This window comes from Actinomycetospora atypica (genome assembly GCF_042653685.1).
Classification (GTDB): domain Bacteria; phylum Actinomycetota; class Actinomycetes; order Mycobacteriales; family Pseudonocardiaceae; genus Actinomycetospora; species Actinomycetospora atypica.
Genome location: NZ_JBHSIV010000010.1, coordinates 1 through 55,963, shown reverse-complemented (window position 1 = coordinate 55,963; position 55,963 = coordinate 1). Strand labels below are relative to the sequence as shown.

Here is a 55,963-nt window from a genome sequence, read left to right as displayed (position 1 = left end):
GGAAGCCCCACCCGTGGTAGGCGCCCGCGAAGGCGATGCGTCCGTCGTTGAGCCCGGGGAGCCGCTGCTGCGCCGCCACGGAGGCCGGGGTGTAGGCAGGGTGCTCGTAGTCCATCTTCGCGATCACGGTGGCCGGGTCGACGCGGTCGGTCGCGTTGAGGGTGACCACGTAGGTCTCCTCGCCGGGCAGCCGCATGAGGCGGGACATGTCGTAGCTGACGAGCACCCGGTCGTCGCCGGGGACCCGCAGGAGGTTCCACGAGGCGCGGGCCGCGGGCGCGGTCGGCAGCACGGAGGTGTCGGTGTGCAGCCAGGTCTCGTTGGCCGAGTACTCGAAGGCGCCGAGCACCTCGCGCTCGTCGGTGGTGGGCGAGGCCAGCAGTTGCAGCGCGGTGGGCGCGTGGGTCGCGACCACCACGCGGTCGAAGGCGTGGGCGACGTCGGCGTCGTCGCGGACCTCGAGGCCGTCGCCGGAGCGCGATACGGCCCGCACGGGCGTCGACACCTCCACGGCCGACAGCCCCTTGGCGGCTCGCTCGACGTACCGCGCGGACCCGCCGGTCACGGTCTTCCACTGGTGCGAGCCGCCGACGGAGAGCAGCCCGTGGTTCTGCAGGAAGGCGAACAGGTAGCGGGCGGGGTACTGCATCGAGAGCTCCGCGCCCGAGGACCACACGGCGGAGACCACCGGCACGGCGAAGGTGTCGACGAAGTAGCGGGAGAAGCGGTGCGTCCGCAGGAACTCGCCGAAGGTGACCTCGTCGTCGAGCTCCGTGTGCCCGGCGAGGACGCGCTTCGCGGCCCGGTGGAACCGCAGGACCTCGGCGAGCATCCCGAGGTGGCGCGGGTTCGCGAGGTTGCGGCGCTGGGCGAAGAGCCCGGCGGCACCGCGGGCCCCGGCGTACTCCAGCCCGGTGGCATCGTCGCGCACGCTCATCGACATCTCGGAGTCCTGCGTGGTGACCCCGAGCTCGCGGAACAGCCGCAGCAGGTACGGGTAGGTCGCCTCGTTGTGCACGATGAACCCGGAGTCGACGCTCACGGGCCCCAGGTCGTGGGTGTGCGCGTGCCCGCCGAGGCGGGGCTCGGCCTCGAAGAGCGTCACGTCGTGCTCGCGCTGCAGCACGTAGGCGGCCGTCAGGCCGGACACGCCGGCCCCGATCACGGCGACACGGTCTCGGGACACGGGCTGACTCCTCGGGCACGGCCGAGCGTGGGGTCAGCTCAGCGGGACGGACAGCCCCCTCGGGGAGCCGGCCGCCATCGCGTTCGCCACCGCGGGTTCGAACGGTTCGAGGCCCAGTGCGGCCAGGGAGAACCGGGTGGTCACGCGGTGCCAGTCGCGGGCCCGGCGCAGCATCGCGTGGCCGTCGCCGTGCACGTCGAAGCGCGCCACCCGGTCGCTGATCGAGGACACCTGGCGGGCGAAGGCCAGCGAGGCGCGCGGGTCGGTCATCCGCTCGCGGTCCCCGTGGGCGATGAGGAGGGTCTGCCCCGCGAGGTGGCGCCAAGGTTCGTCGGGACCGAGCCACGGCGCCAGCGCCGCCACGCCGACCACGTTCTCGTCCCCGCCCACCCGCAGCGCCGCCCGGGCGCCCATCGAGTGCCCGACCAGCACGATCCGCACGTCGTCGCCGTGCCGACGCCGGACGTCGTCGAGGGCCCAGCGGGCGTCGACGACCGGGTCGAGGTCGGGGGCGTTCCAGCCGCGGACCCGGTAGCGCAGCAGCGCCGTCTCCACGCCGCGGCGGGCGCCGGCCCGGGCGATCGCCTGGCCGAACGGCACCATCCGCACGTGGGAGAGGAGGAACCCGCCGGCGGCGTCGTGCCCGTCGGGCCGTCCGCCGTGCAGGACGAGGACGACGCCGGCGTGCCCGTCGCCGTGCGGGGTGGAGGGTTCCAGACGAGGCAGCGTCACCCCGTCCATGTTCCCGTCCCGACGATGCCGTGACCGGCTCGTGCGCTGAGGTCCCGCTCACCTCCGTCCGGGAGCTCCCCGGTCGTCCGCCCGGGTCGTCGCGTGCCGCGCGATCGTCGCCGCGAGGTGCGCGAGGTCGTTCCCGTCGAGGCCCGGCCAGCCGTGGATCGCGTCGCGCCAGACCGCGCGCAGCGACACCCCGCCGTACCGCGCGCCGAGCAGCGCCCCGGCGATCGCGGCGACCGTGTCGGTGTCCCCGCCGCCCCGCACGGCCGCGATCAGGCCCTCCTCGGCCGACGCCGTGCCACTCACCGCCGCCCACGCGCCCTGCAGCGCGGCGACCACCCAGCCGTTGCTCGACGCGTAGGCCCCCGGCCCGAGCCGGGCCGCCTCCTCGAGGCGGGGGATCCAGCGGCGGGAGGAGTCGTCGCGCAGGTGGTGCATCCGGGCGGTGACGTCGCCCTCCCCCGTCACGACCGCCGCCTCGACGGCCAGGCACCAGATCGCGCAGGCCTCGCCCGCCTCCGGGTCCCAGTGGGTCAGCGCGCTCACCGCCTCGGCGGCCTCGGCGACGGCCGCGGGGTCCCCGAGGTGGGCGAGGGCGACGGGCCCCGTCCGCATCAGCGACCCGTTGCCCCCGCTGCGCCCGGTCCGCCGGTGCACCTCGAGGGCGCGCCGGCGGAGCCGGTCGGCCGATCCCGGCCCCGGCTGCTGTCCGCTCAGTACCGACGCGGTCTGAGTCCCCACGTCCGCGGGCCCCTGCTGATACCACCCGACGAACCCGTCGGCGACGGCGTCCAGGGCCTCGTCGCTGCGGAGGTCCGCCCCCGTCGCGGCCACCTGGGCGATGACCGACGCCATCTCGGTGTCGTCGCTCCACTGGCCGGGCGCGTAGTCGCCCAGCCCGCCACCGACCATCTCCGGCTCGCCGTCCAGGGTGCGGACGCCGAACTCGTAGGGCACGCCGAGCGCGTCCCCCACCGCCCCGCCCTGCAGCGTCCCGACGACCCGGTCCGTCCATCCCTCGAGCGACACGTCGCCTCCTGTTAGCTCAGATGTGCGCCAACCAATAAGAGCACGACTGCGCTAACGTGTCGAGCGTGTGGCGCGACGAGACCGGCCGGAGCCTCGCGGACTACCCGCACCCCTCCGTGGCGGTCGACGTCGCCCTGCTGACGGTCGTCGACGGGACGCTCCACGTCGCCCTGCACCGCCGCGAGGGCCACGCCACCGGCGAGCTCGCCCTGCCCGGCACGTTCGTGCGGATCGACGAGCGCCTGGCCGACGCCGCCCTGCGCGCCCTGCGCGACCACCTCGAGGTGACCGGCCGCTCCCCCGAGCAGCTGCGCGTGTTCGACGACCCCCACCGCGACGACCGCGGCCGGGTGCTCGCGATCGCCCACGTCGACCTCGTCGACCGGGGCGTCCTACCGACGGGGACCGAGACCGCCGCCGTCGACACCTGCCCGACGCTCGCCTTCGACCACGGCGCGATGGTCGCCGCCGCGGCCGAGCACGTCCGGGCCCGTCACCGGGGGTCGCCCGACCCCGCCGGGCTGCTGGGCGCCGAGTTCACCCTGGCCGAGCTGCAGGGACTGCACGAGGCCGTGGCCGGCGGCCCCCTGCCCAAGGACACCTTCCGCCGACACGTGCTCGGCGACCTGGAGCCGACCGGCGGACTGCGCACGGGCGTCGTCGGGAAGCCCGCCCGCCTGTTCCGCCGGGCCGGCGAACCCGGTCAGCCGCCGGTGTAGAAGGCGATCGTCCGCTCGGCGCGGGCCGCGGCGTCGTCGGGCTCCATCCCGGCGGCCACGCTCGCCGCGGCCCAGCCGTGCCCGGTCGCCGCGATGAACGCCTTGCCCTCCGGCGAGACCGACCAAGCCTCCGCCTCCGCCGGGGAGACCCCGACGCCGCTGCCGAGGTGCGCGGCGAGGCCGAGCAGGCCGAGGTCCCAGCCGATGCCGACCGCGCCGGGCCCGTAGGTCTCCCAGAACTCCGGGTCGACCCCCGCGGTGTGGGTGAGCTCGAACCGGGCGTGCTCGCCGTCGGGGGTGAACCGGACCGCGATCCAGCTGACCTGCCCGCCGAACTCCCACGTGGCGTCGAAGGCGTGGGGCGGCTCGCAGGCCGTGATGGTCCCGCCGGCGTTCCCCTCGATCTGGTACTGCCCGCCGAGGCGCAGCTCGCCCGTCACCGGGGCGAACCAGCGGGCGATCCGGTCGGCGTCGGTGCAGGCCTCGAAGAGGTCCTTGACGTCGGTGGGGTAGGTCCGCGCGATCCGGGCGACGACGCGCTGCTCGCCCTCCGGGCCGTCGAGCCGCATCTCGACCTCACGCCGGGTCGCGTCGACCTCGCGCTGCACGTCCATCAGGGGTCCTCCTCGGTTCGGCGGGACTTCTTCCCGCGGGCGATCTCGGTGGCCAGGGCGTCGAGGCGCGGGGTCCAGAACCGCCGAAACCGCCCGAGCCAGTCGTCGAGCTCCGCGAACGGCTCCGCGCGCACGGCGTAGAGCCGGCGCGCACCCTGCGGGCGGACGTCGACGAAGCCGTGCTCGCGCAGGACCTTCAGGTGCTGGCTCACGGCGGGCTGGGAGATCCCGAACTCCGCCGACACCACCTCGCCGACGCCGCCGGCCGTGCGCTCTCCGTCGGCGAGCAGCTCGAGGACGCGGCGTCGGACCGGGTCGCCGAGGACGTCGAAGGCGTGCACGGCGACGAGTATCACCACTGACTAATATCAGCGCAAGCTTAACCCCGGGCCTCGTCGAACCGGGGCCGACCGCTGCCCGAACGCGCGTCGATCAGCCCCGACACCGAAGGGACCTCGCACATGAAGGCCGGAGACACCGCGCCCGACTTCTCGCTCGCCGACGACTCCGGGACCACCCGGACGCTCTCGGAGCTCCTCACCCACGGGCCGGTGGTGCTGTTCTTCTACCCGTTGGCGTCGTCGGGCGGGTGCACGCAGGAGAGCTGCCACTTCCGCGACCTGGCGAAGGAGTTCGACGAGGTCGGCGCGCAGCGCGTGGGCATCAGCGCCGACTCGGTGGAGAAGCAGCACACCTTCTCGCAGAACAACTCCTTCGACTACCCGCTGCTCTCGGACCCGAAGGGCGTCGTCGCGAAGCAGTTCGACGCGAAGCGCTCGTGGCTCCCGGCCCTGCCGATCAAGCGCAAGACGTTCGTCATCGACACCGACCGCACGGTCCTCGAGGTGATCTCGAGCGAGATGAAGTTCGACGAGCACGCCGACTCGGCGCTCGCGGTGCTACGCAAGAGGTGACCTACGGTCTCGTGAGCAGTCATCCGTGCCCGGACACGGATCACTGCTCACGAGCCCCACGGCACATGGTTGATCGAGTCGGCGGCGATGCGGAAGATGCGCCGCGTCTCGGGGCGGCCGGAGAAGTTCGGGTAGGGTCGGCCGAGGTACTTCTGCGCCAGCTCCTCGATGTGCTCGGCGCCGCCCTCGGTCGTCGACTCCACGACGCGCCCGCGCACCCCGTAGTAGCGCGACGGGTCGTCGGGGTCGGCGATGTTCACCGCCACCCTCGGGTCGCGCGCGATGTTGCGCGACTTCTGCATTCCGTCGATGACGTTCACGACGATGCGCTCGCCGTCCGTGTCCACCCAGGTCTCGGTCATCTGGGGCGAGCCGTCGGGCATGAGGGTCGCGATGAAGCAGGGCGCGGGGCGGCGCAGCAGCTCGACGAGGCCGTCGGGGAGCGGTACGGACACGGGGGTCTCCTCTAGGTGGCGCGGGCGGGCGCGGAGCCGGGCGGCAGGGGGAGGAAACCGGAGGTCCGCCGGACGTACTCGGCGTAGCCGGGCCGCCCGGACATCGACTTCTCGGTCAGCTCCTTGCCGGTGACGTTGACGAGCAGGTAGCTCATCAGCACCGGCCCGACGACCGTGACCAGCCCGGCCGGGTGCCCCGCCGCGACCAGGAAGATGCCCCACCACACGCAGGCGTCGCCGAAGTAGTTCGGGTGCCGGGTGTAGCGCCAGAGCCCGGTGTCGAGGACCTTGCCCTTGTTCTCCGGCCTCGCCTTGAACCGCGCGAGCTGCGCGTCGCCGACCGACTCGAACACGAACCCGACGAGCCACACCACGGCGCCGATCACGACGACCGCGGTGACCGTCGAGGCCCGGACCATCGCCGCGAGCACCGGCAGCACGACGACGATCATGACGACCGTCTGCGGCAGGTAGACCTTGCGCAGCACGTGGGCGGTGATCGCACCGGGCGGGTGGTCGTCCCCCAGCATCGCGGCGTAGCGCGGGTCCTCCCCCGCCCCGTGGTTGCGCCGGCCGATGTGGATCGCGAGCCGGAGCCCCCAGACCACCGGCAGCACCAGGGCGACGAGCCGCACGACGTCGTTCCCGACGCCCAGCAGCCCGGAGGTCACGTAGGCCGCCACCGCGACGAGCACGAACCCGAGGCCCCACGTCACGTCGACGACGCTGTGCTTCCCCGCCGCCCGCGCGACGACCAGTGTGACCGCGAACGTCCCGACGATCACCACGACGGCGACCGCCAGCAGGATGCCGGCGGCCGCCCAGTCGAACCCGACGCCGGCGGAGCTCATGCGCCCGCGGCCTCGGACACGGCGGCGGGCTCGAACGAGGCCCGCGTCGCCGGCATCCCGGAGCGCCCCGTCGCCGTGGGCCGGGTGAGCAGGATCTGGTCGACGCCCATCCGGTTCTCCTCGAACGCGAGGGCCGCGCCGACGAGGTAGAGCCGCCACATCCGGGCGCCCCGCTCCCCCGCCAGCGCCACCGCGCGGTCCCAGTTCGCCTCGAGGGTCGCGATCCACGCGCGGCAGGTGGGCACGTAGTGCTCCCGCATCACGTGGACGTCGCGGACCTCGAGGCCAGCCTGCTGGAGCAGGGTGAGGGTGTCGCCGACCGGACGCATGACCATGTCGGGGGTCACGTAGGTCTCGATGAACGCGCCGCCGCCGGGATGGTCGCCGGGGCGCCGCGACATCTGCTGCACGAGCGCCCGCCCGCCGGGGTGCAGGGCGCCGAACAGGATCGAGGCGAACGTCGGGTAGTTCCCGTCGCCGACGTGCTCGCCCATCTCGATGCTCGACACCGCGTCGAAGGAGCCGTACTCCTCGATCTGCGTGGGGATGTCCCGGTAGTCCACGAGGTCGACCTGCACCTTGCCGGCCAGGCCCTCGGCGCGGATCCGCTGGTTGATGTGGTCGCGCTGCTCGGTCGCGATAGTCACGCCGCGCACCTGCGCCCCGAAGTGCTTCGCGGCGTGGATCGGCAGCGAGCCCCAGCCGCAGCCGACGTCGAGCAGCGTCGAGTCGGGCCCGAGGCCGAGCTTGCGGCAGATCATGTCGAGCTTGGCGTCCTGGGCGGCGACGAGGTTCGCCTCGGTCACCGGCGCAGCGAGGTCGGTCCAGTAGCCCGACGAGTACGCCATGTTCTCGTCGAGGATCAGCTCGTAGAAGTCGTTGCCGGCGTCGTAGTGGTGCGCGATGACGGCGCGGTCGCGCAGCTTGGAGTGCAGGCGCGCGAAGCGCGGGAGGCGGATCGCCTCGGGCGGCGCCGCCGGCCTCGGTCCGACGAGGCCGAGACGCACGGCCGTCCCGACGAGGCCCGGCAGTTCCCCGGCCCGGGGGCGGCGGGGGCGGATCGCCCCGTCCCGGACGAGACCCCACATCGCGGTGAGTCCTTCGCCGAGGTCGCCGTCGACGTCGAGGTCGCCCGAGACGTAGGCGTGCGCGAGCCCCATCTCGCCGGGCTGCCAGAGCAGGCGCCGCAGGGCCCGCCGGTGGTTCAGCACGACGACGGGGGCACCCGACCCGGCGGGTGCCCCGGCCTCGCTGCCGTCCCAGGCCCGGATGCGCACGGGCAGCGTCCCGTCCACGAACGCGCCCGCCGCGCCGACCACCCGCTGTGCCGCCCCTGCCATGTGTCCTCCACGGTCCCGCGCCGCTCCGGGAGGGCGCTCTCGTCCCGGATGATCGCGGCGCGGCGCCCGTCGGTTCGGCGCCCGGGAGTGGTCCCGGGCACGACGGCCGTCGGACCCTGCGCACCGCGCCCCGACCCGAGGGAGTCGCCACGCCCGCGGGAGGGGCTCGACCAGGTGCGTGGGGACTCCCTCGACCGGTCCGACGTCGGCGAGGGAGTGGCCACACATCTGGGCCCGGCTCGACCGTGTGCGGGACGCACACGGCTGGACCGGACGCGCCCTGTCCGCAATCCCGTTGCGGGGCGCAACGCCGGCGGCATCCCACCTCGACCCGCCCCTCCGTGTGCGCGGCGCAACGCCGACGGCCCTCGCGGGCGGGAACGCACCCGGGGGAACTACTCGTGCGGGGGCGGAGGACGAGGGTCCATGATCCGGGGCATGTCCTCCGCGCACGGCTCCCCCCGCGACGACGCCGCGGTGCCCGACGACGGCCCGTCCCCCCTCGCCGCCCCGCCGCCCGCCCCGAGGGAGGCCCCGAGGCAGGCCCCCGAGGCGGGCTCCGGCGGGCGGGCGGCTGAGACCGCCGCGAAGGCCTCCGACCACCCCGCGCCCCGCGCCCACCCGACGGTGCGGCGCCTCGCGCAGGGCCACGACGCGCGTCCGCCGGGCCGGGCAATGCGGCTCTGGCGCAAGCTGCTGATCTGGCTGCTGATCCCCCGCACCGACCGGGGCTTCGGGTACGGCTTCGCGATCGAGCTGCTGTGGCCCGTGCTCATGGCCGTGGCGCGCTGGGACTTCCGCGGCGGGCGGCACGTGCCGAAGGAGGGCGGGGTGCTGCTGGCGGTGAACCACCTCTCGCACGTCGACCCGATCGTCCTGGTCTCCTACTGCATGGCCCAGGGACGCGTGCCGCGGTTCCTCGCGATGTCCGAGCTGTGGGACATGAAGATCATCGGGTCGCCGTTGCGGGGCGGCCGGCACATCCCGGTCGACCGCAAGGCCTCGGGCATCGAGGCCTACCGCGCGGCGGTGGAGGGCGTGAAGCGCGGCGAGTGCATCGTCGTGTACCCGGAGGGCGGGTTCCCCGCGCACTCCGACGGCTGGCCGCAGAAGGCCCACACCGGCGTCGCGCGGATGGCGCTGGCCACCGGCGCGCCCCTGATCCCGGTGGGCCAGTGGGGGTCGAACCACCTGCTCCCGCCGGCCGCGAAGGTGGGCCGGCTGGTCCCGCGGGCGACCCTGCGGGTGCTGGCGGGCGAGGCGGTCGACCTGTCGGACCTCGTCGGGAAGCAGGGGCAGCGCAAGGCCCTGCAGGAGGCGACCGACCGGATCATGCGCCGGGTGACCGAGGAGCTCGCGATCCTGCGCGGCGAGGCTCCCCCGGCCCTCCCGGAGTAGGACGACGGACGCTCCGGTGGCTACCGACGAGGTGACCACCGGAGCGCGGCGAGAACGCTGTGGCAGCGCGAGGAACGAGCGCTGCCACAGCGTCTCTCTTGCCGCGATCAGCCGTCGATCTGCTTCTTCATCTCGTCGACCACGGACGGGTCGACCAGCGTGGAGGTGTCGCCGAGCTCCTCGCCCTCGGCGAGGTTCTTCAGCAGACGGCGCATGATCTTGCCCGACCGCGTCTTGGGCAGGTCGGGGGCGAAGATCACGGTCGCCGGGCGGGCCAGCTTCCCGATCGACTGCGCCACCTGCTCGCGCAGCGCCTGCTCCAGCTCCTCGGTGCCCTGCTTGTCGCCCTTGAGCGACACGAAGGCGACGATCGCCTGGCCGGTGTCGGGGTCCTTGCGCGCGGCGACGGCGGCCTCGGCCACGTCGTCGTGCTCCACCAGGGCGCTCTCCACCTCGAAGGTCGAGAGCCGGTGGCCCGACACGTTGACGACGTCGTCGAGCCGGCCCATCAGCATGATGTCGCCGTCGGCGTCGTACTTGGCCCCGTCGCCCGCGAAGTAGGCGTCGGAGTACTTCGACCAGTAGGTCTCGCGGAAGCGCTCGTCGTCCTTGTAGAGCCCGCGCATCATGCCGGGCCACGGAGCGGTGAGGACGAGGTTGCCGGTCTGCTCGACGTCGAGCTTGTTGCCCTCGTCGTCGCGGATCTCCGGCAGCACGCCCGGGAAGGGCTGCTGGGCGGAGCCCGGCTTCATCGTCGTGATGCCCGGCAGCGGGGTGATCAGGATGTGCCCGGTCTCGGTCTGCCACCAGGTGTCCATGATCGGCGCCTTGCCGCCGCCGACGTACTCCCGGTACCACTCCCAGACCTCGGGGTTGATCGGCTCACCGACACTGCCCAGGATCTTGATGGACGAGAGGTCGTGCGCCTGCGCGTGCTCCTCGCCCCACTTCATGTGCGAGCGGATCGCGGTGGGCGAGGTGTAGAGGATCGAGACCTTGTACTTCTCGACGATCTTCCACCACACCTCCTTGTCCGGGTAGCCGGGCACGCCCTCGTAGAGCACCGAGGTGCAGCCGTTCACCAGCGGACCGTAGGTGATGTAGCTGTGCCCGGTGATCCAGCCGATGTCGGCGGCGCACCAGTAGACCGAGTCGTCCTTGACGTCGAAGACCAGGTTGTGGGTGGTCGCGACGCCGACGAGGTAGCCGCCGGTGGTGTGGACGACGCCCTTGGGCTTGCCGGTGGAGCCGGAGGTGTAGAGGAGGAACAGCAGGTCCTCGGACTCCATGGGCTCGCACGGGCAGCTCTCGGCGTCGCCGGACTCGCCGTCGACGAGGTCGTCGAGGTAGACGTCCCGGTCGCTCATCGGGATGTCGGCGCCGGTGCGCTTGACGACGACGACCTTCTCGACCGTCGTGGGGCCCGCGTCCAGGCCCTCGTCGGCGTTGGTCTTCTGGTCGGCGGACTTGCCGCCGCGCAGCGCCTGGTCCTGGGTGATGAGGACCTTGCACTCGAGGTCGTTGCACCGCTCGGCCACGGCCTTGCCGCTGAACCCGCCGAAGACGACGGTGTGCGGGGCGCCGAGCCGGGCGCAGGCCAGCATCGCGACGACGGCCTGCGGGATCATCTGCATGTAGATGCCGACCGGGACGCCCTTGCCCACCCCGAGCTTCTTGAGCCCGTTGGCGAACGTGACGACCTGCTCCTGGAGCTGCGCGAACGTGATGTCGTGCGCCTGGTCGGAGTCGGGGCCGTCGTCCGGGACGACGTGCAGCGCGACCTTGTCGCCCTGGCCGTTCTCCACGTGGCGGTCGACGGCGTTGTAGCAGGCGTTGAGCTTCCCGCCGACGAACCACTTCGCGTACGGCAGGTTCCACTCGAGTACCTGGTCGTAGTCCTCGAACCAGCTGATCTTGTCCTTGGCCTGGTTGTCCCAGAACTCCTCGAGTCCCTGGTCCTTCATCTCGGGGCGGACATTGGCGGTCTTCGCCAGCTCGGGGTCCGGGGGGTACTGGTTGCCCTGGCTCGAGCCTTGGTCCGACATCCGTGGCCTCCGGTTCCTCGACGTTCGTGGTCCTGCGGGGCCGCCGCGCTCACCACGTCGATGTGCCTCGCGTCACCGACGACCCCGGAGGAGCAACCCTGTCACGATCGGCGCGTCAGGGTCCCCTCTCTCCGGACGGGCGAGTTCCCGATCGCGCCCGAGTGCAACCCGTCACAGTGACGGTGTCCGGCTTGGATCGATCCCGACGGGAGGATGGGCGCGTGATCCCGCCCGCCGGCCGCGTGCCCGACGATCTTCCCGACGACCGCCTGCCCGCTCTCGCCGCCCGGCTCGCCGAGCCCCTGCGGCGCGCGGGCTTCACCGTGGACGGCGTCGCGGAGGCCTTCGGCGCGGAGGCCGGGGCCGCCCTCGACCGCGGGGAGACCGAGCCCGTGCGGCGCCTCCTCGGCCCGGACGCCTTCGGGGTCCTGGTGCGGGTGTTCCTGCTCGACGACGAGGCCGCCGACGACGAGCTCGCGGCCGCGCTCGCGCCCCTGACGACCGACGAGCTGGTGGACGCCGGCCTGCTCCGCCGGTCCCCCGGCGGGTTCGCGGCCGCGCTCGACCTACGGCCCCACGCCGACGAGCACGGCTCCTGGTGGGTGTTCTCCGACCTCGACGCGGGCCCGGCCAAGACCCACGACCACGTGCTCGGCACCGGGGCGGCCTCGATGTCGCTGGCCCGGGCGGTGGTGCGCCGCCCCGTGGCCACGCTGCTCGACCTGGGGGCGGGCTGCGGGGTGCAGACGCTGCACGCGTCGGGCCACGCGGCGACGCTCACGGCCACCGACGTCTCCGAGCGGGCGAACACGCTGGCCCGGGCGACGTTCGCGGTCTCCGGTGTCGACGTCGAGGTGCGCACCGGCCCGTGGTGGGAGCCGGTCGCGGGGCGCCGGTTCGACCAGATCGTCTGCAACCCGCCGTTCGTCCCCGGGCCGCCGGAGGTCGAGCACGTCTACCGCGACGGCGGGCTCGGCGGCGACGGCGCGTCGGCCCTGCTGGTGGCCGAGCTCCCGGGGTTCCTGACGACCGGCGGGGTCGGCCAGCTGCTCGCGTCCTGGTTGATCACCGGGGCCGACCTGGAGGCGGACCTCGGCTGGGCGGCCCGCCCGCGGCGCTGGCTCGCCGACGCGGTGCGCGCCGCCGGGCCCGGCGGGCTCGACGCGTGGGTGGTGCAGCGCGACGTGGCCGACCCGGCCCTGCACGTGGGCACCTGGCTGCGCGACGCCGGCGTCGACCCGGCCTCCCCCGCGGGCCGGGCGCGCTCGAGGGCCTGGCTCGACTACTTCGCCGAGCACGACGTCGTCGGGATCGGCTTCGGGTTCGTGACGCTGCGCCGGACCGCCGAGGGCGAGCCGGGCGTCGTCGTGTGCGAGGACATGCGTCAGGCGCTCGGCGACCCCCTGGGCCCGGAGATCGAGGCGTGGCTCGACCGCGTGGCGTGGCTGCGCACGCACGACCTGCTCGACGAGCCGCTGGTGCTGCCGCCGACCACGGCCCTGGAGCGCGGGTTCACGCCCGCCCCGCCGGAGGACTCCGACGACGGCTGGCAGCGGATCGGGGGCACGCTGGTGCGCCTGGACGGCCCGCAGTGGCGCCACGACCTCGACGAGGCCGGTGAGGCCCTGATGGCCGGCTGCCGCGGGCACCTGCCGCTGCGCGACCTGCTGGAGCTGCTCGCCGTCGGGCACAACCGCGACGTCGACGAGCTCACCGCCGCGGCCCTGCCGGTGGTGCGGGAGCTCTACCTGCACGGGCTCGTGGTCCCCCGGCCCACGGTCGCTCTGTGAGGGCGGTCGTCGCGCGGGTCCGCTCGGCGCGGGTGGTGGTGGCGGACGAGACGGTCGGCGCCCTCGACGCCCCGGGGCTGCTCGTCCTGCTCGGGGTGCACCGCGACGATCCCGCCCGCGGCGGCGACGCGGTGGCGACGATGGCCCGCAAGCTGTACGAGCTGAGGATCCTCCGCGAGGAGCAGTCCTGCGCCGACACCGGCGCGGGCCTGCTCGTCGTCAGCCAGTTCACGCTCCACGGCGACACCCGCAAGGGGCGACGGCCCTCGTGGTCGGCCGCCGCCCCCGGCCCGGAGGCCGAGCGGGTGGTCGACGCGGTGGTCGACGCCCTGCGCGAGCGTGGGGCCACGGTGGCGACCGGGGCGTTCGGGGCGGACATGGCCGTCGAGTCGGTCAACGACGGTCCGTTCACGGTGATCGTCGAGGTCTGACCGGTGGACACGGGCCACACCGGTGGCCCGGACCACGGGTCAGCACCGTCACAAGCGGTTATCCGGGGGTCAGCGCCTCCGCGGGAACGATCGCGGCATCCAGCGCGTTCGACCATGTGACGCGGCGCGCCAGACAAGCGCTGCGCAGGGAGGAATCATGACGGCGACACTCGTTCCGCAGCAGTCTCGCGACGCCGAGGCCGTCCTGCCCGAGTCGAACCCTGACGTCCCCTCCGAGACCGCGCTGCAGACCGAGGCCGAGATCCAGAGCGATCTCGATGCCCAGAGCCCCGCTGCCGACCTCGTTCGTGTGTACCTCAACGGTATCGGAAAGACCGCGCTCCTGACGGCCGCCGACGAGGTGGAGCTCGCGAAGCGCATCGAGGCCGGTGTCTACGCGGCGCACATCCTGGAGACCGACGACACCCTCGACGCCGGACGGGCGACGAGCCTGCGCATGGTGCAGCGCGACGGCCGCCGGGCCCGCGCCCACCTGCTCGAGGCGAACCTGCGCCTGGTCGTCTCGCTGGCCAAGCGCTACACCGGCCGCGGGATGCCGCTGCTTGACCTGATCCAGGAGGGCAACCTCGGCCTCATCCGGGCCGTGGAGAAGTTCGACTACGCCAAGGGCTTCAAGTTCTCGACCTATGCCACGTGGTGGATCCGTCAGGCGATCACCCGTGGCATGGCCGACCAGGCCCGCACCATCCGCCTGCCCGTCCACCTGGTCGAGCAGGTCAACAAGCTGGCGCGCATCAAGCGCGACCTGCACCAGACCCTCGGTCGTGAGGCCACGAACGAGGAGCTGGCCGAGGAGTCGGGCCTGACGCCGGAGAAGGTGTCCGACCTGCTCGACCACAGCCGCGACCCGGTGAGCCTGGACATGCCGGTCGGGTCCGAGGAGGAGGCCCCGCTCGGGGACTTCATCGAGGACGCCGAGGCCACCGACGCCGAGTCGACGGTCATCTCCGGCCTGCTGCACGACGACATGCGCCGGGTCATCGCGACGCTCGACGAGCGCGAGCAGAACGTGATCCGCCTGCGGTACGGCCTCGACGACGGCCAGCCGCGCACGCTCGACCAGATCGGCAAGCGCTTCGGGCTCTCCCGCGAGCGCGTCCGCCAGATCGAGCGCGAGGTCATGTCGAAGCTCCGCGAGGGCGACCGCGCCCGCCGGCTCAAGGCGTACGCCGCGAGCTAGGGCTGCCGCGAGCTAGGGCTGCCCGAGCCAGGGCTGTCGCGAGCTGATCCACCCGCCGCCGTCGGTCGACCGTCGAGAGGTCGACCGACGTGGCGGTGCGTGACGGTCGCTCGGCACCCGCCCGTTCGGCCCGCCCGACCGGCCGCTTGACCCCCCCGTTCGTAGGGGGGCATGCTCGTTGTGACGCGGGGCACGCCGGAACGGCGGTACCGCGGACATCAAACTCGGCGACCAGGACGGTCGTCTGCCCCGAGAGACCGGGACGGCCACAGGCCGACCCGGTCTCTCGACTTTTCTCGGCCCCTCCTAGCGCTGCTCCCCGGTGAGCACCACGCGCCGCTGCCCCAGGTCGGCCGCGAGCGGCACCTCGAGCACCGGGTAGCGGAGCTCCCGGGTGCACGGCCCCGGCGAGGTGGTGGTCTGCGTGACCCGCACCGTCACCTCCTCGGCCGTCTCCCCCACCAGGGCCGCCGACGCCTCGGTGCAACCCCCCGCGCGCCCGTAGACCCCCAGGGTCCGGGCCCCGCGCGTCCACACCAGCGTCGGGAAGCCGGCCGGGAGACCGGCCGTGGTGACGCGGGCGGGGTCGAGGGCGGTGGTCCCGGGCGGCGGGTCGGCCACGAGCGGGTCGACCGGCACCGGCGGGGTCGACGTCCCGCCGGGTGGTGCCCCGGTCGGCACGGTCGGGGGCGTGGCCGCCGACGGGGACGGTGGCGTGGGGGACGGCGGGGTGGGTCCGCTGCCGGAGCCGCAGCCCGCGGCGAGCAGCACGACGAGGGACAGCAGGGCGATCGTTCCGGCGGCGCGCATCGTCGGGCATTGTGCGCCCGGGGGCGGTCTCTCCCCCGTCACCTCACACGGACGGTTACGCCCCGAGTCGCCGGGGCCCGGTGTCGCGCGGCCCGGGCGGCGGCCCGAGCACCGCGCGGACGGCGGTGGGGTGCACGCCGCGCTCGGCGACGAGGATCGGGTCGAGCGTGAGCGAGCGCAGCTCCGGCACCCGGTCGGCGAGCTGGCCGACCCGCAGCAGCAGGTCCTCCAGCGCGCCGAGGTCCATCGGCCGGGTCCCCCGGTACCCGTCGAGCAGGGGCGCCGCGCGCGGGGCCCGGACCAGCGTGTACGCGTCCATCGTCGAGAGCGGGGTGGCCCGGTAGGCCCGGTCGCCGAGCAGCTCGGTCACCACGCCGGCGAGCCCGAAGGACACCAGCGACCCGAACGACGGGTCGTCGCGCACCTCCACCACCACGGGCGACCCGGGCGGCACCTGGGCCTGCACGTCGACCTCCGGCCAGCCGGAGAGCTGGGTCAGCTGCTGGTAGGCCGACGACACCGCCTCGTCGTCGGACAGACCCGTGCGCACCCCGGCGAGGTCGCTGCGGTGCCGCCAGGTGCGGTTCACGGTCTTCATCACGACCGGCGCGCCCGCGTCGCCCCCGTCGCCCGTGCGCAGCTCCCTCGCGGCCGCGACCGCCTCGTCGGCCGAACCCGCCCGCCGGAACGGCGCGACGTGGATGCCGACGCGGCGCAGGAGCTCCGCGCCCTGGACCTCGTCGAGGACCAGCGCGGTGTCGAGGTGCCCGAAGGAGTCGACGTACTCCCGGGCGGCCTGCAGATCGCAGCCGGGCGGGACGACGAAGTCGCCCACCGGGCGCGACAGCCACTGGGTGTAGCGCACCACCCGCGCCAGCGCCCCCACCGCCCGCTCGGGTGACGGGTAGGAGGGCACGCTGCCCCGGGCGGGCACGTCCGGCCCGCCGTGCTCAGAGGGCACCACGAGGTGCTCGGGCACGCCGGACGAGGCCAGGAAGGTCGTCACCACGGGCTTGTCGGCGCTGGTGACCACCTCGGCGAGCGCGTCGGCGTGGGCGGCGCCGTCGGTGGCCACGGGCGGGGAGAAGACGATGACGAGCGCGTCGCAGCCGTCGTCCTCGAGGGCGCGCAGGGCGGCGTCGGCGAACTCGGCGGGATCGGCCATGGCGCCGACGTCGACCGGCGGGAACGCCAGGTGCATCCCGTGCGCGAGGGCGACGTCCGCGGCCAGCACGCCCAGGGCGGAGGAGTTCCCGACGACGCCGATCCGCGGCCCGCCGGGCAGCGGCTGGTTCGCGAGCAGGAGCGCGACGTCGAAGAGCTCGTCGACCGAGTTCACCCGGATCACGCCGGACTGGTCGAACACGGCCGCGACCGAGGCGTCCTCCAGCGGGGAGGTGCTGGCGGCGAGGCCCGCGCTGGCGTGCCGGCCGCTGGCCACCGCCACCACCGGCTTGCGGCGGGCGAGGCGCCGGGCGACCCGGGCGAACTTGCGGGGGTTGCCGAAGCTCTCGAGGTAGAGCAGCACGACGTCGGTGGAGGCGTCGGTGTCCCAGTACTGCATGAGGTCGTTGCCGGAGAGGTCGGCGCGGTTGCCGGCGGAGACGAACGTCGAGAGCCCGAGGCGGCGCTGCGCGGCGGTCGCGAGGATCTGGATGCCCAGGGCCCCCGACTGGCAGAAGAATCCGACCCGCCCCGGCGGGGGCAGCTCCGGGGCCAGGGAGGCGTTCAGGCGCACCGCCGGGTCGAGGTTGACCACGCCCAGGGCGCTCGGCCCGACGACGCGCATGCCCCGGGCCCGCGCGGAGGTCACCAGCTCGCGCTGGCGGGTGAGGCCGGCCTCGCCGGTCTCACCGAACCCGGAGGTCACCACGACGAGGGCCTTCACGCCCTTGGCGAGGCAGCCGTCGACGACGCCGCCCACCTCCTCGGGCGGGACGGCGAGGACGGCGAGGTCGACGTCGTCGGGGATGTCGAGCACCGTCGGGTAGGCCCGCACCCCGCGCACCGACCGGGCCTCGGGGTTCACGGGGTAGACCGGGCCGGTGAAGCCGCTGCCCAGCAGGTTGCGCAGCACCACGTGGCCGAGCTTCATCGGGTCGGCCGACGCGCCCACCACCGCGACCGAGCGCGGACGCAGCACGTTGGCGACGCTGCGCGCCTCGGCGGCCTGCTCGCGGGAGCGCCGGACCTCGGTGGAGCGGTCGGTCGCCGCGACGTCGAACTCGAGGTGCAGGGTCGAGCCGTCGAGCGCGCGGGTCACGTCGTACCCGGCCTGGCGGAACGTGTGCACCATCGCCCGGTTCTCGGCGAGGACCTCCGCCACGAACCGGCTGATCCCGACCTCCTCGGCGGCCGCCGCCAGGTGCTCGAGCAGGATCGAGCCCAGCCCGCGGCCCTGGTGGTCGTCGCGGACGACGAACGCGACCTCCGCCGACGGATCGTCCGCCCCCAGCCGCACGTAGCGGCCGATCGCGATGATCTCGGTCCCGAGCCAGAGGACCAGCGCCACGGAGTCGTGCTGGTCGACCTCGGTGAACCGCTTGAGGTCGCGCGGCGGGATCGTCGGGTAGGGGCTGAAGTACCGGAAGTAGCGGGTCCGGTCGGACAGGCGCGCGTGGAAGGCGACGACGTCGTCGGCGTCGTCGGGCGTGATGGGCCGCAGGTGCGCCGTGACGCCGTCGGCCGCGACGACGTCGGCCTCCCAGTGGCGCGGGTACGGCGCGTCGGGGACCGCGAGGACCGGCGTGGTCGCCGCCTCGAGGCTCGTGGCCTCCTGGTCGGGCGGGGCGCTCATACGTCAGTCCAGCACGTTCTGCGGCTCGAGGCCGTGCAGCGGGAAGACGGAACGGCGCGTGTCCAGGATGAATCGGTCCACATCGATCTCGGTGTACCCGCCCCACGGGGAGAAATCGGTGGGTGCGTCCTCCGTCATGCTCGTGGGGAGCGGCCGGTTGGTCAGCCCGACCGCGTGCGAGGTCCACTCCGCGGGGATCGTGCGGTCGGGGTCGACGTCGCGGTCGAGCACGGTGGCGAGCAGGTGGGTCCAGCTGCGCGGCACCCCCCGGAACAGGTTGTAGCCGCCCCCGCCGAGCGCGAGCCACTTGCCGCCGGCGTACTGCTCGGCGAGGTCGCGACAGGCCCGGTAGATGGCGCGGTGCCCGTCGACGGTGAGGGAGAGCTCGGCGAGCGGGTCCTCGTGGTGGGTGTCGGCGCCGTTCTGCGTGACGAGGATCTGCGGTTCGAAGGCGTTCAGCAGGCTCGGGACCACGGCGTGGAAGGCGCGCAGCCACGCCGGGTCGCGGGTGCCGGGCGGCAGCGGCAGGTTGATCGAGGTGCCCGCGGCGGCGCCCTCGCCGAGCTCGGAGGCGAACCCGGTGCCGGGCCAGAGCGTCCGCGGGTGCTGGTGCATCGAGATCGTCATCACGCGCGGGTCGTCGAGGAAGGCGGCCTGCACGCCGTCGCCGTGGTGGACGTCGGTGTCGAGGTAGGCGATCCGGGTGTAGCCGTGGTCGAGCAGCCAGCTGATCGCGATGGCGCAGTCGTTGTAGACGCAGAAGCCCCACGCGTGGTCGCGCATCGCGTGGTGCAGCCCGCCGGAGAGGTTGACCGCGCGGTCGGTGCGGCCCTCGGCGATCTCCCGGGCGGCCGCGATCGAGCCGCCCGCCACGAGCGCCGACGCGTCGTGCATCCCCTCGAAGATCGGGTTGTCGGCGGTGCCGAGCTGGTGGGCGGGGTCGTCGCCGTCGTGCGGGGCCCGGCGGACCGCCGCCAGGTAGGACGCGACGTGCACCCGTTCGAGCTCCGCGTCGGGCGCGGGCTCGGGGATCAGCGGCTCGACCCCCTCGAGCACGCCGAGGCTGCGGGCCAGGCGCATCGTCAGGTCGAGGCGCACCGGGTGCAGCGGATGGTCCTCCGAGAGCTTGTAGGCGAGCAGGGCCTCGTCCCAGACCACCGTGGCGCGCATGGCGCCGACGCTACCCATGCCCCCTGCCGGGGGTCAGCCCGTCGGGGGTCGGCCCGTCTCGACCGGGCGCTTGGAGGCGACCCAGTTCGACCAGGAGCCCACGTAGAGCCCCACCGGGTCCTCCGGCGGCCGGACGCCGGCGATCTCGGCCGCGAGCACGAGCATCGTCGCGCTGACCCCGGACCCGCAGTAGGCACCGACCGGGCCGGCCTCGCCGATCACGCCGCGCAGCGCCTCGGCCAGCTCGTCGGCCGGGCGCCAGCGGCCGTCGGGGCCGAGCAGCGAGCCGGCGGGGAGGTTGGTCGCGCCCGGGACGTGGCCCGCGACCGGGTCGATGGGCTCGGTCTCCCCGCGGAAGCGCTCGGGCGCCCGGGCGTCGACCAGCGAGCCGTCGCGGGCGGTGGAGGCCGCCGACTCGGCGGTGAGCACGGGCATCGCGCCCCCGGCGACGTCGACGTCGCCCTGGCGGCGGGCGCCGCCGGAGACCGTCGAGGACTCCCCGCCCGCGGCGGTCCAGGCCTCCCACCCGCCGTCGAGCACCCTCACTTGCGCCGGGGCGAGGCCCGCCCAGCGCAGCACCCACCAGGCCCGGGCCGCGGCCATGCCGTCGCCCGCCCCGGCGCCGTCGTAGACGACGACCGTGCTCGACGGCGTGATCCCGGCGCGGCGCATCGTGGTCTGCAGGTCGTCGGGGTCGGGCAGCGGGTGCCGGCCGGCCGGGCCGGGCGGGCCCGCGAGCTCGGAGTCGACGTCGACGAAGACCGACCCGGGGACGTGGCCCGCGTCGAAGTCGGGCTCGCCGACCGGGTCGGGACGCCGCCGGGACCGCTTCTTCGCCGGTGGGGTCAGCCGCCAGCGCACGTCGAGAACCACCGGCCGTCCCTCGGTGCCGGCGGGGCCGTGGGAGAGCTCGGCGAGCAGGTCGGCGGCGGCGAGGAGCGGACCATCGGGACTCGGCACGTCGCCCATCGTGCCCTCCGGGCGGTGCGGACCGCGGCCGGACCCGGTCAGCTCGGTAGGATCGGTACCGGGATGGAAGGGGTGGGGATGAACGACCTCATCGACACCACGGAGATGTACCTGCGCACGATCTACGAGCTCGAGGAGGAGGGCGTCGTCCCGCTGCGCGCGCGGATCGCCGAACGCCTCGAGCAGAGCGGCCCGACGGTGAGCCAGACGGTGGCGCGCATGGAGCGCGACGGCCTGGTGCACGTCGCCGGCGACCGCCACCTCGAGCTGACCCCCGAGGGCCGCGGCAAGGCGGTCTCGGTCATGCGCAAGCACCGGCTGGCCGAGCTCCTGCTGGTCAACGTGATCGGGCTGGAGTGGGAGCACGTCCACACCGAGGCCTGCCGGTGGGAGCACGTGATGAGCGACGCCGTGGAGCGCAAGGTGTTCGCCCTGCTGGGCGAGCCCGCCGTGTCGCCCTACGGCAACCCCATCCCGGGCCTCGACGAGCTGCGCGGCCAGGGCGACGGCGAGCTGCCCACCCGCACGCCGACCCCCGACGAGGCCGGGCTGGTGCGGCTCGACGAGTTCGCCCGGGCGGGCGGCGGCAAGGTCGTGATCCGGCGGATCGCCGAGCACGTGCAGCTCAACGAGCCCCTGATGGCGGGCCTCAAGGCCGCCGGGGTGCTCCCGGGCAGCGACGTCGAGGTCGTGGCCATCCCCCGGTTCGGGGACGCGGTCAACATCGGGACCGGCGGGCGGAGCTCCGAGGTCGACCCGCTGGTGGCGCACGCGGTGCTCGTCCGCGCGGTCTGAGCACGCCGCGCGGGGGCACCCTGCGCGGTCCGCTGGTCCCGGGCCCGGGCGGGTGGGCCAGACTCGGGACCATGAAGCTGCTCGTCACCGGCGGCGCCGGCTACGTGGGGAGCGTCTGCACCGCGCACCTGCTGGCCGCGGGCCACGACGTCACCGTCCTCGACGACCTCTCCACCGGCCACCGCGACGCCGTCCCCCCGGGCGCCGTCCTCGTCGAGGGGGACGTGGCGACGGCCGCGTCCGGCGTGCTCGCGGAAGGCGGGTTCGACGGGGTGCTGCACTTCGCGGCCCGCTCCCTGGTCGGCGAGTCGGTGACCGACCCGGCGAAGTACTGGCACGGCAACGTCGTCACCTCGATCGCCCTGCTCGACGCGATCCGCGCGCACCGGGTGCCGCGGCTGGTGTTCTCCTCCACCGCCGCCACCTACGGCGAGCCGGAGACGAGCCCGATCACCGAGGACTCCCCCACCCGCCCCACCAACCCCTACGGCGCGACGAAGCTCGCGATCGACCACGCCATCTCCTCCTACGCCACGGCGTCGGACGGGGAGCTGGGAGCGGTCTCGCTGCGCTACTTCAACGTGGCCGGCGCCCACCACGGTGACGGGGGAACGGCCTTCGGGGAGCGGCACACCACCGAGACCCACCTCATCCCCCTCGTGCTGCAGGTGGCGGCGGGCACCCGGGAGCAGGTCGCGATGTACGGCGACGACTGGCCCACCCCCGACGGCACCTGCGTGCGCGACTACATCCACGTCGACGACCTCGCCGACGCCCACCTGCGCGCCCTCGAGGCGGCCGGGAGCGGGCCGGGCGAGCACCTGGTCTGCAACCTCGGCAACGGCACCGGCTTCTCGGTCCGCGAGGTGGTCGAGGCGTGCCGCCGCGTCACCGGGCACCCGATCCCCGCGGTCGTCGCGCCGCGGCGGGCGGGCGACCCGGCCGTCCTCGTCGCGTCGGCCCGCCGCGCGCACGACCGGCTCGGCTGGACGCCCACCCGCGGCGACCTCGACGGCATCGTCGCGGACGCGTGGGCCTTCGCGCGGGCGCGCGTCGGGGCCGACGCGTGAGCCTGGTCCTGTTCGACCTCGACGGCACCCTCGTCGACTCGGGGCCCGGCATCCGGGCCTCGGTGCGGCACGCGGCGGCGAGCGTCGGGATCGCGGAGCCGACCGACGAGCAGCTCCGCGCCCTGATCGGCCCGCCCTTCCCCGAGGCGTTCCTCGACGTCCTCGGGGTGGACCCGGCGACCGCCGACGCGATGATGGCCGACTACCGCGACACCTACGGCGCCGGCGGGATGTTCGACGCGTCGGTCTACGCCGGCGTCCCGGAGCTGCTCGCCGAGCTGACCGACCGCGGGGACGTCCTCGCGGTCGCCACGAGCAAGCCGGGCGAGTACGCCCGCGAGATCGTCGCGTACCTGGGCCTCGCCGAGCACGTCGCCGGCGGCGTGCACGGCACCACGTTCGACGGCCGGGTGCAGGGCAAGGCGGCCGTCGTCGGGCTGGCCCTCGCCGCGAACGCCCCGGTGCTCGCGCACGGACCGGCGCTGTCCCACGGACCGGGACTGTCCCACGGACCGGGACTGGCCCTCGTCGGCGACCGCCACCACGACGTCGAGGGCGCCCGGGTCCACGGCCTGCCCTGCGTGGGGGTGGACTGGGGCTTCGGGGGCCGCGACGAGCTCGAGGCCGCCGGCGCCGCCGTGGTGGTGGACAAGCCCGGCGAGGTGCCCGCCGCGCTCGACGCCCTGCGATCCGCCGCCCCGCGGTAGCCGGTCACGCCGCGAGCTTCGCGGTGGTCTCCGTGTACGCCGCGCTGACCAGCTCCCGCACCGTCTCCGGCGGGAACCCGGCGGTGATGAGGGTGCCGAGCATCCGGCTGAGCTGGTGGTGCGGGTCGGCGTCGCACGCCCGCTGCAGCGCGGTGGTCAGGACGGCCCCGCCGCCTTGGTCGACCGTCGCGAACGCCAGCAGGGTGGCGGGCTGCGCGACCTCGGGGGCCGGCACGGCCCGGGTGAGCAGCGTCCAGAGCCGTTCGGCGTGCACGGGATCGACGCGGTCGTCGTGGCCCGCGGCCCAACCGAGGCAGGTGTCGCGCACCGCCGGGTCGCACAGGGCCACCGCGAGGCGGGCGATGTCGGACTCGGAGAGCGGCGTCCCGGCCCCGACGTCGCCCACCACGCCGCGCACGAACTCCAGGTTGCGGCGCGACGAGGCCCGGCGGTCGTCGAGCCACTCGTCCACGGCGACCTGGTGCCAGTCGTCGATCAGTCGGCGTCGACGCTCGCCGCCGGCCTCGGGATCGGGCGCGAGGGAGGCCTCCACCTCCTCGCGGGAGCCGCGGGTGACCCGCCCGGTGACGGCGGCGTGGGCGGCCGCGGCGACGGTCCCGCCGGGGTCGGGCAGCGTGCCCGAGCAGGCGCAGGGGTGGTAGCAGCGCCACGGCGCGCCGATCGCGATCCGCTCGGCCCACACCGCCTCCATCACCGGGATGTCGATGGCCTCGAAGGTGGCGGTGATCGCGTCGACCAGCTCGAGGTGGGGCGGGGCCGCGGCCGTCCCGGCGACGCCGGAGACGACCACGACGACGACCTTCGCGGGCGCCGAGCGCTCCAGCCGCTCCCGGGCCGCCTCGGCGAGCACGCCATCGGTCTCCGCGTCGGGCGACTCCGCGAGGTCGATCCGGACCATCCCGCCGAGCCGGCCGCGGCCGTCGCGCTCGTGGATCCCGATCACCACCACGGACTCCTCGGGGTGGAACCCGAGCATGGGTGGCAGGGCCGCGACGAGGTCGGCGGACCGGCCCACCCGGACGACCACGGGCTCGTCGGGACGGGAACGGGACTTCGGCGGCGGGACGGGACGGCGGGCCTTCTTCCTGGTGCTCATGTCCGTTCCGACGAGGGCCGCCCCGCCCCGGATCCACGCACCACCCGATCGGACGCACCGGGCACGGCGCCTTCATCAGCCCGTCACGCGCACGCGCTTGCCGTGGTCCCCGCGGCGCGGGGAGAGTCTGCGACCGTGGAGAACCACGACTACGACCTGCTCGTCATCGGCTCCGGCCCCGGCGGGCAGAAGGCCGCGATCGCGGCGGCGAAGCTCGGGAAGCGGGTCGCCGTGGTGGAGCGCCGCGGCATGGTCGGCGGGGTCTGCACCCAGACCGGCACCATCCCGTCGAAGACGCTGCGCGAGGCCGTCCTCTACCTCACGGGCTACGCGATGCGCGGGCTCTACGGGGAGAGCTACCGGGTCAAGCAGGACATCACGGTGCAGGACCTGCTGGCGCGCACCCACTTCGTCATCGGGCGCGAGGTGGAGGTGATCCGGGCGCAGCTGCAGCGCAACCGGGTCGACCTGCTCTCCGGCGCTGCCCGCTTCCTTGACGACCACGCCGTGGAGGTGATCGGTGACCGCCGCGGCGAGCACCAGACCGTCACCGCCGACACGATCGTCGTCGCGACCGGCACCCGGCCCGCCCGGCCGGACACGGTCGAGTTCGACGACCGCCGCGTCGTCGACTCCGACGGCATCCTCGCCATGGAGAACATCCCGGCCTCCATGGTGGTGGTCGGCGCCGGCGTGATCGGCATCGAGTACGCCTCGATGTTCGCCGCGCTCGGCACCCGGGTGACCGTGGTGGAGCGCCGCGCGCAGATGCTGGAGTTCTGCGACTCCGAGGTGGTCGAGTCGCTCAAGTTCCACCTGCGCGACCTCGCAGTCACCTTCCGCTTCGGCGAGGAGGTCTCCGGCGTGAGCGTGTCCGACCGGGGCACCGTCACCACCCTCGCCTCGGGCAAGCGGATCGCCGCCGAGACCGTCATGTACTCCGCGGGCCGCCAGGGCGTCACCGAGGAGCTCGCCGTGGAGAAGGCCGGGCTGGAGGTCGACGCCCGGGGCCGGCTCTCGGTCGACGAGCACTACCGCACGGCCGTGCCGCACATCTACGCCGTCGGCGACGTCATCGGCTTCCCGGCGCTCGCGGCCACGTCGATGGAGCAGGGCCGCCACGCGGCGTACCACGCGTTCGGCGAGCCGGTCGGCAACGCCAACGCCGCCCTCGCCCCGTACGGCATCTACACGATCCCGGAGATGTCCTACTGCGGCGCCACCGAGGCCGAGCTGACCGAGAAGGCGGTGCCCTACGAGGTCGGCATAGCCCGCTACCGGGAGCTGGCGCGCGGGCAGATCGTCGGGGACGACTACGGGATGCTCAAGCTGCTCGTGTCGCCCGACGACCACGCCCTGCTCGGCGTGCACGTGTTCGGCACCTCGGCCACCGAGCTCGTGCACGTCGGCCAGGCGATCATGGGTTGCGGCGGGACGGTCGACTACCTCGTCGACGCGGTGCTCAACTACCCCACCCTGTCGGAGGCCTACAAGGTCGCCGCGCTCGACGCCACCAACAAGATCCGCGCGCTGCAGGCCTTCGGCTGACGGCTACGCCGGCAGGTTCAGCTGCTGACCCGGGAAAATCATGTTCGGGTCGGTGGCGACGTCGCGGTTGGCCGACGCGAGGGCCTGCCAGCCGCCGCGGACCTGGTGGGCGTCCGCGATCGAGCCGAGGGTGTCGCCCGCGGCCACGGTGTAGCCCCCGGATGCCTTCTCGGGGGCCCGGTGCCGCCCGGAGTCCGCGGAGTCCGACTTCTTCGACGAGGCCTTCGACGCCTTGGGGGCCTTGGGCGCCTTCGAGGAGGACGCCTCCGACGAGCCCGACGACGACGCCGCGTTCGAGGACCCGCCCCCGCCGAGGCCCTTCTTCCCGCACACCGGCCAGGCGCCGATGCCCTGCCCGTCGAGGACCCGCTCCGCGACGGCGATCTGCTGCTCGCGCGAGGCGTCCTTCGCGTCGCCGGACCCGCCGAACGCCTTCCAGGTCGAGCGGGTGAACTGCAGCCCGCCGGAGAAGCCGTTGCCGGTGTTCGCCGACCAGTCGCCCGAGGACTCGCACTGGGCGACCGCGTCCCAGTTCACCGAGCCGGACGGGGCGGCCTGCGCGGCGGGGGCGGCGAGCGTCCCCAGGGCGGCGAGGGCGAGCGGACCGGTCGTCGTCGCGACGAGGGTCGAGCGGAGCCGGGAGGCGGCGGGCGCGCGGTGCTTGGGCATGCGGGGACCTCACGGGGAGCGAGCGGCGAGCGGGGAGCGGCCGAGGTCACGACCAGGGCACGGCGCCGACCCTAAGGATCTCCGCCGGGGAGACGTCCCTGGCTGAGAACGCTCTCCCCCCGGGTGCGCCCACGGGCCGTTCCCACGCGCCCGGCGCCCCGTCCTGACGCCGTCCTGCTCAACGGCTTGCGCCGTCCGCCGCGTCCGCTCCTCAGCCCCGTGAGGAGACGGCGCCCGGACGACGACGAGGGGCCGCCCGCCCCGTGGGACGGACGACCCCTCGTCGTCGTGTGCGGACGGTCAGACGGTGACCGGGAAGCGCAGCAGCGCGCCGACGCCGTCGACGAGCTCCGCCCCGGCGCCGAGCACCGCGACGTCGCCGCCCATCGCCCCGGCGGCGCGCAGGAGCACCTGCTCGGCCGGACGCTGGATCGGCGTCGCGTCGGAGATCGTGGCGGCCTTGTCCTTCTCGGTGGAGATGGCCTCGGGGGTGTCGCCGACCCACAGCTCGCCGTCGACGTGCTGGCCGTCGACGAGGAGCAGCGTGGCGATGGCGCCGGTGCGGGCGGCCTCGAGCACCATCTCGAGCCCCTCGACGGCGTTGGCGTGCGCCTTGGCCTCGTGGAACTGCTGGCGGATCGCGGTCTCGCGCTCGGTGGCGGCCTTGCCGGCCTCGGTGAGCAGGGCGTCCTCGAGGGCGTCCTCGCTCGACCCGGCCGCCCGGCTGCCCGCCTCGATCTCGCGGGTGATCTCCGCGAGGCCCTTGGGCATCTCGTGGCGGACGACCTCGCGGCCGGTGACCTCGCCGGCCAGCACGATGATCTCGGGCCGGAACGACGACGCGGCCGACTGGATGCCCTTCACCACGTCGGCAGCGTTCTGGTAGCTCGCCTCGGCGTGCCGGCGCTGGCGCTGCTTGTGGGCGTTGCCGCCCCCGCGCGCCTTGTGCACCGACTCGACGGCCGAGCCCTCGATCGACTGCTCGTCGACCTCGCGGGCGCCCTCCACGTTCGAGGCCACCACCTGGTAGACGTCGCCGCCGGTCTGGTCGGCCACCACGAGCAGCGCCCGGACACTGCCGGACTGCGAGCGGAAGTACGCCCCGAGCTCGGGCAGCGGCGACCAGGTCGCGACGTCGCCGGCGGCGTCGACACCCTCGACGGCGTCGTCGAAGACCACGCCGTCGGCGGAGGCGACCACCACGCGCCCGTAGGCGTTCAGGTCGCCGCCGCTGGTGTCGCCGAACAGCTCGTCGAGCGCCGCGATCGTCTTGTCGTCGGCGCCCTGCTCACGCAGCGAGTCGGAGAGTCCGCGCCAGCGCAGGTCGGCCTGCCTGGCGGCGTTCTCACCGGGGTTCGTCGCCTCCAGGTAGACCGTCGCGAACGGCCCGCGCCGCTCGAAGAGTTCCCGCGTGTGCGACAGGTCCATGCCGGTGTTCCTCCTCCTGGCCGCGGTTTCGGGGACCGCGGCACGTACGTACGTCTCGGAGGAGCCCGTACCCGGTGCGCGGGGGTGGTCTAACGTTCCCGGCCACCTACCACCCGCGCAGATCGACCGTCCAGCTCTCGAGGACCTCGGCGTCGTCGGGAACGGACCCCCGCACCACGTGCATCCGCTCGTGCAGGGCGACCGTCGGGTCGATGTGGGCGGGCACGACGAGCACCCGGTCCCCCACCCGCACGGGCGCCTCCGGCGCGAACGTCACGTGCTCGTCGGAGCAGAACCACACCTGCGCGTCCGGGATCGTCGGGTTGCCGTGGTCCATGCCCAGCGCCTTGAGCCCGACGTCGGCCACCGCGTAGGCCGGCATGTCGGGCCGCGCCGCCGAGACGTGCACGACGGTGCCGAGCACGTGCAGCGCCTGCCCGTAGCCCACGCCCGCCGCGGTGTAGGCGGAGTCCATCAGCGCGTAGGAGCCGGCCTGCATCTCGGTGACCCACGGGTTGCACGCCGAGGTCCCGGTGCCGCCGCCGGAGACCACGTCGCCGCCCACGTCGGCGTGCGCCGCGAGCAGCGTCGCCATGGCCTCCTCGGTGAGCTTCGCGCGCTCGTCCGCGTCGGGCCACGCCTGCAGGTGCCCCTCGTAGCCCATCACCCCGCGCACCGCGAGCCCCGCCGCCCGGGCGCGCCCGGCCAGCGCGCCCGCGTCCTCCGGGCGGCACCCGCAGCGCGGCAGGCCGACGTTCACGTCGACGAGCACCTCGCGCACCCCGCCGGCGGCCGCGGCGGCCACGGTCTCCGGGGAGTCGACCGCGAGGGTCACGCGCGCCCCCTGCGCGACGAGCGCGCCGAGGCGGCGGGTGTCGAGGACCTCGTTGGCCAGCAGCAGGTCCTGCCCCAGACCCGCGGCGACCATGCCCTCGACCTCGCGGATCGTCGCGCAGGTGAAGCCCTCGGCGCCGTGCGCGGCCTGCCGGTGGGCCAGCGCCGTCGTCTTGTGCGCCTTCACGTGCGGGCGCAGCGTCGCCCCAGGCCAGCGCGCGGCCATGGCGGCGAGGTTGGCCTCGAGCAGGTCGGCGTCGACCACCAGCGCCGGGGTCTGCAGGTCAGCGAGGTGCACCGAGAATCCTCTCGAGGTGGGCGTTGTGGAACAGCCCCGTCGGGTCGAGGCGGTCGCGCAGGGCGACGAAGGCGCCGAACTCCGGGTACGACGACGCCAGCTGGGCCGCCGTCCGCGTGTGCAGCTTCCCCCAGTGCGGGCGCCCGTCGAGCGCGGTCATCACCGCCTCGACCGCGCCGAAGTAGGCCTCGTGCGGCCTCGTGTGGTGCACGTGGACCGCGAGGTAGGCGCTGTCGCGGCCCGAGGCCGTCGAGAGCGGGACGTCGTCGGCCGCCGCGACCCGCACCTCCACCGGGAACGTCACGTCCGGCGCGTGCCGGGCGGCCGCCGCCCGCAGCCCGGCGAACGCCTCCCCCAGCGCCGCCCGGGGCACGGCGTACTCCATCTCCAGGAACCGCACCCGTCGCGGGCTGGTGAACACCCGGTAGGAGCGGTCGACGTACTCGGCGTTCGCCATCTGCCCGGCGAGCACCCGGTTCAGCGTCGGGACCACCCGCGGCGCGAGCGCGCCCGCCCGGCACACGAGCTCGAAGGCGCCGTTGCCGAGCAGTTCGTCGCCGACCCACTCCGCCACCCGCCCCCGGACCGGGCCCTCGGCCGTCGTCCGGTCGTTGATCTTGGTCGCGGCCACGTCGGTGTGCGGGAACCAGTAGAACTCGACGTGGTCGTGCGCCGCGGCCAGCTCGTCGAGGCCCTCGAGCACCTCGGCCAGCGGCAGCGCCGTCTCCCGCGCCCGCATCCGGAACGCCGGCACGCACTCCAGGGTCAGAGCCGTGACCACCCCGAGCGCGCCCAGCCCGACGCGCGCGTGGTGGAACACCTCGGGGTTCTCGGAGGCCGAGCAGGCGAGCACCGTGCCGTCGGCGAGGACCAGCTCCAGGCCCCGGATGCGCGCGGCGATGCCCGTGTGCCGCGCCCCGGTGCCGTGCGTCCCGGTGGCGACCGCGCCGGCGATCGTCTGCGCGTCGATGTCGCCGAGGTTGGGCAGGGCGAGGCCCCGGTCCCACAGCGCGGCGTTCAGCGCGCGGATCGTCGTGCCGGCCGGGACGGTCGCGAGCATCCCGTCGACCCGGATCCCGCCCTCCGCCGGCGCCGCCAGCGCGATCCCGTCGGGCACCCCGATCCCGGTGAACGAGTGGCCCGAGCCGGTCGCCTTCACCCGCAGCCCGTCGCGGGCGGCCGCCTTGACGGTGTCGACCACGTCCTCGGTGGACCGCGCCACCACCGAGCCCGCGGGCGACGTCCGCTGGTTCCCCGCCCAGTTCCGCCACAGGGTCATGCCGTCTCCATCTCCTGCTCGGGCCGTCCCGACGACCGCGCGGGCAGTCCCGCGGTTCCGTCGCGCAACCGGCGTCGCAGCACCGCGACGTACCAGAGCCCCGTCAGCGCGAGGCCGCCGAGCACCACGTAGTCGGCCGCCCGGAACGCCTCGGGCAACGTCAGGGCCGCCACGACCGCCACCAGCCACACCATCGCGAGCCCCGCGACCGGGAGCGCCGCCCGGCCCAGCGAGAACGACCCCGCGCCCAGGGCGCGCAGCCGGCGTCGGCGGGCCAGGTAGCCGCCGAGGGTGAGCAGGTAGATCAGGTAGGGCACGAGCGCGGTGGCGCCGACGAGGATCGTGAACGCGGCGCCGTCGAGCGTCCCGTAGGCGAGCAGCACGAGGCAGACGACGAGGCTCGTCACCAGGGCGACCACGGGTGTCGCGGTCCGCCCGTTCACGCGCCGCAGCGCGCCCGAGCCGGGCAGCAGCCCGTCGCGGGCCATCGCGAAGAGCAGCCGGGAGTTCGACGCGGCGGCCACCACGAGCAGCGCGAACATCGAGAACACGACGATGATGAGGAAGACGGCCGTGAGCGCCGGGCCCAGCCAGAACTCGGCGATCGCCGCGAGGGGCACCGGGGAGGCCTCGACGGCGCCCAGGTCGGGGATCGCGACGGTGAACCCGATCAGCGCGACCATCCCGAGCACCCCGGAGATCACGGCCGCGGCGATCATGGCTCGCGGCACCGTGCGGCGGGCGTCGACGGCCTCCTCGGCCATGTCGGCGGCCGCCTCGAACCCGACGAGCGTGAAGATGCCGATCAGTGCGCCCCCGACGATGCCGTCGGCGAGCGGGGTGCCGGGGTTGGCGGTCGTCAGGAAGGCGAGGCCGTGCCCGCCGTCGGGGGTGGAGCCGCGGTGGGTGGCCCACAGCGCGAGCAGCAGCACCGAGAGCACCACCGTCCCGACGATCTCCGCGAACACCGCCAGGTTGTTCACCCGCGCCGCCCACTGCACCCGGACGATGTTCACGACGAACGCCACGACGAGGGCCAGCACGGCGATGACCAGCAGCGTCAGCGGGTCGGCCGCGTCGAGCCCGACCACGGTGGCGGCCAGTGGGGCGAGTCCGACGAGCGCGATGCCCGGCAGCCCGACGGCGCCGTAGAGCAGGCCGAGCGCGCCGACGGTGTAGCCGAAGCCGGTGTTCACCAGCCGGGCGCTCCACTGGTAGTTCGCCCCCGCGAGCGGCATGTGCCCCGCGAGCTCGGCCAGCACCAGCACGACGAGCACCTGGCCGACCGCCGCCACCGGCCAGAGCCACACCGCGGCGGGCCCGAGCGTGGTGAGGCCGTAGGCGTAGTTGACGAAGATGCCGGTGGTGATCGAGACGACGGAGAAGGCGATCGCGAAGAGCGCGAAGCGGCGCAGGACGCGCGGGAAGGCGGTGGCGTAGCCGGCCTCGTCGGGTGCGCTCACGGCGGGCCTCCCTCGTCCTGGAGGGCTCAGCGTGTGACGCCGGGCATACTGTGTCAAGCGTCTGGGACGGTTGTCCGAGTTCGTGGGGTTCGGGGGTGCGGGGTGGCACGGGTCAGCGCGACCGACCGTCGGCGACAGCTCGTCGAGGCCGCGTTCCGGGTGATCGGGCGCGAGGGGTTCGCCGCCGCGACGACGCGGGCGGTCTGCGCCGAGGCCGGGGCGCCGGTCGCGACGTTCCACTACTGCTTCGCCTCGAAGGAGGAGCTCTTCGTCGAGCTCACCGAGGTCACCGTGGCGGCCCTCCGCGACGCCCAGGCCGACGGCGTCCACGTCGTCGGGGGCCTCGGGGAGTCGCTGCGCGAGACGTTGCGGCAGTGGTGGGCGACTGTCGAGGCGGCCCCGGAGCGGGAGGTGGTGCTGACCGGGCTGACCCACCACGCGCTGCACGAGCCGTCGCTGGCCGGGGTCGCGCAGCGGCAGTACGAGGCCTACCACCGCACCGCCGCGGCGACCCTCTCCTCGCTTGCCCGCGCCTGCGGGGTGGGCTGGTCGGTGCCGGTGGAGCAGCTGGCCCGGATGCTCGTGGTGGTCACCGACGGCGTGACGATCGCGTGGCTGGTCGATCGCGACTCGGCGGCGGCGCTGTCCTCGTTGGACGCCTTCGCCGACGTCCTGGCCGGACTCGCGACGTGAGGGCCGGTGCGGTTGGGTGCTTGTGTGAGCGAGGTGCGGACCGTGGACGTCGCCGAGGTCGAGGCGGTCGTCCGGAAGCTCTGCGTCGAGGCGAACCACGAGCTGCGCGACGACCACGTCGCCGCGCTGCAGCGGGGTCGCGACGCCGAGGAGTCGCCGATCGGGCGCGAGGTGTTCGACCGGCTGCTGGAGAACGCGCGGGTCTCGGCCGCCGAGCGGATCGCCTTCTGCCAGGACACCGGCTACGCGGTGGTGTTCCTGACCGTCGGGCAGGACGTGCACTTCACCGGTGGCTCGCTCGCGGCGGCGATCGACCGCGGGGTGGCCGGGGGCTACTCCGACGGCTACCTGCGCGCCTCGCTGGTCCGCTCCCCCGTCGATCGCGTGAACACCGGCGACAACACGCCGGCGATGGTGCACTACGAGCTCGTCCCCGGCCGGGAGATCGAGCTGACGCTGCTGGTCAAGGGCGCGGGCTGCGACAACATGAGCGCCCTGCGGATGCTCACCCCGGCGGCCGGGGTCGAGGGGATGAAGCGGTTCGTCGTGGAGACGATCGAGAAGGCGGGGCCGAGCGCGAGCCCGCCGGTGACCGTGGGGATCGGGATGGGGGGCACGTTCGACCGGGCCGCGGTCCTCGCGAAGCGGGCGCTGACGCGGAACCCCACGGGGTCGCCGTCGCCCGACCCGGCGCTCGCCGACCTGGAGCAGGAGCTCGTCGAGGCGATCAACGCGACCGGCATCGGGCCGGCCGGGTTCGGCGGGACGGTCACGACGGTCGCCGTGCACGTCGAGGCCTACCCCACCCACATCGCCGCGTTCCCGGTCGCGATCAACCTCGACTGCCACTCCCACCGGGTCCGGGCGGTGACCCTGTGAACCTGACCCTCCCGCTGGACGACCCGGCGTCCCTCCACGCGGGCGACTCCGTGCTGCTCAGCGGGACCGTCTACACCGCCCGCGACGCCGCCCACGCCCGCTTCGCCGAGTCGATCTCGGCAGGCGAGGAGCTCCCGTTCGACGTCGACGGCGCGACGATCTACTTCGTCGGACCCACCCCCGCCCGCCCCGGCCACGTCATCGGCTCCGCCGGGCCCACCACCGCGAGCCGCTGCGACGCCTACTCGCCCATGCTCGTCGAGCGCGGGCTGCGGGCCATGATCGGGAAGGGCCGCCGGAACGCCGAGGTCAAGGAGTCGATGCTCGCGCACGGCTGCGTCTACTTCGGGGCGATCGAGGGCACGGCGGCGCTGCTGTCGCAGTGCATCACGTCGGCCGAGGTCGTGGCCTACGAGGACCTGGGCGCCGAGGCGGTGCGGAGGCTGACGATCGCCGATTTCCCAGCCCTCGTCGTGAACGACCTGCACGGCGGCGACCTGTACGACGACGGCCCGGCCCGCTACCGGCGATAGCGGGACATTCCCGACCACCGCCGTGCCCGCGAGGAGTCGGGGTGGTCTGATCCCGTCCATGCGCTACGACGCGATCCTCTCCGAGACCACCGGCATCGTCGGGCACGGCGGCGACGAGATCGAGGCCTACACGGCACGGCCGATGGATCCCGGCCCGCACCCCGGCATGATCGTCATCCACCACATGCCCGGCTACGACCGGGAGACCAAGGAGATCACCCGCCGCTTCGCGACGATGGGCTACTCCGCGATCTGCCCGAACCTCTACACGCGCGAGGCCCCGGGCGCCGAGCCCGACGACGCCGCGGCCACCGCCCGCGCGAACGGCGGCGTTCCCGACGAGCGCTTCGTCGGCGATGCCGCTGGGGCGGCCGCGTGGCTGCGCCGCCTGCCGACCGCGTCCGGGACGGTGGGCGCCATCGGCTTCTGCTCGGGCGGGCGCCAGGCGGTGCTCACGGGCATCGAGGTCGACGTGCAGGCGACGGTGGACTGCTACGGGGCGTTCGTCGTCGGGACCCCGCCCGAGGGCTTCCCGCTGCAGGTCAGCCCCCTGGCCGACCGGATCGGCGAGCTCGGCGCGCCGCTGCTCGGGCTGTTCGGCAACGACGACTCCTACCCCTCGCCCGACCAGGTCGACGAGCTGGAGAAGCTCCTCCAGCAGCACGGGAAGACCTACGAGTTCCACCGCTACGACGGCGCCGGCCACGCGTTCTTCTCCGTCGACCGGCCCTCCTACCGGCCCGAGGCGGCCGTCGACGGCTGGCAGAAGATCACCGCGTTCCTCGGGACCCACCTCGGAGGCTGAGCACATGTGCACCTACTCCACCGAGAAGGTGGCCCTCGCGCGGTCGTCGGGGAAGACCCGCGACGGCTGGGCGCCGATGACCGAGGCGACCGTCTACTACGACCACCCCGTGCACGCCCCCGACGCGCACACGGTCAACATCGACTTCCTCGCCCCGGAGCGCGGGCCGTCGGCCCGCGTCGCGGTCGAGCTCTCCCTCGAGTCGGCGCGCGAACTGCTGAAGGCCCTCGAGGTCACCGTGGAGCGGGCTGCAGAGCACTGACCGGACGACCGCCCCGTCGTCGGCGGCGACGCACCGCTGACGTCGGGGCGGCGGGGCAGGTGATCACCTCGGGTGGAGCGGACCGATCGGTCCCCGCCCCGTTCCGCTCCGTAGAGAACGATCTTCCCCGCCCGAGCGAAGAAGGCGTTGCACTCTCGACAGTCGCGATATATCGTTGAGCCATCGCCGACAGTCGGCGAGCACCAACGAGAGGATCGAGCGACATGTTCGACATCAACGAGCGCCCCGAGCGGGCGCACCGAGGCGGCCCGCAGGGGCCGCACGCACATCGCGGCGAGCCCGGCGGATTCCGTCGCGGCGCGCGCCGTCGGGGAGGCCCCGGCGGCATGGACTTCGGCCCGCCCTTCGGCCGCTTCGGCGGCCGGGGCCGCGGACGGGGCCCGGAGGGTGAGGGACCCGGCGACGGGCCCTTCCCCGGCCCGTGGACCGACGACGACCCGCGCGGCCACGGCCGCCACGGTCACGGACCCGGACGCGGCCGTGGCTTCGGTCCGGGCGGCCCGGGTGGCCGCGGACGGGGCCGGCGCTCGCGCGGCGACGTCCGGCTCGCGATCCTCGCCCTGCTCCGCGAGGAGTCCAAGCACGGCTACCAGATCATCCAGGAGATCGCCGAGCGTTCGGGCGGCTCGTGGAAGCCCAGCCCCGGGTCGGTCTACCCGACCGTCGCGCAGCTGGCCGACGAGGGCCTCGTCCACTCCGAGAAGGAGTCGGGCCGCGCGGTCGTCCACCTCACCGAGGAGGGCACCCGCTACGTCACCGAGCACGCCGAGGAGCTCGACGCGGTCTGGTCGCAGGTCGCGGCCGGCGCCGACGACGGGTTCCACGACCTCCGCACCGCCGGCCGCGGGCTGGCCGGGGCGGTCGCCCAGGTGGCCCAGGTCGGCTCGTCGGCCCAGGTGAGCGAGGCGACGAAGGTCCTCGACGAGGCCCGGCGCCGGCTCTACCTGCTGCTCGCGGAGGTGGACGGCCCGTCCGACGAGGACGAGGACCCGTCCGACGGGACGACGTGACCGCTGATCGCGCCGCCACGGCAGCGCAACACACCCGTCACCGGGCGTCACACGGCACTCCTACTCTCGGGCCGAGTCGATCTCGACCAGAGGAGTAGTCCAGTGTTCGGGTCACGCCCGGGACGGGGCGCGCCGCCCTCCCCGGGGCCGGTCGCGCGACGCGTCGAGGGTGAGCGCTGGACCCTGCAGTACCGCACGGTCCACGGCTACCGACGCGCCTTCCGCCGGGCGGGCTCCGGCCCGGTCCTGCTCCTGATCCACGGCATCGGGGACGACTCCTCGACGTGGGGCCCGGTCCTCGACGACCTCGCCCGCGACCACACCGTGATCGCCCCCGACCTCCTCGGCCACGGCGGCTCCGACAAGCCCCGCGGCGACTACTCGATCGGCGCCTACGCCAACGGGATGCGCGACCTGCTCTCCGTGCTCGACGTCGACCGCGCCACACTCGTCGGCCACTCGCTCGGCGGCGGGGTCGCGATGCAGTTCGCCTACCAGTACCCCGAGCGCACCGAACGGCTCGTGCTCGTCGGCGCCGGAGGCGTGGCCCAGTCGGTCACCCCCGCGCTGCGCGCCGCGTCGCTGCCGCTGGCCGAGATGCTGCTGCCGGTGCTGTCCTGGCCGAGCGTGCGCGCCCCGACCGAGCTGGTCCTGCGGGTCGCCCAGCAGCTCGACACCGGGCTCGGGCGCGACGCCGAGGACCTCGTCCGGCTCGTCGACGCCCTGCCCGACGCCACCAGCCGCGCGGCCTTCCTGCGCACGCTGCGGGCGGTCGTCGACTGGCGCGGGCAGGTCGTCACGATGCTCGACCGCTGCTACCTCACCGCCGGCATGCCCACGCTGCTCGTCTGGGGCGCCGACGACATGGTGGTCCCCGTCGAGCACGGCCGCACCGCCCACGCGGCGATGCCGGAGAGCCGGCTCGAGGTCTTCGACCGGGCCGGCCACTTCCCGTTCCACTCCCACCCGCAGCGCTTCCTGTCCGTGCTCCGCGAGTTCCTCGCCGGCACCGAGCCCGCGCACTGGAGCGCGGCGGAGTGGCGGGAGCTGTTGCGCACCGGGCGCCGTCCCGACGACGAGGCGGTCGCCCCGCCGTCGGTGCCTGCGGCCCGGCAGGTCCCGATGATCCACCCCGCCCACTGATCGACCCGCCAGCGGCTGCTCCTACGCTGCGCGCCATGACGACCCCGTCGGTTCGCGAGGTCCTGGAGCAGGTGCGCGCCGAGTTCGGCCCACGCTTCGTCCCTGCCCGTGTGGAGGCCGAGGACGAGGCCCGGCGTCTACTCGACGACCGCGTCGGACGAATGACCCACGATGATTTCCTCGAACTCGGATCGGTGTTCAACCGACACGAAGTCCAGGGGGTCGTGAAGCGAAATCGGTTCGCCCCGGCCTTCACGGGCTACTCGATCCTGCAGGCCACCGAGCGGATCGACGAGCTCAACGAGGCCATGCGCGTTCTGTGGGGTCCTTCCGAGGACGACGCGTTGACGCTTGTCGGCGACGTCCTGCGCACTCGGAACCGGCTGCCCGGCGCGGGCTCGTCCCTACTGACGATGATGATGTATCTCCGCGACCCGGATCGCTTCGGCATCCAGATAGACGCCACGATGGGCGGCCTCCGCGTAGCCACCGGCGTCACTCAGCAGTACCGGGCTTTCAGCGGTGAGGGCTACGCCCGCTTCTGCGACGATCTTCTCGCTTGGCGACGCGAGTGGGACGTCGCACCTCAGGAACACGACGCCGTCCTCACCGCTCTCCTCCGTGCCGCCCGACAGAACACGGTCGGTCCCGAACCGAAGCCACCAGTCAAGGGCGGCGGCGCGACCGGGTCCCACTCGACGTCGACGACCACCGCAGAAGTCGCCTTTGCCTGCCACCTCCCCGTCGAGACCGTCGACAGCTGGGTTGCAGCGCTGACCGCTGGCCGGCTTCGGCAGGCCTTCTTCCATGGCCCACCCGGCACAGGTAAGACGTGGGTCGCCCGGCACCTTGCCGCCCACCTCGCCACCTCCCCCGAGCACGTCCGGCTCGTCCAGTTCCACCCCGCCTTCTCCTACGAGGACTTCGTGGAGGGTCTGCGTCCTGAGGTCAACGCGGATTCCGGGGGTCTGAACTACACGGTGCGCCCGGGTCTGTTCCGTGCTTTGTGCGTTGAGGCCGCCGCCGTTCCCGACGAGCGCTTCGTACTCGTCGTCGACGAGATGAACCGGGCCGACCTCGCGGCCGTGTTCGGTGAGCTCCTCCTGCTGCTGGAGTACCGGCGACAGACCGTCCATCTCCCGTATTCACACCAGCCTTTCGGGGTGCCCGACAACTTGCTCCTGCTCGGCACTATGAACACGGCCGACCGCAGCCTCGCGCTCGTCGACTTCGCCCTGCGCCGTCGATTCCATGCCTTCGGACTCCGACCGGACCGCGAGGTCCTGCGCCGTTGGTACGAGGCCCACGACGACCCGTCCGACCTGCCCTTGCGCGTGTTTGACCTGATCGCGGACCGGGTCGGCGAGGACCCCGCCGCACCCGGGCACTCCTACTGGATGGACAGCAACGACGGGGCGACGCTCGAGCGCACCTGGACCTTCCAGGTGCAGCCCTACCTGGCGGAGCTCTGGTTCGACCGGCCCGAACGCCTGGAGGAACTCGACCGGGAGGTCCGCCTCCTGCTCGGCGAGGGCAGCTGAGGTGCTCCGCCTGCGGGAGTACGCACCGCAGGAGGTGGAGCTATCGCCCGAGGACCTCCGCGCGGTCGTCGCACTGACCCGGGGCGGCAGCGACGCCGCGGTGCTGATGGCGGTCACGCCGACGGGGACTGGACGTCACGTGATCGTGCCGGGCCCGTTCGTCGGGCGGCTCCGCCTGCCCAGCGGCCTCGTTCTCGATATCCGGAGCCGCTTCGACCTCGCCGACCTCTCGACCCTGCTGGCGAACTACGTCGGCGCGCCCAGGCTCCTGCGCGACGATCTCGTCCCGGCCGGCGAGGGCACGACACTCGTCGACCTGATCGCTGCGGCGTTCGTCGATGCGCTCGACCAGGTCGTCGGTCGCGGACTGCCGAAGGGCTACGTCGAGCGCACCTTCACCCGGCCGCCGTTCGCCGGCCGCCCCGACGTTGCGACCCACTTACGTCGGCACGCCGGACGTGCGGACCGCCTCGTCACCCGCGCGCACCGCATCACCCAGGACATCCCCGTGAACCAGGTGCTGGCCCGGGCCCACGCGCTCCTGACAAGCGCACCGCTGCGGCATGCTCGTACGCGGAGTCGACTCACAGCGCTGACGCCAGTCCTCGCGGCCATCCATCAACCCCTCGACGTCGAGCGAGCGATCCGCCTCGCGCGTCCCCGGCTGCCCGTTCGGTGCCGGGACGCGTTCGACCTGGCCGTGCTCGTAGTCCGCGGGACGAGCCTCCTCCCCGAGGGGGTCGAGCGAAACGGTGCCGCCGTGCTGTTCCCCATGCCGAAGGTGTGGGAGGCCTTCGTCGAGAATTCCGTCGCCGCGCAGGCGCCGAGCGGTCATCACGTCCGCCGTCAGGTGCCGGTGCCGATCACCGAGTCTCCGGACAGCACGACCGGCTATGCCGATGTCGTGGAGTACGACAGCGAGGGCCGGCCGGTCGCGGTGTACGACGCCAAGTACAAACACCTCGGTCGCCCGAGCACCGACGACCTCTTCCAGGTGTTCACCTACTGCCGGCGCCTGCGCTGCGCTCGCGCTGTCCTGGTTCTTCCGGGTCGTGGCGAGACCTCGACCGTGTCGATGGGCGAGGTGACGGTCGAGTCCCGCGGCCTACGTGTGCTCGCCGACCGTCCGGCGCAGCTCACGGTCATCGACGTGGGTTCGGCGACCGCCCTTCACCTTCCAGAGGTGAGCTGACTCGCGCGCTGGAACGACACCCCGAGAAGCTTGCCGATGTCCCGGAGCGAGAGGCCCGCCCGCTTCAGCTCGGTGGCGGCCGCTCGTGCCTCGCTGGCGGCTTCACGACGCGCCTCGGCTTCCTGCTCACGCAGACTCTCGACGCGCGCCAATCGTTCGCGAGCGGTTCCCGGCAACTGGATGTCGATCTCGAGGTCGACGGTGCTCGGCTCGACGTCGAGAAGAGTCGCGATCAGGTCCCGCGCCATCGTCTCGATCTCGGGGACGTTCCGTGCCTGCGTGTAGTGACCGAGCTCGAGGACGTGGACCAACCAGTACCGGTCGTTGTCGCGCGTTGCACGTGCCGTGTAGGTCGTCACGGACGCCACCAGCCCTTCCCGAGCTTCACTTCGCACTGCTTGTAGATCTCCCGCGTCAGGCCTTCACCGAGCTCCGCGTGACGCGGGATCGGGATCATGACGCCGTCGAGGTCGTACACGACATGGTTCGCGCCCTGACGGGCCAAGCTCCAGGACACGCCCTGTCGCCGAGCCTCCTGCCGGATGCGCTTCTCCAGGGCCCTCGCCTTGGTCACAAGGTAATTCTACCCAGGGCTAGACGCAACGTTCTATGTACACCTAGAACCTCGAGGGCACCGATGGGCAGGCCGGGTGCGCGGCAGAGCCTCCCGGCAATCGGCAGACTGGACGGGTGACCTCCGCACCCCCCTCCTCGACCGACGCCGTGACCGACGACCCGTACCTCTGGCTCGAGGACGTCACCGGCGAGGAGGCGCTCTCCTGGGTCCGGCAGCGCAACGCCGAGACGATCGGCGCGCTGACGAACACCGAGCGGTTCACCGCACTGCGCGACCAGCTGCGGGCCGTCCTCGACTCGGACGACCGCATCCCCTACACCCGCCGCCGCGGCGAGCGGCTCTACAACTTCTGGCAGGACGCCGAGCACCCGCGCGGCCTGTGGCGGCGCACCACCCTCGACGAGTACCGGTCCGGCGAGCCGAACTGGGAGCTGCTGCTCGACGTCGACGCCCTCGCCACCGCCGAGGACGAGAACTGGGTGTGGGCGGGGGCGGCGGCCCGCTGGCCCGACTACACGCGCGCCCTCGTGCAGCTGTCCCGCGGCGGGGCCGACGCCACGGTGGTGCGCGAGTTCGACCTCGAGGCCAAGCGGTTCGTGCCCGAGGACGAGGGCGGGTTCGCGCTCCCCGAGGCGAAGAGCCGCATCTCGTGGGCGGGCGACGACACGGTGTTCGTCGGGACCGACCTCGGGCCGGGCTCGATGACGACGTCGGGCTACCCGCGCGTGATGCGCCGCTGGACCCGGGGCACGGCCGTCGCCGACGCCCCCGTGGTCTTCGAGGCCGAGGAGACCGACGTCGCGGCGTTCGCGGGCGCCGACCGCACCGTCGGCTTCGAGCGCGAGTTCGTCGGGCGCAGCCCCGACTTCCACACCTCGCAGGAGTTCGTCCTCGGCGCCGACGGCTCCCCGGTGCTGCTCGACGTGCCGCCGGACGCCGACACCGACGTCGACCGGGCGTGGCTGCTGGTGCGGACGCGGTCGTCGTGGACCGTCGACGGCAGCGAGTACCCCGCCGGCACGCTGCTGGCCTTCGCGATGGACGCCTACCTCGAGGGGTCGCGCGAGCACACCGTGCTGTTCTCGCCCACCCCGTCGCGGTCGCTCTCGGGCTGGTCGTGGACGAGGTCGTACCTGATCCTCACGGTCCTCGAGGACGTCGCGACGAAGCTCGAGGTGCTCACCCCGCCGCAGGGCCCGGAGACCTGGGCGCCGGGCGAGTGGGCGCGCCGAGAGCTGCCGACGGGCGACGACTTCTCGGTGGTCGGGGTGATGGGCGTCGACCCCGACGTCTCCGACGAGATCTTCCTCGACACCGACGGCTTCACCCGGCCCTCGACGTTCGTGCGCGGCGAGCTCGGGGGCAGCGAGGCCGAGGACGCGCCCCTGGAGACGCTGCGCTCGGCCCCGGCCTTCTTCGACGCCGGGGGCGTCACGACGAGGCAGTTCTTCGCGACCTCCGACGACGGCACGAAGGTGCCCTACTTCGTCGTCGGGAAGGAGCGCGACGAACCGGCGCCGGTGCTGATGACCGGCTACGGCGGCTTCGAGATCTCCCGGACGCCGTCGTACTCCGGGATCATGGGGCTCGGCTGGATCCAGCCCGGCGGGGTGTACGTCGTGGCCAACATCCGCGGCGGCGGCGAGTACGGGCCGGAGTGGCACACCTCGGCGCTGCGCGAGCACCGGCACCGCGCCTTCGAGGACTTCGCGGCCGTCGCGCGCGACCTCGTCGCGCGGGGCATCACCACCGCACCGCAGCTCGCGATCCACGGCGGCTCCAACGGCGGGCTCCTCATGGGCGTGATGATCACGCGCTACCCGGAGCTGTTCGGGGCCGTGGTGGTGATGGTGCCGCTGCTCGACATGCGGCGCTTCCACCTGTTGCTCGCGGGCGCCTCGTGGATGGCCGAGTACGGCGATCCCGACGACGAGGCCGACTGGGCGTTCATCTCGCAGTACTCGCCCTACCAGCAGCTCTCGACGGACGAGAAGTACCCGTCGCTGCTGGTCACGACGTCCACCCGCGACGACCGCGTGCACCCGGGCCACGCGCGCAAGTTCGTCGCGCGGCTGCGCGAGTACGGGCACCAGGTGGAGTACTACGAGAACGTCGAGGGCGGCCACAGCGGCGCGGCCGACAACGCGCAGCGGGCGTTCCAGTGGGCCCTGGTGCTGGAGTTCTGCCGGCGGGAGGTCGGCCTGGCCGGCTAGACGAGGCGGGAGAGCAGGCGGTCGGCCTCGGCATCGGGGTCGGCCGTCAGCCCGGTGTGCACCGGTCCGGCCTGCACCACCGTCGAGCGCGGCGCCGTGAGCCACCGGAAGCGCTCCCCGGGCGAGAGCACCCCGGCCGGCCCCTCCCCCGCCACCGTGCGCGGCCAGGCGTGGACGGCGAGGGCGACCTCGTCGAGGTCGAGGTCGGGGGCCAGCGCACGCAGGCGGTCGAGGTCGAGCGCCAGGCGCATCGTCAGGTGGACCGCGAAGCGGCAGTAGAGCAGCACCCCGACGTTCACGCACTCACCGCGGTCGACGCGCGGGACCACCCGCAGGGCCGCGTACTCGTATTCGTTCACGGTGCCCACGTCCGGTCGGCCACCCGCGCCGACAGGTGCTCGACGTACGCCGCGCGGGCCTCGTCGGGCGAACCGAAGGAGGGATCGTCGAGCCACTCCACGGGCACCTCGGCGACCACCTCCTCGAGCAGCTCGCGGGTCACCCGCGGGGCCAGCTCCGCGTCGGCGGCGGTGCGCGCCGCGGTGGTCGTCGAGGGGCGGAGCACGTGGTCGGACGCGTCGTAGGCGCGGCCGACCACGGCCGCGGCCCGGGCCCAGGAGTGGTGGAAGTACAGGCAGGCGCCGTGGTCGATGCACCACAGCTCGCGGTGCCAGCGCAGCAGGTTCGGGTTCCGCCACGTGCGGTCGACGTTCTCGACGAACGCGTCGAACCAGACGATGCGCGCCGCCTCGTCCGGGTCGACGGTGTGCGCGACCGGGTCGAAGCCCAGCGAGCCGGGCAGGAAGTCCATGCCGAGGTTCGGCCCGCCGGAGCGGGCGAGCAGCTCCTGGACCTCCCAGTCGGGCTCCGAGCGGGCGACGACGGGGTCGAGGTCGACGACCACGAGCTCGGGCACCCGCAGCCCCAGCGCGCGCCCGATGCCGCCGGCGACCACCTCCGCGACGAGCGCCTTCACGCCCTGCCCGGCGCCGGAGAACTTGACGACGTAGGTGCCGAGGTCGTCGGCCTCGACCAGCCCGGGCAGCGACCCGCCCTCGCGCAGCGGCGTGACGTACCGGGTCGCCGTCACCCGCCTCACCGCAGGTCCAGCGCGTACCAGACCTGCGCGTACGGGTTGTCGTTGTAGGGCTCGACCTCGACGAACCCGGCGCGCTCGTAGAGCGTGCGCGCCTCCACGAGGTCGGCCCGGGTGTCGAGGACGAGCCGGGTGCGCCCGGCATCGCGGGCCCGGCGGAGCACCTCGGCGAGCAGCGACTTCCCGACGCCGAGCCCGCGCGTCTCCGGCGCCGTCCACATCCGCTTGACCTCGGCGGCGTCGTCGGGGACCCCCGCCCCGTGAAGGCGCAGGCCGACGCAGCCGAGCACGGCATCGTCGGGACCCGTGGCGAGGACGAACGCGTCGAGGCCCTCGCTGGGGCTCTCGGCCATGAACTCCTCGACCTCGTCGTCGGAGACCGGGCGGCCGTGCATGCGCCCGAGGACGTCGCGGACGTAGCCGCGCAGCGCCGAGAGGCCGGGCTCGGCGTCGGGGCGGGCGTCGTGCAGCGCGATCGTGGGACTCACGGCGCCCATTCTGCCCAGTACCCCCGACGGTCCGGCCGGGCGGCTCAGACGGTGTGGCCCGGGCTCGAGAGCATCTCGACCATCACCTCGCCGATCCGCTGCCCGTCCTCGGGGCGCAGCGCGAACATGCCGAAGTGGCCGGCCGGTGTGTCGATCACCCGCAGCTCGCCGTGGGGCAGGTGACCGGCCTCGGCCTCGCAGTCCTCGACGGGGAAGAAGCTGTCGCCGCCGAAGGGCACGACGAAGAAGTGTGCGGTGATCCTCCCGAGCGCCGTGGGCAGCGAGCCGTCGCCGTGCGGGGAGATGTCGCCCGCCCACCACTTGGCCGCCTGGGTGAGGAGGTTGTTCGGGTCCATCGGGGCGAAGTAGCCGCGGATGAAGTGCTGGCGGAAGTCGTTCGCGGTGGCGTAGCCCAGCCCGCGCCAGTGCTCGCCCCGGTACCACTCGTGGGTGAAGCCCTCGAGCGAGAACGCGAGCGCGTGGCGGGTCAGGCCGAGGCGCACGTCGGCGGCGTCGGAGTAGAAGCCGTCGGCGAAGGCGGGGTCGGAGCGCAGCAGCTCGGTGTGCAGGTCGATGAACACCTGGTTGTGCGCCGGGGTCTTCGCGGTCCCGGCGAACGCGGCCGCGCGGGGCACCATGTCGGGGAAGCGGACCGCCCACTCGTAGGTCTGCTGCGCGCCCATCGACCAGCCCAGCACGGCGTGCAGCTGCTCGACGCCGAAGTGCTCGGAGACCAGCCGGTACTGGGCGAGGACGTCGTCGGCGATCGCGACGGCCGGGAACTGCCCGCGGTCGAACGGCGCCGGGGTGTTCGACGGCGAGCTCGACATGCCGCCCCCGAGCTGCCCCGGGCACACGACGAAGTACTTCTCGGTGTCGAGCGGCTTCCCCGGCCCGATGTAGTCGTCGAGCGAGGACGGGGTGCCCGAGTACATGTGCGGGAACAGGACGAGGTTGTCCTTCACCTCGTTCAGCGTCCCGTGGGTGCGGTAGGCCAGCGTCGCCGCCGGCAGCGTGTAGCCCGACTGCAGGACGAACGACCCCAGGTCGAAGTACTCGTGCTCCCCCTGCTGGGCGTGGGAGTAGTAGCCCTGCCGGTCGGTCCCCGTCATCGCGGCCTCCACGTCGGTCGATCCCGTCGCGCGGAGGCTAGGGCCCGGACCGGGCGGCGGGCCACCGTGCGGTCAGCCGGGCCCCGCCGTCCGGGGAGGTCCCCGCCCGCACCGTCCCGCCGCGCCCCTCGACGAGGCGGGCCACCAGCGCCAGGCCCAGCCCCGAGCCCGTGGTCCCGGCGGTCGCCTCGACGCGGGTGAAGCGGTCGAAGACCCGCGTCCGCTCCTCGTCGGGAATGCCCGGACCGTCGTCGTCGACCAGCAGCCGCACCCACGCCCCGGCGGGGACCACCGACACGTGGACCACCGAGCGGGCGTGCCGGCGGGCGTTTCCGACGAGGTTGTCGAGCACCAGACCGACCTCCGCGGGGGTCGCGGAGGCGTACGCCCCGACGGGCGCCCACACGGTGACCACGGGGCCGGCATCGTCGGGAAGCCGTCCCACCGCCTCGGCCACCGCGCCCCCCAGCTCCACCGCCTGCGCCCGGCCCCGCTCCCCGCCGTCGGCGCGGGCGAGCGCGAGCAGGTCCGTGACCAGCACCGACAGGCGTTCGGCGTCGCGCGCCACCGTGCGCCAGGCCTCCCGGTCCTCCTCCGTGCTCCCCGGCGCCGGGTACGCCACCGCGACGTCCGCGGTCGCGCGCAGCGAGGCGATCGGCGAGCGCAGCTCGTGGGCGGCGTCGTCGGAGAAGCGCCGCAGCCGGTCCGCCGCGTCGTCGCGCCGTTCCAGCAGCAGGTTGATCTCGCGGGCGAGCGCGGCCAGCTCGTCGCGTGAGGGCGGCACCGGGAGGCGTTCGGACTCCCCCACCGCCGCCGCGGCCGCCCGCAGCCGCCCGACCGGGCGCAGCGCCGCCCCCGCCGCGAGCCACGCCCCGCCCGCGAGCACCGCGGCCGCGAGGAGCACCCCGGGCAGGAACCAGCCCGCCGCACCGCCGAGCAGGGACGTCGACCCGACGAGGTCGCGCGAGGCCAGGACCAGGCGCGAGGACCCGTCGGGCAGCGTCACGGGCACCGCGACCCAGCGCCGCGGCTCGCCCGGCCCGGTCACCGTCACCGGCTCCCCCGAGCCCAGCGCCCGCACCGCCGGCGCGGCGAGCGGGACCGGTCCGCGGCCGTCGACGGGCGTCCCGGCCACGTCGGTCAGCCGCAGCCCACCCGGCAGCGGCGTCCCGACGAGCGCCGCCTCCCGGGCCGCGGTGGCGCGGTCGCGCAGCTCGCCGTCCCCGGCCTCGACGACGGCGTCGAGCAGCAGCCCGGCGCCGAGCCGCGACAGGGCGAGCAGCACGACGAGCGACACGAGCCCGACCACCACCGCGATCCGGGTCCGCAGGCCGCGCCGCGCCCACCAGCCGGGCCTCACGTGGGTAGATCGACCCGGTACCCGCGCCCCCGCTCGGTCACGACGAGGCCGTCGGCCCCCACCGCCGCGAGCTTGCGCCGCAGGTAGCCGACGTAGACCTCGACGACGTTGCGGGCCGCGGCCCCGTCGCCCCACACGGTGGTGAGCAGGTCGTCCTTCGTGACGACGGCCCCGGGCCGCACCGCAAGCGCGTGCAGCACCGCGAGCTCGCGCGGGGCGAGCCCGAGGTCGCGGCCGTCCCAGGTGGCGGTGTCGCCGTCGAGCTGCAGCGGCCCCCGGACGAGCGTGACCGCGGCGGGGACGCGCCGGCGCAGCAGGGCGCGGAGCTGGGCGACGAGCACGACGAAGGAGAAGGGCTTCACGAGGTAGCCGTCGGCGCCGAGGTCGAGCCCGTCGGCCTGGTCGACCTCGCCGTCCTTGGCCGAGAGCAGCAGCACCGGGGTCTCGATCCCCTGCGCGCGCAGCCGCTCGAGCACCCGGTAGCCCGACAGCCCCGGCATGACGATGTCGAGCACCACCGCGTCGAAGGTTCCCGACGAGGCCTCGGCCAGCCCGGTCGGGCCGTCGCCGACCGCGACCACGTCCATGCCCTCGGCGCCGAGCCCGCGGACGAGCGCGGCCCGCAGCCCGGGCTCGTCGTCGACCACCAGCACTCGCGGCACGCGTCCGACCGTAGTCCCGCCGGCGCTGTGAGGGTCTCAGCCGATCGGGACGACGATGGTGTCCATGAGCAGCAGGCGCAGGTGGTACGGGACAGCAGCAGGGGCGGTGCTCGCCGGGGCGGTGGCGGTCGGGGTGGTGCTGGCGCCGGGTGCGTCCGCCGCGCCCGAGCTGCCGCCGGTGAGCCCGGAGGACCTGGTCGCGTCGGTGATCACCGCGCAGCCCGGGCCCTTCGACGGGTCGATCACGGTCGACAACGAGCTCGGCCTCCCGGCGCTGCCGCAGGCCCCGCAGCTCGGCAACGGCTCGTCCACGGCTCGCGTCTGGTCGGGCGGCGACGGCAAGGGCCGCGTCGCGCTGCCGTCGTCCGAGGGCGAGAAGACGCTCGTCTCCGACGGCACCACGCGCTGGGCCTACGACTCCACCGACCGCACCGCCACCCGCTCCACCGGCGAGGCCGGGCAGCGCCCCGAGGGCGCCGGGCCCGCCGGTGTGGACCCGCAGACCGACCCGGCCGGCGCGGCCACGTCGATGATCGCGGAGCTCCGGAAGACGAGCAACGTCGCCGTCGACGGCACCGCCGAGGTCGCCGGCCGGCCCGCCTACCAGCTCGTCCTCACCCCGCAGCCGAACGAGCGCACGCTGCTCCGCGAGGTCCGCGTGGCCGTCGACGCCGAGAAGCGCATCCCGCTGCAGCTGACGGTGCTGGCCACCGGCTCGCCCGACCCGGCACTGACCCTCGGCTTCGACAGCATCGCCTTCGAGCCCCAGGACCCGGCGCTGTTCGCCTTCACCCCGCCGCCCGGCACCACGGTGAAGGACGCCCCGCAGGGTGACCGGCCGGATCGTCCGGAGGGCGCCACCGCCCCGAGGACCGTCGGCGAGGGCTGGGACCGCGTCGTCGTGCTCCAGCGCCCGGCCCAGGCCGGTCAGCCCCAGCCGGGTCAGCCCCAGCCGGGTCAGCCCGAGGGAGCACCCGAGGGTGCTCCCGACCTGTCCGCCCTCGGCTCGCCCGTCAGCGGCCCCTGGGGCACCGGGCGCCTGATCTCCACCGCCGTCGCCACGGCGATCGTCACCGACGACGGCCGCGTGGCCGCCGGCGCCGTCCCCGAGCAGGTCCTCACCGAGGCCCTGGCGCGATGACGGCGACCCAGCACGAGGCTCTCGTCGGGAAGGACCTTCCCGACGAGGCCCCGGTGCCGGCCGCGAGGGTGCGCGGCGTCCGCAAGACGTTCGGGAAGGTCGTCGCGGTCGACGGCATCGACCTCGAGATCCCGGCGGGCGCGGTGCTCGGCATGCTCGGCCCGAACGGGTCGGGGAAGACGACGCTGATCCGGATGCTGCTCGGGCTGACCCGCCCGAGCGCCGGGCACGTCGAGCTCCTCGGCCGCTCGGGCGACGAGCTGCCGGCGTCCCTGCCGGACGTCGGCGCCCTCGTCGAGGGGCCCGGCTTCCACCCGTTCCTCTCCGGGCGCGACAACCTGCTGCGCGTCGCCGCCTGCGAGCCCCGCCTCGACGGCGACCTGCGCGGCCCCGTCGACGCGGCGCTCGAGCGGGTGGGTCTCGCCGACGCCGCCCGCCGCCGGTTCCGGGGCTACTCGCTGGGCATGAAGCAGCGCCTCGGGCTGGCGGGGGCGCTGCTCGTCCCGCGGAAGCTGGTGGTGCTCGACGAGCCCACCAACGGCCTCGACCCGGCCGGCACCCGCGACGTCCGCCGCGTGGTCGCCGAGCTGCACGACGCCGGCACCACGGTGGTGCTCTCGTCCCACCTGCTCGCCGAGGTGGAGGCCGTCTGCACCCACGTCGCGGTGCTGCAGCGCGGCTCGCTGCTCGTCTCGGGCGAGCTGGCCACGCTGCTCGACCACGACGCCGAGCTGGTCGTCACCACCGACGACCCCGCCGGGGCCGTCACCGCCCTGCGCGCGACCGGCGCCGGTGCCTACCTGCGCGAGACCGCGGTCGTCGTGCCGGGCGGGCCGCTGGAGCCGCCCGACGTGGTGGCCACGCTGGTCCGGGCCGGCATCGGCGTGTGGGAGGTCCAGCGGCGACGCGCGCACCTCGAGGAGCTCTTCGCCCGACTCACCGAGGAGGACTCGTGACCGCCGTGCTGTCGGAACGCTCGAGGACGCGCGCCACCGCTCCCCTGGGGCGCCTGGTCGCGGCCGAGCTGCGCTGGGTGCTGCGCCGGCCCCGCACGCTCGTCGTGCTCGGTCTGCTCGCGCTCATCCCGGTCGCCGTGGCCATCGGGATCGCGCTCGCGGGATCGCCGTCGTCGGGGCGGGGCCCGGGGCTCGTCGCGCAGGTCGCCGGCAACGGCTTCGTCCTGCCGGTCGTCGCCCTCGGGCTCGCCCTGACGCTGCTGCTCCCGCTCGCCGTCGCCAGCTCGGCGGCCGACGCCATCGCGGGCGAGGCCTCCACCGGCACGCTGCGCGGGCTGCTGCTCGCCCCGGTCGGCCGGATGCGCCTCGTCGTCATGAAGTCCGCCGGCGTGATCACGGTGGCGGTGCTCGCGGTCGTGATCGTGGCGGTCGTCGGGATGGTGGCCGGCGCGGTCGTGGTCGGCGGGCCGGGCTCGCTGATCACCCTGTCGGGCACGACGCTCGGCTTCGGCGAGGCACTCGGGCGGATCGCGCTCGTCGCGGCGTGGACGATCGGCCAGCTGCTCGCCGTCGGCGCGGTGGCGCTGGCGATCTCGACCTTCACCGAGCACCCGCTCGTGGTCCTGGCGTCCGTGCTGGGCGGGATGATCGTGTTCGGGGTGCTCGGCGCGATCCCGTCCCTGTCGTGGCTGCAGCCCCTGCTGCTGACCTCCGGGTTCACCGCCGGCACGGACGTCCTGCGCGACCCGCTGCCGCTCGACGGCATCGCGTCGTCGTCGCTGCGGGCCCTGGTCTACGTGGTCGTCGGGATGACGATCACCGTGGTCCGGATGCGTCGCCGGGACGCCTAACCCAGGGCGGCGAACAGCGGGGCGAGCTGGGCGGTGTCCACGTACTCCTCGAGGCGGGTGACGAGCCCGTCCTCGAGGTGGATCACCATCGCCGCCGGTGCGTGGAGCCGGGACCCGTCGGGGAGGGTCCCGGTCAGCACGTAGCGGGCCAGGCCGGTCTGCTCGTCGTCGCCGGTGGTGCGGACGTCGGCCATCGTGAAGTCGGGGATCACGGCCCGGATCGCGCGCAGCGTCGCGAGGGTGTGGACCAGCGTCGGCTCCTCGACCTCGTCGAACGAGTGCCAGGTGACGGCGCCCTCGGCGAACAGGTCGGACGGCGGCTCGGGGGTGTCGGTCGCCGCGAGGGCGTCGAGGACTCGCTGTGCCGCGGTGCTCGGGGTCATGGTCTCGATCGTGCCGGTCGCGGACATGATCGAGTTGCTCCGAACGGGCGCTGGCACCGTTCGAACATGTGTTCGATACTGGGATCATGGCCGCGCCGGTGGAACCCGCTCCCGATCCCGCAGGGGACCTCGGGGCCGACGGGCTGCCCGTGTGGTTCCCCGACGACGATCCCTGGCAGGAGTTCGACGAGCGCCTCACCGACGAGGAGTTCGCGGCGCTGTGCGTCGAGGAGGAGCAGCTCGTCACGCTGTGCTCCTCGGAGCCCGATCCCGGGCCCTCCGCCGCGGGCTGTGACGGCTCGGCTCCCGACTGGTCCATCCCCGGGCTCGAGCCGGAGAGCGACCGGGACGGGTTGTCCGTGGCGTCGTCGACGGCGCTCGCCGAGACCGCGGCCGCCGTCCAGGCGCTCCGCCTCGCGCACGCCCGCGCCTATCGCGCACTGCAGGGGCTCCAGGCCTCCGACGCGGTCACCGAGACCGGCTACCGGTCGGTGACCCGCCTGCTCGAGGACCACGTCCGCATCGACCCGTCCGAGGCGCTGCGCCTCACCCGTCACGCCGCCTCCCTGGCCACCACGGTGTCCCCCACCGGGAGCCCGGAGCCCGCCGACCTCCCCGCGACCGCCGCGCTGGTCGAGGCCGGGACGATCGGACCGGGGCACGTCGAGGTCATCCGGAAGACGCTGCACCGCCTGGACGCCGTGGTGCCGGCGCTCGCCGACGAGGTCCTGGCGACCACCGAGACGCAGTTGGCCGAGCTCGCCACCACCCACGCGCCCGCCGCGCTGGCCAAGGCCGCCGGCGCCATCCTCGCGCTGCTCGACCCCGACGGCACCGCCCCCGACGACGACCCGCCGCCGGAGAACGAACTGCACTACCTGCGACGCAAGGACGGCACCCTCGCCGGGCGCTTCGCGTACCGCGACCCCGCCGCCGCGGAGTTCCTCGCCACGGCCCTGGCCCACGCCACCCCACCGCCCGAGGGCGCCGCTCTCGAGGACCAGCCCGAGCGTGGTCGGACCGACGGCCCCGAACGGGGCGAGTCCCCCGACAGCCAGGCGCTGCGCACGCTCCCCGAACGGCGCGCGCAGGCCCTGCTCGACCTCGCCGGCGAGGCCTACCAGCGCGGCGTCGACACCACCTCGCCCGAGGCCACCCCGTCGGCCGGCGACCCGGCCGGCGCCGAGGAGACGACCGGGTGGGGCCTGTTCGACCCCGACACCGATCCCGACGCCGATGCCCCGAAGCCCGAGCCGGGGACACCGGCCGGCGCCCCACCGGCCTGGAGCCGCGCCGACTCCGAGGGTGGGGAACGCGTCGCGCTGACCCTCACCGTCGACCTCGAGACGCTCCGGCGACAACTCCGCGAGGCCACCCCACCGCCCGACGGCACCCTGAAGCTCGGGCTGCTCGGGGAGAACACCTACATCCGTCCCGAGACCGCGCGGCGCCTCGCCTGCGACGCCGACCTCGTCCCCGCCGTCATGGGCGGGGAGGGCCAGCCGCTCGATCTCGGCCGCAAGGTCCGGATCGTGCCCCCGCACGTCCGCCGCGCGCTCTACCTCCGCGACCGGCACTGCGCCCACCCCGGGTGCCGCCGGCGGGCCCGCAAGACCCACGCGCACCACATCCTGCACTGGGTCGACGGCGGCGAGACCTGCCCGGAGAACTGCGTCCTGTTGTGCGCATACCACCACTCGCTGGTCCACCACAGCGGGTGGGAGATCGTGATGATCGACGGGATGCCCTGGTTCCGACCACCCCGGTGGCTCGACCCGGCCCAGCGGCTCCGACACAACCGCCCCTGGCAGACCGTCCGCGCCTGATCGACGTACCTGACCGACGCACGCACGCACGCACGCCGACGACGGCGGGTGGTGACACCCGCCGTCGTCGGCACAGTGCTGCTCGATCCGGTGGACTGCTCGCTCCCGTGGGCTCTCAGCCCACCGGCACGGGGTCCCGTCGCGGTGCCGTCGAGGGAGTCCGCGCCGCCCGGATCGCGAGCACCCCGAGCCCGACGGTGCCGATCGCCTCGAAGAGCTCCACCTGCAGACCGGTCAGCACCGGGGCCTCGGGCAGCGGGATCAGCACCCCGATCGCCGAGGCGACGAAGGCCGCGCCCACCCACCAGGGGATGCCGGCACCGCGGCGCAGCAGGGCGATCCCGGTGAGGAGCACCCCGGCGACGAACACCAGCCCGCCGATCACCTGCAGCAGCGCGAACGACGGCGCCGCCACGATCGAACCCCTATCGGCGTGCAGTACTGGATCCGGAACCACACCGGGGATGCCGGCGAGCTCGCGGGCGACGAACCCCTCCACCACGAGGTGCGACTGCGCGGACAGCGCGTTGCCCACGAAGTAGAGCGTGAGGCCGACGAGGCCGAGCACCCCGACGCGGTCGGCGAGCCAGGCGGTCACCGCGGGCAGGCCGAGCATCAGCAGGATCGCGCCGCCGTAGAGCAGGGCGTACGCCGGTGGACCGCCACCCGCCGCGAGCGACGCCGCGGAGTGCGACTGCCCGTCCACCACGGGGTGCAGCATCCCGCCGGCGAGCCCGGTGATGCCGGAGGCGGCGAGCGCGGCGCCCCCGAGGGCGAGCAGGCGACGGTGCGTGGTGGTCATGGCGGGACTCCCGGTTCCCGGGCGCCCGCGGTGGCGCCCGTCGGGTGCGACGGTGCGCTCCACCACTTGCAGCCGACTTGTGATCGACCGCCCTCACCCCAGCAGCGCGTCCGCCTCGGCCGTCCAGTGCGGGGCGTCGAGCCGGCGGGCCAGGGCGACGGCACTCTCGGCGTGCGGGCGGGGGTCCTCGCCGAGGGCGACGGCGGCCCGGGCCAGCACCAGGTCGACCGGGCCGAGGACGAGCTGGCCGTTGACGGTGCGCACGAGCTGCCCGGCCCACGGCCGCAGGTCGTCGGCGGTCCGGCGGACGACGGCGGTGTCGCCGAGCCGGCACGCCGCGAGGCACTGGAGGGCGGTCTCCAGCAGCCAGGTCGACTCGCGGGGGTAGACCGGCAGCGGCCAGAGGGCCCGGGCCTCGTCGACCCGGCCGGCGTCGAGGTGGCTCAGCACCCGCAGCACGGCCACCCCCGACGCGCCGCCCGCGGCCACGACGGACTCGACCTCGACGGCGGCCGAGCCGTCCCCGGCCGCCGCGGCGACCGTGGCCAGCACCCAGGCGCGGATCAACGCGCCGTTGGGGTCGCCGGAGGCGGTGATGCGGGCGGTGAGCTCGTCGAAGGCGTCGCGGGCGGCGTCGACGCGGCCGTGGACGAGGTCGAGGGTCGCCGCGAACACCGCGACGGAGAGGGCGAGGACCGGGAGCTGGCCCGCCCCGGCGGTCGCGGTCGCCCCGTCGAGGTGGTGGCGCGCGGCGTCGAGGTCGCCCCGGCCCACCGCGGCGGCGGACAGGATCAGGTGCGCCAGGGCCCGGTGGTCGCCCAGGTCGGCGCGGGTCGCGACGGCGAGCATCTCCTCGCCGACCCGGCGCTGGTGGTCGGGGTCGAGCACGCCGAAGGTGTGGAAGTGCGCGACGTTGAGCGCGCGGCAGACCAGCCGCGGGTCGTCGAGCTCCCGGGCCAGGGCCAGCGCCTCCTCCCCCGCCGGCCGGCCGACGTCGACCAGCCACGGCTCGGCCTCGTGCGCCAGGGCCAGGAGCAGCTCGGCGCGCAGCCGGCGGTCGGTGGTCCCGACGACCGCGAGCAGCTCCTGCACCCGGGCCACCGCCGCGGACTGCTCGGCGAGCAGCGGGCGGGTCGACCACAGCGCGACCACGTCCCAGCTCCAGGCCCACGCCTCGTCGAGCACGTCGCCGGTCGCCGACGCGAGCTCGATGCAGCGGGCCCGCTCGGCCCGGGCGGCGGTCAGGTCGCCGGCGGCGGCCAGCGAGCGGACCAGGTCGCGGTGGGTGCGCAGGCGGCTCGTCGCGTCGCCCGCGCCGAGGTCGTGGGCCCGCAGGCCCGCCCGCCACCAGCGGACCGCGTCGTCGACCGCGCCCGTCCCGTGAGCACTCGCGGCGCCGGCGAGCAGGTGGGGCAGCGCGCGGGGCGCGGTGGCGGTGTCGAGGGCGAGCTCGGCGTGGTGGGCGAGGGCGTGCACGCGGTCGGGGTGCCGGGCCTCGAGGGCGTCCAGCAGCGCGCGGTGCAGCCGGGCCCGGCGCAGCGGCGGGATGCGGGCGACGATCGTGTCGCGCACCAGGGCGTGGGCGAAGCGCAGGCCGCCGCGGGCATCGTCGGGAACGGGTTCGAGCAGGCCCGCGACGAGGCCGGTGTCGAGGTCGTCGAGCAGCTCGTCCTCGGTCAGCGGGCCCCGCAGCGCGTCGACCTCGAGCACGAGGTCGACGTCGACGTCCCGCCCGAGCACCGCGGCCCGCGTGAGCGTCGCGACGGCGCGGGCGGGCAGGCGCGCGATCCGCCGGCCGAGCACGTCGCCCACCCCGGCCGGCAGCTCGCGGGTCGCGACCTCGTCGCCCTCGGTCCGCACCAGCCCGCCGAGCTCGCGCAGGAACAGGGCGTTGCCGGCCGCCCGCTCCAGCAGGGCGCGCCACGTGCGGTCGGCGAGGGCGCGCCCGGCGGTGCGCCGCAGGAGCCGGCGCCCGGAGTCGGGGTCGAGCCCGCCCAACCGGAGACGGTCGAGGGTCTGGGCCGCGAGCAGCGCGAGGGTGGCCCGCAGGTCGTCCGACACCTCGTCGTCGCGGTAGGTCGCGACGACGAGCAGCGGGACGTCGCCGCTCGCGACGAGGTGGCGCAGGACCTGCAGCGTCTCGCCGTCCCCGCGGTGGACGTCCTCACAGACGATGGTCGTCGGGCCGTTCCCGACGAGGCCCGCGACCGCAGCGGTCAGCGTGAACGGGTCGGTGGCCGCGGGCGGGGCGCCGCCGGTCCGCTCGACCAGGTCGCGCCACGCCCACCCCGGAGGGGCGCCGTCGACCTCGGAGCAGCGGGCCCGCAGGACGCGCGCGCCCTCGGCGGCCGACTCGCGGGCGAAGCGTTCGACGAGGGCCGACTTGCCCGTCCCCGCCTCCGCGGCCACCCACACGACGGCGGCCCGCGGCCCGGTGGCGCTCCGGGCGCGGTGCAGCCGGTGCAGCTCGTCGGTCCGGCCGAGGAAGCCGTCGTCGGGCTGCGCCTCGGCCGGCCGCCGTGGCGCCGGCGGCGGGGATGGTGGTGGTGGGGGTGGTGGCGGCGGCGTCGGCTGCGGTCGGGCGGCCGGGTGGAGCACCGTCGCCTCGGCCTCGCGGAGCACGGGACCGGGGTCGAGGCCGGGCTCGTCGGAGAGCCGCTCGCGGGCGTCGCGCAGCCCGACGAGGGCGGCGCCGGTGCGCTGCCCCCCGACGAGGACGCGGGCCATCAGCGCCACCCCGCTCTCGCGCAGG

Annotated in this window: 54 protein-coding genes (1 of these 54 cut by a window edge); 24 read left to right on the top strand and 30 right to left on the bottom strand. The window is 74.4% G+C overall.

Translation table 11 applies throughout. From position 1 onward, the window contains the following. The 3 genes in view from ACFPBZ_RS11685 to ACFPBZ_RS11675 are tightly spaced (at most 48 nt apart) and all read right to left on the bottom strand, a layout consistent with a single transcriptional unit that may run on beyond the window. Positions 1–1,186: the 5' portion of an NAD(P)/FAD-dependent oxidoreductase gene (locus ACFPBZ_RS11685; protein ID WP_378036224.1), read on the bottom strand. 59 nt of this gene lie to the left of the window's left edge; 1,186 of the gene's 1,245 nt are visible here — the first part of the coding sequence; it begins with the start codon at positions 1,184–1,186; the stop codon falls past the left edge of the window. Positions 1,187–1,219: 33 nt separating this feature from the next. Further along, entirely contained in the window at positions 1,220–1,927 is a 708-nt protein-coding gene (locus tag ACFPBZ_RS11680) for an alpha/beta fold hydrolase (RefSeq protein ID WP_378036223.1), read from the bottom strand. Positions 1,928–1,975: 48 nt separating this feature from the next. Continuing rightward, entirely contained in the window at positions 1,976–2,953 is a 978-nt protein-coding gene (locus tag ACFPBZ_RS11675; RefSeq protein ID WP_378036222.1) for an ADP-ribosylglycohydrolase family protein, read from the bottom strand. 65 nt (positions 2,954–3,018) lie between these two features. On the opposite strand from ACFPBZ_RS11675, the gene ACFPBZ_RS11670 reads away from it, so the two are divergent. Further along, a complete protein-coding gene (locus ACFPBZ_RS11670) occupies positions 3,019–3,672 on the top strand; it encodes an NUDIX hydrolase (RefSeq protein WP_378036221.1) in 654 nt (217 codons plus the stop codon). Here the strand turns inward: ACFPBZ_RS11670 and ACFPBZ_RS11665 are convergent. After that, entirely contained in the window at positions 3,657–4,286 is a 630-nt protein-coding gene (locus ACFPBZ_RS11665) for an SRPBCC family protein (RefSeq protein WP_378036220.1), read from the bottom strand. The two genes, ACFPBZ_RS11670 and ACFPBZ_RS11665, sit on opposite strands and share 16 nt — an antisense overlap. Then, complete coding sequence (locus ACFPBZ_RS11660) at positions 4,286–4,627, bottom strand: ArsR/SmtB family transcription factor (protein WP_378036219.1); 342 nt, start codon at positions 4,625–4,627, stop codon at positions 4,286–4,288. Before ACFPBZ_RS11660 ends, ACFPBZ_RS11665 begins: the two co-directional genes overlap by 1 nt. Before the next feature lie 120 nt (positions 4,628–4,747). Here ACFPBZ_RS11660 and ACFPBZ_RS11655 point away from each other — a divergent pair, with 120 nt between their 5' ends. Then, positions 4,748–5,200 carry a peroxiredoxin gene (locus ACFPBZ_RS11655; protein WP_378036218.1) on the top strand — a complete coding sequence of 151 codons (453 nt, stop codon included), beginning with the start codon at positions 4,748–4,750 and terminating at the stop codon, positions 5,198–5,200. A gap of 47 nt (positions 5,201–5,247) precedes the next feature. Here ACFPBZ_RS11655 and ACFPBZ_RS11650 read toward each other — a convergent pair whose 3' ends face one another. From ACFPBZ_RS11650 to ACFPBZ_RS11640, 3 genes are read right to left on the bottom strand one after another with little or no spacing between them, the layout of a single operon-like run. After that, positions 5,248–5,655, bottom strand: a complete 408-nt coding sequence (locus ACFPBZ_RS11650) for a TIGR03618 family F420-dependent PPOX class oxidoreductase (protein ID WP_378036217.1) — start codon at positions 5,653–5,655, stop codon at positions 5,248–5,250. A gap of 11 nt (positions 5,656–5,666) precedes the next feature. Further along, entirely contained in the window at positions 5,667–6,506 is an 840-nt protein-coding gene (locus ACFPBZ_RS11645) for a DUF1295 domain-containing protein (RefSeq protein WP_378036216.1), read from the bottom strand. Beyond that, positions 6,503–7,846: a class I SAM-dependent methyltransferase gene (locus ACFPBZ_RS11640; RefSeq protein WP_378036215.1), complete on the bottom strand. Its 1,344-nt coding sequence runs from the start codon at positions 7,844–7,846 to the stop codon at positions 6,503–6,505. The genes ACFPBZ_RS11645 and ACFPBZ_RS11640 overlap by 4 nt, the downstream gene beginning before the upstream one ends. A gap of 438 nt (positions 7,847–8,284) precedes the next feature. On the opposite strand from ACFPBZ_RS11640, the gene ACFPBZ_RS11635 reads away from it, so the two are divergent. After that, entirely contained in the window at positions 8,285–9,244 is a 960-nt protein-coding gene (locus tag ACFPBZ_RS11635; protein ID WP_378036214.1) for a lysophospholipid acyltransferase family protein, read from the top strand. A gap of 107 nt (positions 9,245–9,351) precedes the next feature. On the opposite strand, the gene acs is transcribed toward ACFPBZ_RS11635, so the two are convergent. Continuing rightward, positions 9,352–11,289 (bottom strand): acetate--CoA ligase, encoded by a 1,938-nt coding sequence (gene acs / locus ACFPBZ_RS11630; protein ID WP_378036213.1) that lies wholly within the window; start codon positions 11,287–11,289, stop codon positions 9,352–9,354. Positions 11,290–11,513: 224 nt separating this feature from the next. Between acs and ACFPBZ_RS11625 the strand changes: the two genes are divergently transcribed. The 3 genes from ACFPBZ_RS11625 to ACFPBZ_RS11615 all read left to right on the top strand — a co-directional run bounded on the left by ACFPBZ_RS11625 (position 11,514) and on the right by ACFPBZ_RS11615 (position 14,711). Further along, complete coding sequence (locus ACFPBZ_RS11625; protein WP_378036350.1) at positions 11,514–13,079, top strand: DUF7782 domain-containing protein; 1,566 nt, start codon at positions 11,514–11,516, stop codon at positions 13,077–13,079. After that, complete coding sequence (gene dtd / locus ACFPBZ_RS11620; RefSeq protein WP_378036212.1) at positions 13,076–13,510, top strand: D-aminoacyl-tRNA deacylase; 435 nt, start codon at positions 13,076–13,078, stop codon at positions 13,508–13,510. The genes ACFPBZ_RS11625 and dtd overlap by 4 nt, the downstream gene beginning before the upstream one ends. A gap of 157 nt (positions 13,511–13,667) precedes the next feature. Continuing rightward, positions 13,668–14,711 carry a sigma-70 family RNA polymerase sigma factor gene (locus ACFPBZ_RS11615; protein ID WP_378036211.1) on the top strand — a complete coding sequence of 348 codons (1,044 nt, stop codon included), beginning with the start codon at positions 13,668–13,670 and terminating at the stop codon, positions 14,709–14,711. Positions 14,712–15,017: 306 nt separating this feature from the next. On the opposite strand, the gene ACFPBZ_RS11610 is transcribed toward ACFPBZ_RS11615, so the two are convergent. The 4 genes from ACFPBZ_RS11610 to ACFPBZ_RS11595 are packed head-to-tail and all read right to left on the bottom strand — an operon-like array spanning position 15,018 to position 20,457. Next, a complete protein-coding gene (locus ACFPBZ_RS11610; protein ID WP_378036210.1) occupies positions 15,018–15,521 on the bottom strand; it encodes a hypothetical protein in 504 nt (167 codons plus the stop codon). Between the two features lie 55 nt (positions 15,522–15,576). Then, positions 15,577–18,318, bottom strand: a complete 2,742-nt coding sequence (locus ACFPBZ_RS11605; protein WP_378036209.1) for a bifunctional acetate--CoA ligase family protein/GNAT family N-acetyltransferase — start codon at positions 18,316–18,318, stop codon at positions 15,577–15,579. Between the two features lie 3 nt (positions 18,319–18,321). Beyond that, positions 18,322–19,488: an acetoin utilization protein AcuC gene (locus tag ACFPBZ_RS11600; protein ID WP_378036208.1), complete on the bottom strand. Its 1,167-nt coding sequence runs from the start codon at positions 19,486–19,488 to the stop codon at positions 18,322–18,324. 33 nt (positions 19,489–19,521) lie between these two features. Continuing rightward, positions 19,522–20,457, bottom strand: a complete 936-nt coding sequence (locus ACFPBZ_RS11595) for a sulfurtransferase (RefSeq protein WP_378036207.1) — start codon at positions 20,455–20,457, stop codon at positions 19,522–19,524. Between the two features lie 78 nt (positions 20,458–20,535). Between ACFPBZ_RS11595 and ACFPBZ_RS11590 the strand changes: the two genes are divergently transcribed. From ACFPBZ_RS11590 to ACFPBZ_RS11580, 3 genes are all read left to right on the top strand, one after another. Further along, positions 20,536–21,252: a metal-dependent transcriptional regulator gene (locus ACFPBZ_RS11590; protein WP_378036206.1), complete on the top strand. Its 717-nt coding sequence runs from the start codon at positions 20,536–20,538 to the stop codon at positions 21,250–21,252. 71 nt (positions 21,253–21,323) lie between these two features. Beyond that, positions 21,324–22,322, top strand: a complete 999-nt coding sequence (galE, locus tag ACFPBZ_RS11585; RefSeq protein ID WP_378036205.1) for a UDP-glucose 4-epimerase GalE — start codon at positions 21,324–21,326, stop codon at positions 22,320–22,322. Then, on the top strand, positions 22,319–23,029 hold the full coding sequence (locus ACFPBZ_RS11580) for an HAD hydrolase-like protein (RefSeq protein ID WP_378036204.1): 711 nt from the start codon (positions 22,319–22,321) through the stop codon (positions 23,027–23,029). The genes galE and ACFPBZ_RS11580 overlap by 4 nt, the downstream gene beginning before the upstream one ends. A 4-nt stretch (positions 23,030–23,033) precedes the next feature. Here ACFPBZ_RS11580 and ACFPBZ_RS11575 read toward each other — a convergent pair whose 3' ends face one another. Further along, the gene (locus ACFPBZ_RS11575; RefSeq protein ID WP_378036203.1) at positions 23,034–24,146 is read right to left on the bottom strand and encodes a DUF4192 domain-containing protein; all 1,113 of its coding nucleotides are present in this window, start codon (positions 24,144–24,146) and stop codon (positions 23,034–23,036) included. A 135-nt stretch (positions 24,147–24,281) separates the two neighbouring features. On the opposite strand from ACFPBZ_RS11575, the gene sthA reads away from it, so the two are divergent. Then, the gene (sthA, locus tag ACFPBZ_RS11570; RefSeq protein WP_378036202.1) at positions 24,282–25,694 is read left to right on the top strand and encodes a Si-specific NAD(P)(+) transhydrogenase; all 1,413 of its coding nucleotides are present in this window, start codon (positions 24,282–24,284) and stop codon (positions 25,692–25,694) included. Positions 25,695–25,697: 3 nt separating this feature from the next. Here the strand turns inward: sthA and ACFPBZ_RS11565 are convergent, their stop codons facing one another. The 5 genes from ACFPBZ_RS11565 to ACFPBZ_RS11545 form a co-directional block, all read right to left on the bottom strand. Beyond that, positions 25,698–26,363 carry a transglycosylase family protein gene (locus ACFPBZ_RS11565; protein WP_378036201.1) on the bottom strand — a complete coding sequence of 222 codons (666 nt, stop codon included), beginning with the start codon at positions 26,361–26,363 and terminating at the stop codon, positions 25,698–25,700. Between the two features lie 300 nt (positions 26,364–26,663). Then, complete coding sequence (locus ACFPBZ_RS11560) at positions 26,664–27,791, bottom strand: baeRF2 domain-containing protein (RefSeq protein WP_378036200.1); 1,128 nt, start codon at positions 27,789–27,791, stop codon at positions 26,664–26,666. Positions 27,792–27,897: 106 nt separating this feature from the next. After that, positions 27,898–28,923, bottom strand: coding sequence for an alanine racemase (locus ACFPBZ_RS11555; protein ID WP_378036199.1), 1,026 nt, complete (start codon positions 28,921–28,923; stop codon positions 27,898–27,900). Continuing rightward, the gene (locus ACFPBZ_RS11550; RefSeq protein ID WP_378036198.1) at positions 28,910–30,202 is read right to left on the bottom strand and encodes a D-arabinono-1,4-lactone oxidase; all 1,293 of its coding nucleotides are present in this window, start codon (positions 30,200–30,202) and stop codon (positions 28,910–28,912) included. Before ACFPBZ_RS11550 ends, ACFPBZ_RS11555 begins: the two co-directional genes overlap by 14 nt. Beyond that, complete coding sequence (locus ACFPBZ_RS11545; protein ID WP_378036197.1) at positions 30,199–31,665, bottom strand: APC family permease; 1,467 nt, start codon at positions 31,663–31,665, stop codon at positions 30,199–30,201. The genes ACFPBZ_RS11550 and ACFPBZ_RS11545 overlap by 4 nt, the downstream gene beginning before the upstream one ends. Before the next feature lie 102 nt (positions 31,666–31,767). On the opposite strand from ACFPBZ_RS11545, the gene ACFPBZ_RS11540 reads away from it, so the two are divergent. From ACFPBZ_RS11540 to ACFPBZ_RS11500, 9 genes are all read left to right on the top strand, one after another. Further along, positions 31,768–32,358, top strand: a complete 591-nt coding sequence (locus ACFPBZ_RS11540) for a TetR/AcrR family transcriptional regulator (protein WP_378036196.1) — start codon at positions 31,768–31,770, stop codon at positions 32,356–32,358. A gap of 42 nt (positions 32,359–32,400) precedes the next feature. Further along, entirely contained in the window at positions 32,401–33,237 is an 837-nt protein-coding gene (locus ACFPBZ_RS11535) for a fumarate hydratase (RefSeq protein ID WP_378036195.1), read from the top strand. Beyond that, entirely contained in the window at positions 33,234–33,770 is a 537-nt protein-coding gene (locus ACFPBZ_RS11530) for a FumA C-terminus/TtdB family hydratase beta subunit (RefSeq protein WP_378036194.1), read from the top strand. The genes ACFPBZ_RS11535 and ACFPBZ_RS11530 overlap by 4 nt, the downstream gene beginning before the upstream one ends. Before the next feature lie 58 nt (positions 33,771–33,828). Beyond that, on the top strand, positions 33,829–34,575 hold the full coding sequence (locus ACFPBZ_RS11525; protein ID WP_378036193.1) for a dienelactone hydrolase family protein: 747 nt from the start codon (positions 33,829–33,831) through the stop codon (positions 34,573–34,575). Positions 34,576–34,579: 4 nt separating this feature from the next. Beyond that, entirely contained in the window at positions 34,580–34,837 is a 258-nt protein-coding gene (locus tag ACFPBZ_RS11520; protein WP_378036192.1) for a DUF6295 family protein, read from the top strand. A 224-nt stretch (positions 34,838–35,061) separates the two neighbouring features. Continuing rightward, positions 35,062–35,868, top strand: coding sequence for a PadR family transcriptional regulator (locus tag ACFPBZ_RS11515; RefSeq protein WP_378036191.1), 807 nt, complete (start codon positions 35,062–35,064; stop codon positions 35,866–35,868). Positions 35,869–35,970: 102 nt separating this feature from the next. Then, positions 35,971–37,011 (top strand): alpha/beta fold hydrolase, encoded by a 1,041-nt coding sequence (locus ACFPBZ_RS11510; RefSeq protein WP_378036190.1) that lies wholly within the window; start codon positions 35,971–35,973, stop codon positions 37,009–37,011. A 35-nt stretch (positions 37,012–37,046) separates the two neighbouring features. Then, on the top strand, positions 37,047–38,552 hold the full coding sequence (locus ACFPBZ_RS11505) for an McrB family protein (protein ID WP_378036189.1): 1,506 nt from the start codon (positions 37,047–37,049) through the stop codon (positions 38,550–38,552). 1 nt (position 38,553) lies between these two features. Beyond that, positions 38,554–39,744, top strand: a complete 1,191-nt coding sequence (locus tag ACFPBZ_RS11500; protein WP_378036188.1) for an McrC family protein — start codon at positions 38,554–38,556, stop codon at positions 39,742–39,744. On the opposite strand, the gene ACFPBZ_RS11495 is transcribed toward ACFPBZ_RS11500, so the two are convergent. Together ACFPBZ_RS11495 and ACFPBZ_RS11490 are read right to left on the bottom strand one after the other, a co-directional pair. After that, entirely contained in the window at positions 39,723–40,103 is a 381-nt protein-coding gene (locus ACFPBZ_RS11495) for a hypothetical protein (RefSeq protein WP_378036187.1), read from the bottom strand. The two genes, ACFPBZ_RS11500 and ACFPBZ_RS11495, sit on opposite strands and share 22 nt — an antisense overlap. Further along, positions 40,100–40,318 (bottom strand): hypothetical protein, encoded by a 219-nt coding sequence (locus ACFPBZ_RS11490; protein WP_378036186.1) that lies wholly within the window; start codon positions 40,316–40,318, stop codon positions 40,100–40,102. The genes ACFPBZ_RS11495 and ACFPBZ_RS11490 overlap by 4 nt, the downstream gene beginning before the upstream one ends. Before the next feature lie 116 nt (positions 40,319–40,434). On the opposite strand from ACFPBZ_RS11490, the gene ACFPBZ_RS11485 reads away from it, so the two are divergent. Further along, on the top strand, positions 40,435–42,534 hold the full coding sequence (locus ACFPBZ_RS11485) for a prolyl oligopeptidase family serine peptidase (protein WP_378036185.1): 2,100 nt from the start codon (positions 40,435–40,437) through the stop codon (positions 42,532–42,534). Here the strand turns inward: ACFPBZ_RS11485 and ACFPBZ_RS11480 are convergent. Genes ACFPBZ_RS11480 through ACFPBZ_RS11455 form a run of 6 tightly spaced genes read right to left on the bottom strand, consistent with a single transcriptional unit; the run spans position 42,531 to position 47,252 of the window. After that, entirely contained in the window at positions 42,531–42,893 is a 363-nt protein-coding gene (locus ACFPBZ_RS11480) for a DUF3037 domain-containing protein (RefSeq protein ID WP_378036184.1), read from the bottom strand. The two genes, ACFPBZ_RS11485 and ACFPBZ_RS11480, sit on opposite strands and share 4 nt — an antisense overlap. Further along, a complete protein-coding gene (locus ACFPBZ_RS11475) occupies positions 42,890–43,624 on the bottom strand; it encodes a HipA family kinase (RefSeq protein WP_378036183.1) in 735 nt (244 codons plus the stop codon). The genes ACFPBZ_RS11480 and ACFPBZ_RS11475 overlap by 4 nt, the downstream gene beginning before the upstream one ends. 5 nt (positions 43,625–43,629) lie before the next feature. Then, positions 43,630–44,118, bottom strand: a complete 489-nt coding sequence (locus ACFPBZ_RS11470; protein ID WP_378036182.1) for a GNAT family N-acetyltransferase — start codon at positions 44,116–44,118, stop codon at positions 43,630–43,632. 44 nt (positions 44,119–44,162) lie between these two features. After that, positions 44,163–45,230, bottom strand: a complete 1,068-nt coding sequence (locus tag ACFPBZ_RS11465) for an alpha/beta fold hydrolase (protein WP_378036181.1) — start codon at positions 45,228–45,230, stop codon at positions 44,163–44,165. A gap of 37 nt (positions 45,231–45,267) precedes the next feature. Next, entirely contained in the window at positions 45,268–46,590 is a 1,323-nt protein-coding gene (locus ACFPBZ_RS11460; protein WP_378036180.1) for a HAMP domain-containing sensor histidine kinase, read from the bottom strand. Continuing rightward, complete coding sequence (locus ACFPBZ_RS11455; protein ID WP_378036179.1) at positions 46,587–47,252, bottom strand: response regulator transcription factor; 666 nt, start codon at positions 47,250–47,252, stop codon at positions 46,587–46,589. The genes ACFPBZ_RS11460 and ACFPBZ_RS11455 overlap by 4 nt, the downstream gene beginning before the upstream one ends. A 64-nt stretch (positions 47,253–47,316) precedes the next feature. Here ACFPBZ_RS11455 and ACFPBZ_RS11450 point away from each other — a divergent pair, with 64 nt between their 5' ends. From ACFPBZ_RS11450 to ACFPBZ_RS11440, 3 genes are read left to right on the top strand one after another with little or no spacing between them, the layout of a single operon-like run. Next, complete coding sequence (locus ACFPBZ_RS11450; protein WP_378036178.1) at positions 47,317–48,393, top strand: LolA family protein; 1,077 nt, start codon at positions 47,317–47,319, stop codon at positions 48,391–48,393. Beyond that, complete coding sequence (locus ACFPBZ_RS11445; protein WP_378036177.1) at positions 48,390–49,349, top strand: ABC transporter ATP-binding protein; 960 nt, start codon at positions 48,390–48,392, stop codon at positions 49,347–49,349. Before ACFPBZ_RS11450 ends, ACFPBZ_RS11445 begins: the two co-directional genes overlap by 4 nt. Beyond that, positions 49,346–50,200: an ABC transporter permease gene (locus ACFPBZ_RS11440; RefSeq protein WP_378036176.1), complete on the top strand. Its 855-nt coding sequence runs from the start codon at positions 49,346–49,348 to the stop codon at positions 50,198–50,200. Before ACFPBZ_RS11445 ends, ACFPBZ_RS11440 begins: the two co-directional genes overlap by 4 nt. On the opposite strand, the gene ACFPBZ_RS11435 is transcribed toward ACFPBZ_RS11440, so the two are convergent. Next, entirely contained in the window at positions 50,197–50,583 is a 387-nt protein-coding gene (locus tag ACFPBZ_RS11435; protein ID WP_378036175.1) for a nuclear transport factor 2 family protein, read from the bottom strand. The genes ACFPBZ_RS11440 and ACFPBZ_RS11435 overlap by 4 nt on opposite strands. An 86-nt stretch (positions 50,584–50,669) precedes the next feature. Here ACFPBZ_RS11435 and ACFPBZ_RS11430 point away from each other — a divergent pair, with 86 nt between their 5' ends. Then, entirely contained in the window at positions 50,670–52,409 is a 1,740-nt protein-coding gene (locus ACFPBZ_RS11430) for an HNH endonuclease signature motif containing protein (protein ID WP_378036174.1), read from the top strand. A gap of 115 nt (positions 52,410–52,524) precedes the next feature. On the opposite strand, the gene ACFPBZ_RS11425 is transcribed toward ACFPBZ_RS11430, so the two are convergent. Continuing rightward, entirely contained in the window at positions 52,525–53,211 is a 687-nt protein-coding gene (locus tag ACFPBZ_RS11425) for a hypothetical protein (RefSeq protein ID WP_378036173.1), read from the bottom strand. A 93-nt stretch (positions 53,212–53,304) separates the two neighbouring features. Continuing rightward, a partial coding sequence (locus tag ACFPBZ_RS11420; RefSeq protein ID WP_378036172.1) for an ATP-binding protein occupies positions 53,305–55,963 on the bottom strand: 2,659 nt, incomplete at its 5' end.

Coding starts and splice junctions, on each gene's coding strand:
- ACFPBZ_RS11680 (WP_378036223.1), bottom strand. CDS start 1,927: ATGGACGGGGTGACGCTGCCTCGTCTGGAACCCTCCACCCCGCACGGC.
- ACFPBZ_RS11665 (WP_378036220.1), bottom strand. CDS start 4,286: ATGGACGTGCAGCGCGAGGTCGACGCGACCCGGCGTGAGGTCGAGATG.
- ACFPBZ_RS11655 (WP_378036218.1), top strand. CDS start 4,748: ATGAAGGCCGGAGACACCGCGCCCGACTTCTCGCTCGCCGACGACTCC.
- ACFPBZ_RS11645 (WP_378036216.1), bottom strand. CDS start 6,506: ATGAGCTCCGCCGGCGTCGGGTTCGACTGGGCGGCCGCCGGCATCCTG.
- ACFPBZ_RS11640 (WP_378036215.1), bottom strand. CDS start 7,846: ATGGCAGGGGCGGCACAGCGGGTGGTCGGCGCGGCGGGCGCGTTCGTG.
- ACFPBZ_RS11635 (WP_378036214.1), top strand. CDS start 8,285: ATGTCCTCCGCGCACGGCTCCCCCCGCGACGACGCCGCGGTGCCCGAC.
- acs (WP_378036213.1), bottom strand. CDS start 11,289: ATGTCGGACCAAGGCTCGAGCCAGGGCAACCAGTACCCCCCGGACCCC.
- ACFPBZ_RS11615 (WP_378036211.1), top strand. CDS start 13,668: ATGACGGCGACACTCGTTCCGCAGCAGTCTCGCGACGCCGAGGCCGTC.
- ACFPBZ_RS11610 (WP_378036210.1), bottom strand. CDS start 15,521: ATGCGCGCCGCCGGAACGATCGCCCTGCTGTCCCTCGTCGTGCTGCTC.
- ACFPBZ_RS11605 (WP_378036209.1), bottom strand. CDS start 18,318: ATGAGCGCCCCGCCCGACCAGGAGGCCACGAGCCTCGAGGCGGCGACC.
- ACFPBZ_RS11600 (WP_378036208.1), bottom strand. CDS start 19,488: ATGCGCGCCACGGTGGTCTGGGACGAGGCCCTGCTCGCCTACAAGCTC.
- ACFPBZ_RS11595 (WP_378036207.1), bottom strand. CDS start 20,457: ATGGGCGACGTGCCGAGTCCCGATGGTCCGCTCCTCGCCGCCGCCGAC.
- ACFPBZ_RS11590 (WP_378036206.1), top strand. CDS start 20,536: ATGAACGACCTCATCGACACCACGGAGATGTACCTGCGCACGATCTAC.
- galE (WP_378036205.1), top strand. CDS start 21,324: ATGAAGCTGCTCGTCACCGGCGGCGCCGGCTACGTGGGGAGCGTCTGC.
- ACFPBZ_RS11575 (WP_378036203.1), bottom strand. CDS start 24,146: ATGAGCACCAGGAAGAAGGCCCGCCGTCCCGTCCCGCCGCCGAAGTCC.
- ACFPBZ_RS11565 (WP_378036201.1), bottom strand. CDS start 26,363: ATGCCCAAGCACCGCGCGCCCGCCGCCTCCCGGCTCCGCTCGACCCTC.
- ACFPBZ_RS11560 (WP_378036200.1), bottom strand. CDS start 27,791: ATGGACCTGTCGCACACGCGGGAACTCTTCGAGCGGCGCGGGCCGTTC.
- ACFPBZ_RS11550 (WP_378036198.1), bottom strand. CDS start 30,202: ATGACCCTGTGGCGGAACTGGGCGGGGAACCAGCGGACGTCGCCCGCG.
- ACFPBZ_RS11525 (WP_378036193.1), top strand. CDS start 33,829: ATGCGCTACGACGCGATCCTCTCCGAGACCACCGGCATCGTCGGGCAC.
- ACFPBZ_RS11520 (WP_378036192.1), top strand. CDS start 34,580: ATGTGCACCTACTCCACCGAGAAGGTGGCCCTCGCGCGGTCGTCGGGG.
- ACFPBZ_RS11515 (WP_378036191.1), top strand. CDS start 35,062: ATGTTCGACATCAACGAGCGCCCCGAGCGGGCGCACCGAGGCGGCCCG.
- ACFPBZ_RS11505 (WP_378036189.1), top strand. CDS start 37,047: ATGACGACCCCGTCGGTTCGCGAGGTCCTGGAGCAGGTGCGCGCCGAG.
- ACFPBZ_RS11465 (WP_378036181.1), bottom strand. CDS start 45,230: ATGACGGGGACCGACCGGCAGGGCTACTACTCCCACGCCCAGCAGGGG.
- ACFPBZ_RS11450 (WP_378036178.1), top strand. CDS start 47,317: ATGAGCAGCAGGCGCAGGTGGTACGGGACAGCAGCAGGGGCGGTGCTC.
- ACFPBZ_RS11445 (WP_378036177.1), top strand. CDS start 48,390: ATGACGGCGACCCAGCACGAGGCTCTCGTCGGGAAGGACCTTCCCGAC.
- ACFPBZ_RS11435 (WP_378036175.1), bottom strand. CDS start 50,583: ATGACCCCGAGCACCGCGGCACAGCGAGTCCTCGACGCCCTCGCGGCG.
- ACFPBZ_RS11430 (WP_378036174.1), top strand. CDS start 50,670: ATGGCCGCGCCGGTGGAACCCGCTCCCGATCCCGCAGGGGACCTCGGG.
- ACFPBZ_RS11425 (WP_378036173.1), bottom strand. CDS start 53,211: ATGACCACCACGCACCGTCGCCTGCTCGCCCTCGGGGGCGCCGCGCTC.